Origin of the sequence: Streptomyces sp. NPDC102270 (assembly GCF_044766405.1) — a bacterium.
Classification (GTDB): domain Bacteria; phylum Actinomycetota; class Actinomycetes; order Streptomycetales; family Streptomycetaceae; genus Streptomyces.
Genome location: NZ_JBIWLX010000004.1, coordinates 1 through 56,645 on the forward strand (window position 1 = coordinate 1; position 56,645 = coordinate 56,645).

Annotated in this window: 51 protein-coding genes and 1 pseudogene (1 of these 52 running past the window's edge); 26 read left to right on the forward strand and 26 right to left on the reverse strand. The window is 70.2% G+C overall.

The window, feature by feature from the left end:
- Positions 1–153 precede the first annotated feature (153 nt).
- Both ACIRP7_RS07785 and ACIRP7_RS07790 read right to left on the reverse strand, forming a co-directional pair.
- On the reverse strand, positions 154–510 hold the full coding sequence (locus tag ACIRP7_RS07785; RefSeq protein WP_403655162.1) for an ATP-binding protein: 357 nt from the start codon (positions 508–510) through the stop codon (positions 154–156).
- Between the two features lie 138 nt (positions 511–648).
- A complete protein-coding gene (locus tag ACIRP7_RS07790) occupies positions 649–1,812 on the reverse strand; it encodes an adenosine deaminase (protein WP_403655164.1) in 1,164 nt (387 codons plus the stop codon).
- A gap of 114 nt (positions 1,813–1,926) precedes the next feature.
- Here ACIRP7_RS07790 and ACIRP7_RS07795 point away from each other — a divergent pair, with 114 nt between their 5' ends.
- A complete protein-coding gene (locus tag ACIRP7_RS07795; RefSeq protein WP_352389036.1) occupies positions 1,927–2,682 on the forward strand; it encodes an alpha/beta hydrolase in 756 nt (251 codons plus the stop codon).
- A 22-nt stretch (positions 2,683–2,704) separates the two neighbouring features.
- Here ACIRP7_RS07795 and ACIRP7_RS07800 read toward each other — a convergent pair whose 3' ends face one another.
- Entirely contained in the window at positions 2,705–3,655 is a 951-nt protein-coding gene (locus ACIRP7_RS07800) for a LysR family transcriptional regulator (protein ID WP_403655166.1), read from the reverse strand.
- A gap of 63 nt (positions 3,656–3,718) precedes the next feature.
- Here ACIRP7_RS07800 and ACIRP7_RS07805 point away from each other — a divergent pair, with 63 nt between their 5' ends.
- Together ACIRP7_RS07805 and ACIRP7_RS07810 are read left to right on the forward strand one after the other, a co-directional pair.
- Positions 3,719–4,999, forward strand: coding sequence for an MFS transporter (locus ACIRP7_RS07805; RefSeq protein WP_403655168.1), 1,281 nt, complete (start codon positions 3,719–3,721; stop codon positions 4,997–4,999).
- A 325-nt stretch (positions 5,000–5,324) separates the two neighbouring features.
- Positions 5,325–6,341 carry a sigma-70 family RNA polymerase sigma factor gene (locus ACIRP7_RS07810; RefSeq protein WP_403655170.1) on the forward strand — a complete coding sequence of 339 codons (1,017 nt, stop codon included), beginning with the start codon at positions 5,325–5,327 and terminating at the stop codon, positions 6,339–6,341.
- Here the strand turns inward: ACIRP7_RS07810 and ACIRP7_RS07815 are convergent.
- Positions 6,225–6,569 carry an STAS domain-containing protein gene (locus ACIRP7_RS07815; RefSeq protein ID WP_403655172.1) on the reverse strand — a complete coding sequence of 115 codons (345 nt, stop codon included), beginning with the start codon at positions 6,567–6,569 and terminating at the stop codon, positions 6,225–6,227. The genes ACIRP7_RS07810 and ACIRP7_RS07815 overlap by 117 nt on opposite strands.
- Before the next feature lie 174 nt (positions 6,570–6,743).
- On the opposite strand from ACIRP7_RS07815, the gene ACIRP7_RS07820 reads away from it, so the two are divergent.
- Positions 6,744–7,667 carry an AEC family transporter gene (locus tag ACIRP7_RS07820; RefSeq protein ID WP_403655174.1) on the forward strand — a complete coding sequence of 308 codons (924 nt, stop codon included), beginning with the start codon at positions 6,744–6,746 and terminating at the stop codon, positions 7,665–7,667.
- A gap of 1 nt (position 7,668) precedes the next feature.
- Here the strand turns inward: ACIRP7_RS07820 and ACIRP7_RS07825 are convergent, their stop codons facing one another.
- The 8 genes from ACIRP7_RS07825 to ACIRP7_RS07860 form a co-directional block, all read right to left on the reverse strand.
- Positions 7,669–8,253, reverse strand: a complete 585-nt coding sequence (locus tag ACIRP7_RS07825; RefSeq protein ID WP_403655176.1) for a Uma2 family endonuclease — start codon at positions 8,251–8,253, stop codon at positions 7,669–7,671.
- Positions 8,254–8,348: 95 nt separating this feature from the next.
- On the reverse strand, positions 8,349–9,626 hold the full coding sequence (locus ACIRP7_RS07830) for a thymidine phosphorylase (RefSeq protein WP_403655922.1): 1,278 nt from the start codon (positions 9,624–9,626) through the stop codon (positions 8,349–8,351).
- 27 nt (positions 9,627–9,653) lie between these two features.
- Positions 9,654–10,055: a cytidine deaminase gene (locus ACIRP7_RS07835; protein WP_403655178.1), complete on the reverse strand. Its 402-nt coding sequence runs from the start codon at positions 10,053–10,055 to the stop codon at positions 9,654–9,656.
- Entirely contained in the window at positions 10,052–11,335 is a 1,284-nt protein-coding gene (locus tag ACIRP7_RS07840) for an ABC transporter permease (RefSeq protein ID WP_403655180.1), read from the reverse strand. Before ACIRP7_RS07840 ends, ACIRP7_RS07835 begins: the two co-directional genes overlap by 4 nt.
- Positions 11,335–12,462: an ABC transporter permease gene (locus ACIRP7_RS07845; RefSeq protein ID WP_403655182.1), complete on the reverse strand. Its 1,128-nt coding sequence runs from the start codon at positions 12,460–12,462 to the stop codon at positions 11,335–11,337. Before ACIRP7_RS07845 ends, ACIRP7_RS07840 begins: the two co-directional genes overlap by 1 nt.
- On the reverse strand, positions 12,459–14,006 hold the full coding sequence (locus ACIRP7_RS07850; protein ID WP_403655924.1) for an ABC transporter ATP-binding protein: 1,548 nt from the start codon (positions 14,004–14,006) through the stop codon (positions 12,459–12,461). Before ACIRP7_RS07850 ends, ACIRP7_RS07845 begins: the two co-directional genes overlap by 4 nt.
- A 199-nt stretch (positions 14,007–14,205) precedes the next feature.
- Entirely contained in the window at positions 14,206–15,264 is a 1,059-nt protein-coding gene (locus ACIRP7_RS07855; RefSeq protein ID WP_403655184.1) for a BMP family protein, read from the reverse strand.
- Positions 15,265–15,552: 288 nt separating this feature from the next.
- Positions 15,553–16,773: a M20 family metallopeptidase gene (locus ACIRP7_RS07860; RefSeq protein WP_403655926.1), complete on the reverse strand. Its 1,221-nt coding sequence runs from the start codon at positions 16,771–16,773 to the stop codon at positions 15,553–15,555.
- Between the two features lie 337 nt (positions 16,774–17,110).
- Between ACIRP7_RS07860 and ACIRP7_RS07865 the strand changes: the two genes are divergently transcribed.
- Positions 17,111–17,320 (forward strand): MYXO-CTERM sorting domain-containing protein, encoded by a 210-nt coding sequence (locus ACIRP7_RS07865; protein WP_403655186.1) that lies wholly within the window; start codon positions 17,111–17,113, stop codon positions 17,318–17,320.
- An 18-nt stretch (positions 17,321–17,338) separates the two neighbouring features.
- Here the strand turns inward: ACIRP7_RS07865 and ACIRP7_RS07870 are convergent, their stop codons facing one another.
- Positions 17,339–17,746 carry an ATP-binding protein gene (locus ACIRP7_RS07870; RefSeq protein ID WP_403655188.1) on the reverse strand — a complete coding sequence of 136 codons (408 nt, stop codon included), beginning with the start codon at positions 17,744–17,746 and terminating at the stop codon, positions 17,339–17,341.
- Between the two features lie 215 nt (positions 17,747–17,961).
- Here ACIRP7_RS07870 and ACIRP7_RS07875 point away from each other — a divergent pair, with 215 nt between their 5' ends.
- The 4 genes from ACIRP7_RS07875 to ACIRP7_RS07890 all read left to right on the forward strand — a co-directional run bounded on the left by ACIRP7_RS07875 (position 17,962) and on the right by ACIRP7_RS07890 (position 20,746).
- Positions 17,962–18,816 carry a helix-turn-helix domain-containing protein gene (locus ACIRP7_RS07875; protein ID WP_403655190.1) on the forward strand — a complete coding sequence of 285 codons (855 nt, stop codon included), beginning with the start codon at positions 17,962–17,964 and terminating at the stop codon, positions 18,814–18,816.
- Positions 18,817–18,824: 8 nt separating this feature from the next.
- Positions 18,825–19,067 (forward strand): DUF397 domain-containing protein, encoded by a 243-nt coding sequence (locus ACIRP7_RS07880; RefSeq protein WP_403655192.1) that lies wholly within the window; start codon positions 18,825–18,827, stop codon positions 19,065–19,067.
- Between the two features lie 10 nt (positions 19,068–19,077).
- On the forward strand, positions 19,078–19,737 hold the full coding sequence (locus tag ACIRP7_RS07885; RefSeq protein ID WP_403655194.1) for a class I SAM-dependent methyltransferase: 660 nt from the start codon (positions 19,078–19,080) through the stop codon (positions 19,735–19,737).
- A 64-nt stretch (positions 19,738–19,801) separates the two neighbouring features.
- Complete coding sequence (locus ACIRP7_RS07890) at positions 19,802–20,746, forward strand: hypothetical protein (protein ID WP_403655196.1); 945 nt, start codon at positions 19,802–19,804, stop codon at positions 20,744–20,746.
- 113 nt (positions 20,747–20,859) lie between these two features.
- Here the strand turns inward: ACIRP7_RS07890 and ACIRP7_RS07895 are convergent, their stop codons facing one another.
- The 8 genes from ACIRP7_RS07895 to ACIRP7_RS07930 all read right to left on the reverse strand — a co-directional run bounded on the left by ACIRP7_RS07895 (position 20,860) and on the right by ACIRP7_RS07930 (position 31,857).
- Positions 20,860–21,291 carry an SMI1/KNR4 family protein gene (locus ACIRP7_RS07895; protein WP_403655198.1) on the reverse strand — a complete coding sequence of 144 codons (432 nt, stop codon included), beginning with the start codon at positions 21,289–21,291 and terminating at the stop codon, positions 20,860–20,862.
- Positions 21,292–21,314: 23 nt separating this feature from the next.
- Positions 21,315–26,048: a putative T7SS-secreted protein gene (locus tag ACIRP7_RS07900; RefSeq protein ID WP_403655200.1), complete on the reverse strand. Its 4,734-nt coding sequence runs from the start codon at positions 26,046–26,048 to the stop codon at positions 21,315–21,317.
- Positions 26,048–26,647: a hypothetical protein gene (locus ACIRP7_RS07905; protein ID WP_403655202.1), complete on the reverse strand. Its 600-nt coding sequence runs from the start codon at positions 26,645–26,647 to the stop codon at positions 26,048–26,050. Before ACIRP7_RS07905 ends, ACIRP7_RS07900 begins: the two co-directional genes overlap by 1 nt.
- Positions 26,644–27,009, reverse strand: coding sequence for an SseB family protein (locus ACIRP7_RS07910; protein ID WP_403655204.1), 366 nt, complete (start codon positions 27,007–27,009; stop codon positions 26,644–26,646). Before ACIRP7_RS07910 ends, ACIRP7_RS07905 begins: the two co-directional genes overlap by 4 nt.
- 88 nt (positions 27,010–27,097) lie before the next feature.
- A complete protein-coding gene (locus ACIRP7_RS07915) occupies positions 27,098–28,171 on the reverse strand; it encodes a hypothetical protein (protein ID WP_403655928.1) in 1,074 nt (357 codons plus the stop codon).
- A gap of 108 nt (positions 28,172–28,279) precedes the next feature.
- The gene (locus ACIRP7_RS07920; protein WP_393600448.1) at positions 28,280–29,221 is read right to left on the reverse strand and encodes an N-acetylneuraminate synthase family protein; all 942 of its coding nucleotides are present in this window, start codon (positions 29,219–29,221) and stop codon (positions 28,280–28,282) included.
- 15 nt (positions 29,222–29,236) lie between these two features.
- On the reverse strand, positions 29,237–30,478 hold the full coding sequence (locus tag ACIRP7_RS07925) for a cytidylyltransferase domain-containing protein (protein ID WP_403655206.1): 1,242 nt from the start codon (positions 30,476–30,478) through the stop codon (positions 29,237–29,239).
- Positions 30,479–30,513: 35 nt separating this feature from the next.
- On the reverse strand, positions 30,514–31,857 hold the full coding sequence (locus tag ACIRP7_RS07930) for a DUF6716 putative glycosyltransferase (protein ID WP_403655208.1): 1,344 nt from the start codon (positions 31,855–31,857) through the stop codon (positions 30,514–30,516).
- Between the two features lie 198 nt (positions 31,858–32,055).
- On the opposite strand from ACIRP7_RS07930, the gene ACIRP7_RS07935 reads away from it, so the two are divergent.
- The 3 genes from ACIRP7_RS07935 to ACIRP7_RS07945 all read left to right on the forward strand — a co-directional run bounded on the left by ACIRP7_RS07935 (position 32,056) and on the right by ACIRP7_RS07945 (position 35,722).
- Positions 32,056–33,042 (forward strand): glycosyltransferase family 2 protein, encoded by a 987-nt coding sequence (locus tag ACIRP7_RS07935; RefSeq protein ID WP_403655210.1) that lies wholly within the window; start codon positions 32,056–32,058, stop codon positions 33,040–33,042.
- A complete protein-coding gene (locus tag ACIRP7_RS07940; protein WP_403655212.1) occupies positions 33,042–34,382 on the forward strand; it encodes an alpha-2,8-polysialyltransferase family protein in 1,341 nt (446 codons plus the stop codon). The genes ACIRP7_RS07935 and ACIRP7_RS07940 overlap by 1 nt, the downstream gene beginning before the upstream one ends.
- Before the next feature lie 179 nt (positions 34,383–34,561).
- Entirely contained in the window at positions 34,562–35,722 is a 1,161-nt protein-coding gene (locus ACIRP7_RS07945; RefSeq protein WP_403655214.1) for an acyltransferase family protein, read from the forward strand.
- Here the strand turns inward: ACIRP7_RS07945 and ACIRP7_RS07950 are convergent.
- Positions 35,713–35,940, reverse strand: a pseudogene (locus ACIRP7_RS07950) (TetR/AcrR family transcriptional regulator C-terminal domain-containing protein); the annotation flags it as partial. The gene ACIRP7_RS07945 and the pseudogene ACIRP7_RS07950 sit on opposite strands and share 10 nt — an antisense overlap.
- 125 nt (positions 35,941–36,065) lie before the next feature.
- On the opposite strand from ACIRP7_RS07950, the gene ACIRP7_RS07955 reads away from it, so the two are divergent.
- Positions 36,066–36,203, forward strand: coding sequence for a hypothetical protein (locus tag ACIRP7_RS07955; RefSeq protein WP_403655216.1), 138 nt, complete (start codon positions 36,066–36,068; stop codon positions 36,201–36,203).
- A 34-nt stretch (positions 36,204–36,237) separates the two neighbouring features.
- Here ACIRP7_RS07955 and ACIRP7_RS07960 read toward each other — a convergent pair whose 3' ends face one another.
- Entirely contained in the window at positions 36,238–37,818 is a 1,581-nt protein-coding gene (locus ACIRP7_RS07960; RefSeq protein ID WP_403655218.1) for a methylmalonyl-CoA mutase, read from the reverse strand.
- A 123-nt stretch (positions 37,819–37,941) separates the two neighbouring features.
- On the opposite strand from ACIRP7_RS07960, the gene ACIRP7_RS07965 reads away from it, so the two are divergent.
- Positions 37,942–38,772: a L,D-transpeptidase family protein gene (locus tag ACIRP7_RS07965; RefSeq protein ID WP_403655220.1), complete on the forward strand. Its 831-nt coding sequence runs from the start codon at positions 37,942–37,944 to the stop codon at positions 38,770–38,772.
- Between the two features lie 222 nt (positions 38,773–38,994).
- On the opposite strand, the gene ACIRP7_RS07970 is transcribed toward ACIRP7_RS07965, so the two are convergent.
- From ACIRP7_RS07970 to ACIRP7_RS07980, 3 genes are all read right to left on the reverse strand, one after another.
- On the reverse strand, positions 38,995–40,110 hold the full coding sequence (locus ACIRP7_RS07970) for a hypothetical protein (RefSeq protein WP_403655222.1): 1,116 nt from the start codon (positions 40,108–40,110) through the stop codon (positions 38,995–38,997).
- On the reverse strand, positions 40,110–40,772 hold the full coding sequence (locus ACIRP7_RS07975; protein ID WP_403655224.1) for an RNA polymerase sigma factor: 663 nt from the start codon (positions 40,770–40,772) through the stop codon (positions 40,110–40,112). The genes ACIRP7_RS07970 and ACIRP7_RS07975 overlap by 1 nt, the downstream gene beginning before the upstream one ends.
- Positions 40,773–41,255: 483 nt before the next feature.
- Positions 41,256–42,968 carry a PucR family transcriptional regulator gene (locus ACIRP7_RS07980; RefSeq protein WP_403655226.1) on the reverse strand — a complete coding sequence of 571 codons (1,713 nt, stop codon included), beginning with the start codon at positions 42,966–42,968 and terminating at the stop codon, positions 41,256–41,258.
- A gap of 526 nt (positions 42,969–43,494) precedes the next feature.
- On the opposite strand from ACIRP7_RS07980, the gene ACIRP7_RS07985 reads away from it, so the two are divergent.
- The 12 genes from ACIRP7_RS07985 to ACIRP7_RS08040 all read left to right on the forward strand — a co-directional run.
- On the forward strand, positions 43,495–43,716 hold the full coding sequence (locus ACIRP7_RS07985) for a hypothetical protein (protein ID WP_403655228.1): 222 nt from the start codon (positions 43,495–43,497) through the stop codon (positions 43,714–43,716).
- Positions 43,717–43,783: 67 nt separating this feature from the next.
- The gene (gene dnaK, locus ACIRP7_RS07990; RefSeq protein WP_403655230.1) at positions 43,784–45,700 is read left to right on the forward strand and encodes a molecular chaperone DnaK; all 1,917 of its coding nucleotides are present in this window, start codon (positions 43,784–43,786) and stop codon (positions 45,698–45,700) included.
- A gap of 10 nt (positions 45,701–45,710) precedes the next feature.
- Complete coding sequence (gene grpE, locus ACIRP7_RS07995; protein WP_403655232.1) at positions 45,711–46,298, forward strand: nucleotide exchange factor GrpE; 588 nt, start codon at positions 45,711–45,713, stop codon at positions 46,296–46,298.
- 6 nt (positions 46,299–46,304) lie between these two features.
- On the forward strand, positions 46,305–47,234 hold the full coding sequence (locus ACIRP7_RS08000) for a DnaJ C-terminal domain-containing protein (protein ID WP_403655234.1): 930 nt from the start codon (positions 46,305–46,307) through the stop codon (positions 47,232–47,234).
- A complete protein-coding gene (locus ACIRP7_RS08005; protein ID WP_403655236.1) occupies positions 47,234–47,602 on the forward strand; it encodes a chaperone modulator CbpM in 369 nt (122 codons plus the stop codon). Before ACIRP7_RS08000 ends, ACIRP7_RS08005 begins: the two co-directional genes overlap by 1 nt.
- The gene (gene clpB, locus ACIRP7_RS08010) at positions 47,593–50,232 is read left to right on the forward strand and encodes an ATP-dependent chaperone ClpB (protein ID WP_403655238.1); all 2,640 of its coding nucleotides are present in this window, start codon (positions 47,593–47,595) and stop codon (positions 50,230–50,232) included. Before ACIRP7_RS08005 ends, clpB begins: the two co-directional genes overlap by 10 nt.
- Positions 50,229–50,687 (forward strand): thioredoxin, encoded by a 459-nt coding sequence (gene trxA, locus ACIRP7_RS08015; RefSeq protein ID WP_403655240.1) that lies wholly within the window; start codon positions 50,229–50,231, stop codon positions 50,685–50,687. Before clpB ends, trxA begins: the two co-directional genes overlap by 4 nt.
- Positions 50,688–50,693: 6 nt before the next feature.
- Positions 50,694–50,954, forward strand: coding sequence for a UBP-type zinc finger domain-containing protein (locus ACIRP7_RS08020; RefSeq protein WP_403655242.1), 261 nt, complete (start codon positions 50,694–50,696; stop codon positions 50,952–50,954).
- Positions 50,954–52,735: an FAD-dependent oxidoreductase gene (locus ACIRP7_RS08025; RefSeq protein ID WP_403655244.1), complete on the forward strand. Its 1,782-nt coding sequence runs from the start codon at positions 50,954–50,956 to the stop codon at positions 52,733–52,735. Before ACIRP7_RS08020 ends, ACIRP7_RS08025 begins: the two co-directional genes overlap by 1 nt.
- Before the next feature lie 89 nt (positions 52,736–52,824).
- A complete protein-coding gene (locus tag ACIRP7_RS08030) occupies positions 52,825–53,217 on the forward strand; it encodes a DUF2267 domain-containing protein (protein WP_403655246.1) in 393 nt (130 codons plus the stop codon).
- 289 nt (positions 53,218–53,506) lie between these two features.
- Entirely contained in the window at positions 53,507–54,637 is a 1,131-nt protein-coding gene (locus ACIRP7_RS08035) for a hypothetical protein (protein WP_403655930.1), read from the forward strand.
- A 38-nt stretch (positions 54,638–54,675) separates the two neighbouring features.
- Positions 54,676–56,645, forward strand: the 5' portion of a protein-coding gene (locus ACIRP7_RS08040) for an FUSC family protein (RefSeq protein ID WP_403655248.1). Its footprint extends 175 nt past the window's final position; the window shows 1,970 of its 2,145 coding nt (coding positions 1–1,970); its start codon is at positions 54,676–54,678; its stop codon lies off the right edge, out of view.

Sequence of the window (56,645 nt, forward strand, 5' to 3'; positions counted from 1 at the left end):
CGCCCCCCCCACCCCCCCCCCGGGGGCGCCGGGCCCCCCCGGCCCCCCCCCCCCCCCCCCGGGGGGCCCCCCGCGGGGCCCGGCCGGGGGGGGGGCCCCCCCCCCCCCCGGGGGGGGGCCCCCCCCACCGGCGCGTGCGAGGAGTGGTGGGTCTCAGCCGAGCGGCAGACCGTTGAGGGCGGTGCCGCCGAAAGGCAGGACCTGGGCGATCGGCAGACCGCCGAGGAGACCGGCGACGGGCCCGGTCGGGCCGTCGGCGAGCACCTTCTTGACGGCGGGCTGCGCGGCCGAGACGCCCGTGGCGAGCGCCGGCTGGGCCTGCGTCAGCGCCTCACCCGCGCCCGGCAGCGCCTTGGTGGCGTTCTCGGTGGGGAGCCCCTGGGAGACGGAACCGAGCGCCTGCGTGGCGTCCGGGACCGCCGGAGCGGCGTTCGCGGCACCCGCGCCGGCGGCGGCGAAGGCGGCACCGAGGGCGGCGACACCGAGGGTCTTGGCAGCAGACTGCTTCATGAAATGCGTCCTCGAAATGGGTTTACGGGATGTCAGCGGTCCACGAACGTAAACACGGGAGCCCCGCCCACCGCAAACATCGAAATGCGGACGGATGGTGAACACCCGCCCGCATTCCACACCCAAGAATTGTGTCGCTCAGCTCTCCTCGGCCACAGAACCGCTGGTGGAGGCGGTCTGCTGGAACAGCCATTCGGACTTCAGCTCGGCATATCCGGGCTTGATGACGTCATTGATCATCGCGAGTCGTTCATCGAAAGGAATGAACGCTGATTTCATCGCATTGACGGAGAACCACTGCATGTCGTCGAGCGAATAACCGAACGCGTCGACAAGGTGCTCGAATTCCCGGCTCATGCTGGTGCCGGACATCAGCCGGTTGTCGGTGTTCACGGTGGCCCGGAAGTGCAGGCGCCGCAACAGCCCGATCGGGTGCTCGGCGTACGACGACGCGGCCCCGGTCTGGAGATTGGAGCTGGGGCACAGCTCCAGCGGGATCCGCTTGTCCCGGACATAGGAGGCGAGCCGCCCGAGCTTGACCGTGCCGTCCTCGTGGACCTGGATGTCGTCGATGATGCGCACGCCGTGCCCGAGCCGGTCGGCGCCGCACCACTGCAGGGCCTGCCAGATGGACGGCAGCCCGAAGGCCTCGCCGGCGTGGATGGTGAAGTGGTTGTTCTCGCGCTTGAGGTACTCGAAGGCGTCGAGATGACGGGTGGGCGGGTACCCGGCCTCGGCGCCCGCGATGTCGAAGCCCACGACCCCGAGGTCCCGGTAGCGGTTGGCGAGTTCGGCGATCTCCAGGGCACGGGCCGCGTGCCGCATCGCGGTGAGCAGGGCGCCGACGCGGATGCGGTGGCCGTTGGCCCTGGCCCTCCGCTCACCTTCGCGGAAGCCCTCGTTGACGGCCTCGACGACCTCTTCGAGGGTCAGCCCCTTCTCCAGGTGCTGCTCGGGGGCGTACCGCACCTCGGCGTAGACGACCCCGTCCGCGGCGAGGTCCTCGGCGCACTCGGCGGCGACCCGGGTGAGTGCCTCGCGGGTCTGCATGACGCCGACGGTGTGCGAGAAGGTCTCCAAGTACCGCTCCAGCGAACCGGAGTCGGCGGCCTCGCGGAACCAGACGCCCAGCCGGTCCGCGTCGGTGTCGGGGAGCGCGGTGTACCCGGTGTCCCGGGCGAGGTCGACGATCGTGCCGGGGCGCAGCCCGCCGTCGAGGTGGTCGTGCAGCAGAACCTTGGGTGCCCGGCGGATCTGGTCCGGGCTCGGGGGGTTCCCCCTCCGGTCAGTCTGGCTCGTCATCTACGCACTCTAACTCCTACGCGCGTAGAGCGCCCGCTGTACGAATCCGCCGATACGTAACGGTGACCGCCCGGCCCCGTGTCGTACCCCCCGGGCTTCTGACACTGTTCTGTCATGGCACAGCAAGCGACGCCGGTTCGCAGCGCCCGACTGGGCAGGACACTCGGCCCGGAGCCGGCGGCGGTGAGCGGGGTGGTGCTGCTCCTCCCGGGCGGCGACGAGACCTCTTTGCGCAGACCCGCCTCGATGCGACTGCCCTCCGCCGTAAGGGCGTTGGGACGACGACTCGCCCGTGCGGGGCACGCCGACGGGCTCGCGGCACATCTGGTGCACTACCGCTATCGGGGGTGGAACGGCAGCGAGGCGCATCTCGCGCACGACGCGACCTGGGCCGCCGACGAGGTCGTACGGCGCTACGGCGACGTCCCCGTGTCCCTGGTCGGCATCGACATGGGCGCACGAGCCGCACTGCACGCGGGCGGGCACGAGGCCGTCAACTCCGTGGTGGCGGTCGCTCCCTGGCTGCCCGAGGAGGATGTGGCGGCCGATCCGGAACCGGTCAAGCAGCTCGCGGGGCGCCGGGTGTTGATCGTGCACGGGACCAACGACCAGCAGACGGACCCCGAGTTGTCGTTCCGGTTCGCGTCCCGGGCGAAGAAGGCGAACCGGGAGGTGTGCCGGTTCGAGGTGCACTCCGACGGGCACGGACTCCATCAGTACCGGGCCGAAGTGCACGCGCTGACCGAGGACTTCGTGATGGGGGCGCTGTTCGGGCGGGTGCTGTCACGGCCGGTGCAGGACGCGCTGGCCGCTCCGCCGCCGCTGGGGCTGCGGATGCCGCTCGCCTCCGGGTTCGGGCGGCGGCGGTAGGTCAGGGCGGCGGGGACGCAGGTCAGGGCAGCAGGTTCCCCCTTCTCGACAGCAGGAACTTCTTGAAGGCGGCCACCGGCGGTGTGTCCGGGTGGCCGTCGAGCCAGGCGACGCCGATCTCGCGGGCCGCCCGAGGGGCCGTGACCGTCAGTTCCACGACTCCCGGGCGCGGGAAGGCCGGCGGCGGCAGAAGGGCGACGCCCAGCCCTGCCGCCACCAGCCCCCGCAAGGTCTCCGCCTCCTCGCCCTCGAAGGCGATGCGGGGCTTGAATCCGGCCTCCTGGCAGAGGTCGTCGGTGATGCGGCGCAGACCGTAACCGGGCTCCAGGGTGACGAAGGACTCCTCGGCGGCCTCGGCGAGGCGTACCCGCTTGCGTGCCGCGAGCGGGTGGTCGGCGGGGACCACGAGCCGCAGCTTCTGTTCGTCGAGGCGACGGGCCACGAGGTCGGGGGCGTCCGGGACCGGTGAGGTCAGACACAGGTCCAGCTCGCCCGCGCGCAGGCGTTCGATCATCGCCTCGCCGTAGTTCTGGACCAGGCTGAACCGGACGCGGGGGTGGTCGGCACGGAAGGCCCGGATGAGGCCGGGAACCGTCTCCGAGCCCATGGTGTGCAGAAAACCGAAGGCGACCTTGCCGGTGGCCGGGTCGGCGTCGGCACGGACCTCGTCGGCGGCGCGCCGGATCTCGGCGAGGGCGCGTTCGACGGAGCCGAGGAAGGTGCGGCCGGCGGGGGTGAGGGAGACCGTGCGGCCGATGCGGGCGAAGAGGTCGACGCCGAGATCCTGCTCGAGGCGGACCATGGCCCGCGAGAGCGTCGACTGCGGTACGTCCATCTCCTGGGCGGCGCGGGTGACGTGCTCGGTGCGGGCCACGCCGGCGAAGTAGGCGAGCCGCGGGGCCAGCAACATCACCATGTCTTCTGTGTCACTGGACGGTGACAGACGCGCCTGTGACCTCTGCTGATGCTCCATGGGAACGATTATGGCCAATCCATGCATTGGACGGATGAGCGCGGCCGTACGTAACTTCGAAGCATGCCTGCCAGTACCGAGGCGTCCACCCGCGTGGGCGCCGTATCCCCCGCCGCATCCCCCGCCTCTGCCACCGTCGACTCCCGTCTGACCCCGGGCGGCCCCGGCTACCGCCGGATGAGCTTCGCCCTCTTCCTCGCCGGTGTCGCGACCTTCGCGCTGCTGTACTCCACCCAGGCCCTTCTCCCGCTGATCTCGGGCGAGTTCGGGGTCGCGGCGAGCGAGGCGAGTTGGACGGTGGCGGCGGCGACCGGCGGCCTGGCGCTGTTCGTGCTGCCGATGAGCGCCCTCTCCGAGCGCTTCGGACGCCGTACGGTCATGACGGCGTCGCTGGCGGTCGCGGTGACGGTCGGGATCCTGGTCCCCTTCGCGCCCTCGCTGACCACGCTGGTCGTGCTGCGGGCGGTGCAGGGTGCCGCCCTGGCGGGACTGCCCGCCTCCGCGACGGCGTATCTCGCCGAGGAGGTCCGGCCTAAGGCGCTGGTCACGGCGATCGGCCTGTTCGTCGCCGGCAACAGCGTCGGCGGGATGAGCGGCCGGGTCATCACCGGCTGGGTCGCGCAGGAGTGGGGCTGGCGGGTGGCCGTGGGAGTCATCGGCGCGCTCGCGGTGGCCTGCGCGGTGGCGTTCCGCCTGCTGCTGCCGGCGCCGAAGCACTTCGTGGCGGGCTCGCTGCGGCCGCGGGTGCTGCTCGGCACGGTCCGCGGACACCTGGGTGACCCGCTGCTGCGCCGCCTCTACGCCATCGGCGCGCTGTTCATGACGGTCTTCGGCGGTGTGTACACGGTGATCGGCTACCGGCTGACCGAGGCGCCCTTCTCCCTCCCCCAGGGCATCGTCGGCTCGATCTTCCTGGTCTACCTGGTGGGCACGGTGTCCGCGTCGACGGCGGGCCGGCTCGTCGGCCGCCTGGGCCGCCGGGGCGCGCTGTACGCGGCGGGCGGTACGACGGCCGCGGGCCTTCTGCTCTCCCTGGCCGACTCCCTCGGGCTGGTCCTGCTGGGCCTGGTCCTGATCACCGGGGGTTTCTTCGCCGGGCACGCGGTGGCGTCCTCGGCGGTCAGCAAGACGGCCACCCATGGCCGCGCCCAGGCCTCGGCCCTCTACCAGTCCGCCTACTACATCGGCTCCAGCGCGGGCAGCACGGTCGGCGCACTCGCCTTCCACGCGGGCGGCTGGACCGGGACGGTCGGGGTCGGCCTGCTGGCGGTGGTCGGCGTGGTGTCGATCACCGTCCTCGGAACACGTGCGGCCCGGGCCCAGCAGCGGCTCGCGACGGCCTGAGCCGCATGTTCTGCTTCCCTGACCGGGGTCGGCCGGTCAGGGGACGTTTTTTCGCCCCCGCCGCCCCTACCCGTCCCGTCCCGTCCCGTCCCGTCCCCAAAGGCTGCCGCCCCTTCGACCCCGCTCCCAGGGGGCTCTGCCCCTGCCCGTCCGGCGTTTGAGGACGAGGCCCTCAGGGCCGAGGGGGTCTGGGGGCACGGCGGGGGCGAGAACCATCCGACCTGCACGTTCACCCACTCGGCACGCCATTGTCAGAGCCCTGCGGTAGCTTCCAAGGAGTGGGCGCAAAGGCGCGGCACAGTACGGCCACAGGGGTGGGTGGACGATGACGGACGCTACGGCTACGACGACAGACCTCGACGTCAGGCTCGAGAAGCACCGCACGGAGCTGACGGGGTACTGCTACCGCATGCTCGGCTCGTCCTTCGAGGCCGAGGACGCGGTGCAGGACACGATGGTGCGGGCCTGGCGGAGCTACGACAGGTTCGAGGGCCGTTCCAGCCTCCGCTCGTGGCTGTACCGGATCGCGACCAACGTCTGTCTGGACATGCTGACGGCGGGGAACAAGCGCGCCCGCCCCATGGACCTCACCGAATCGACGCCCCTCGCCCAGGCCGCCCTGTCCCCCCGCCCGGACCACACCTGGCTGGAGCCGATGCCGGACAACCGCATCCTGCCGACCGTCGAGGACCCGGCCGAGGCGGCGGTGGCCAAGGAGACCGTGCGGCTCGCCTTCATGGCCGCCCTGCAGCAACTGCCGCCCAAGCAGCGCGCGGTGCTGATCCTGCGCGAGGTGCTGGCCTGGAAGGCGAGCGAGGTCGCCGAACTGCTCGACACCTCCGTCGCCTCGGTCAACAGCGCCCTCCAGCGGGCCCGCGCCACCCTCGCCGAGCGGGAGGAGCACGGCGCCGACGCGGCCGTCTCCGACCCGCTGGACGAGGAGCAGCAGAAACTCCTGGACCGCTATGTGAAGGCGTTCGAGGGGTACGACATGACGGCGCTGACGGCCCTCCTCCACGAGGACGCCATCATGACGATGCCGCCGTTCGACCTCTGGCTGACGGGCCACGACGACATCACGGGCTTCATGACGACCCTCGGCGCGGCCTGCGAGGGCTCCCGGCTGGTGCCGGTGCAGGTCAACGGCATGCCGGGGTTCGCCCAGTACAAGCCGGACCCGGACAAGGGCGGTCACATCCCGTGGGCGGTCCAGGTGCTGGAGATCTCAGACGGCAGGCTCACCGGGTTCCATTTCTTCCTCGACACCCAGCGCTGGTTCCCCCTGTTCGGCCTGCCCCTCCACCTCGAAGCGGAGGCCGACGAGGTCGAGGAGGGCGTGTAGCCCGGGGTCGGGGTCGCGCAGTCTGATCCGGCCCCCGGCGCGCCGGGCCGCGAGCTGCAGCCGGGCGAGCAGATCGACGACGGCGAGACCCGGCGGTCCCAGCCCGGCGACGTCGCACACCACCACCCCGGCGCGGGTCGTCCGCAGCAGGGCCCGGACCTCGTCGCCGAGCCCCGTCACCTCGTCCCGGGTGACGGGGCCGGCCAGCACGAGTACAGCGGGTGTCATGGCGTCCACGATCGGTAGACCTGACGGGCGGGCGTAACTCATCGGCCGACGCCCCGCCGCGCGGGAAGGATCACGTTGACCTGGGTGCCGCCTGCCCCCGAGGGTTGCCTGTATGCGCCACCCATCAGCACCTCCCTGGATATGCCACGCCCTCCTCACCCTTGAGGAGCCTCCGTGCAGGGAGTGCTGACCGGCTTCGCGGTCATCGCGGTGGTGATCGGCGTCGGCTATCTCATCGGTCTGCGCGGCTACCTCGGCGACCAGGGCCGGGAGGTCCTGACCAAGCTCGCCTTCCATGTCGCCTCCCCCGCCCTGCTGTTCACCACGCTGGCCCGGGCCGACCTGTCGGTGATCTTCTCCAGCCGTCTCCTGGTGACCGCGCTCAGCACGGCAGCGGCGGCGGGCGTCTTCGTGGCGGTGGGTGTCGCCCGGGGCTGGGGGCTGGGCCGTACGACGATCGGCGCGCTGTGCTCGTCCTACGTCAACTCCGGCAACCTCGGCATCCCGATCGCGGTGTACGTGCTCGGGGATGCCTCGCTGGTGGCGCCGGTGCTGCTCTTCCAGCTGGTCGGGGTGACCCCGATCGCGCTGACCGTCCTGGACGTGGCGTCGGGCGACGGGGAGAAGGGTCCGCTGTGGCGGCGACTGCTGACCCCGCTGCGCAATCCGATCGCGGTGGGCTCACTGGCCGGCGTGGCGGTCTCGGCGGCCGGTCTCAAAGTCCCGGCCCCCGTCATGGACCCCCTGACCCTGATCGGCGGCATGTCGGTCCCGGCCGTCCTCCTCGCCTTCGGCATCTCCCTGTGCGGCAGCACCATGCCCGGCCGGGGCCCGGACCGACAGCTCGTCCTGCTCTCGGTCGCCCTGAAGTCGGTGGGGCAGCCCGCGGCGGCCTGGGCACTGGCGGCCGGGGTCTTCGGCCTCCACGGAGCGCAACTCCTCGACGTGGTGGTGACATCGGCCCTGCCGGCCGCGCAGAACCTCTACACGTACGCGTCCACCTACGGCGTGGGCGAGCGCTTGGCCCGCGACTCGATCCTGGTGTCGACGGTAGTGTCGGTGCCGGTATTAGTGGTTGTCGCGGCGCTGTTGGGGTGACTCAGGTCTCGGGGAACTCGCCGGTGTCGATGACGAGGTCGAAGGGGGCCGGGATGGTGAGGGGTTCGCCGAACTTGGCGACTGCCAGCGGGCGGTAGGCGTCTCCGTGGGGCTCTCCGTAGAGGGTCGCGGTGGGGCCTTCCGGCGCCCAGCGGTCGACGAGGAGGTAGAGCGGGATGCCGGCGGACGCGTAGGCGGCAGGCTTGCTCACCCGGTCGTGGCGGGCGTTCTTCCTGGAGGTGACCTCAACGACGAGTTCGGCGACGGCAGCCGGCAAGTAGGTCTCCGCGTCGGTGCACTCCTCGATCGGGGCGACCAGGATGTCCGGGATGAACATCCCCAACCGCGACGGAACAGCGATGGCCTGGGTCTGGAACACCCCCCAGTCATCGGGGATCACGGAGTAAAGGCGGCGCTGAATACGTTCCGCGATCACGTTGTGACGCGGCGCGGGAGCAGGTGACACGGTGATGATCCCCTCAATGATCTCCACCTTGCTGCCCTCGGGCCATTCCATCTCGTCCCAGAGCTGGACGAGGTCGTCCCAGCTCTGGCCGGGATCGTGGCCCACGGTGAGTGCGCTCATGGCGGTCTCCTATCGGTGCGTCACCGAGTCCAGCATGCCGAACGGGACCAGTGGCGGTCCACCGATCCCGTTCACCCGAAAGAGGAAACCCCAGGTCAGGCGATGCGTTCAAGCACCACCGGCGACGCCGTGAAGGCCGTCCCCGGCGCCCCGATGTCGTAGGAACCCTCGATCGACTGGAGGGCGTACTCGAAGCGCTCCGGGGTGTCGGTGTGCAGGGTCAGCAGGGGCTGGCCCTCGGTGACCGTGTCGCCCGGCTTGGCGTGCACCTCCACGCCCGCGCCCGCCTGCACCGGGTCCTCCTTGCGGGCACGCCCCGCGCCGAGGCGCCAGGCGGCGACGCCGATGCCGTAGGCGTCGAGGCGGGTCAGGACGCCGGAGGCGGACGCCTTGATCACGTGCTGCTCGCGGGCCACGGGCAGCTCCGCGTCCGGGTCGCCGCCCTGCGCCGCGATCATCCGACGCCAGACGTCCATCGCCGAGCCGTCGGCCAGGGCCTTCGCCGGGTCGGCGTCGCGGACGCCCGCCGCGTCGAGCATCTCGCGGGCCAGCGCGAGGGTCAGCTCGACCACGTCCGACGGGCCGCCGCCGGCCAGGACCTCGACCGACTCGCGGACTTCGAGGGCGTTGCCCGCCGTGCGGCCGAGGGGCGTGCTCATGTCCGTCAGGAGCGCGACCGTCTTCACGCCGTGGTCCGTGCCCAGGCCCACCATCGTGGACGCCAGCTCGCGCGCGTCCTCGATGGTCTTCATGAAGGCGCCGGTGCCGACCTTCACGTCCAGGACCAGCGAGCCCGTCCCCTCCGCGATCTTCTTCGACATGATCGAGGAGGCGATCAGGGGGATGGCCTCGACCGTGCCGGTGACGTCACGCAGGGCGTACAGCTTCTTGTCGGCGGGAGCCAGGCCGTCGCCCGCCGCGCAGATCACCGCGCCGGTGGTGTCGAGGACGTTCAGCATCTCCTCGTTCGACAGCAGCGCCCGCCAGCCCGGGATCGACTCCAGCTTGTCGAGCGTGCCGCCGGTGTGGCCGAGACCGCGGCCCGAGAGCTGGGGGACGGCCGCGCCGCAGGCCGCCACCAGGGGCGCCAGCGGGAGGGTGATCTTGTCGCCGACGCCGCCCGTGGAGTGCTTGTCGGCCGTCGGGCGGGACAGGGACGAGAACTCCATGCGCTCGCCCGAGGCGATCATCGCGGCGGTCCAGCGGGCGATCTCACGGCGGTTCATGCCGTTGAGCAGGATCGCCATCGCGAGCGCGGACATCTGCTCGTCGGCGACCTCCCCGCGGGTGTACGCGTCGATGACCCAGTCGATCTGCTCGTCGCTGAGTTCACCGCGGTCCCGCTTGGTGCGGATGACGGAGATGGCGTCCATGGCCATGCAGGGCTTTCCTTCCGGGAATTACTTGGTGAGATGCCCCGGCCCGAAGGCCTGCGGCAGCATCTCCGACAGCGGCAGGATGCCCGCCGGGGTCTCCAGGAGCAGGTCCGGGCCGCCGAACTCGTACAGCAGCTGCCGGCAGCGGCCGCAGGGGACGAGGATCTCGCCCCGGCCGTCCACGCACGTGAAGTGCGTGAGCCGGCCGCCCCCGGAGTTCTGCAGCTCCGAGACCAGACCGCACTCGGCGCACAGGCCGAGGCCGTAGGAGGCGTTCTCCACGTTGCAGCCGGTGATGGTACGGCCGTCGTCGACCAGGGCGGCCACGCCGACCGGGTAGCCGGAGTACGGGGCGTACGCCCGGGACATGGCGTCCCGGGCCCGCTCGCGCAGCGACTCCCAGTCGATGTCGGACCGGGCGGTCACTTGCCCTGGCCCTTCCGGTAGCGCATGCCGTCCGCCTTGGGCATTCGCAGGCGCTGCGCGGACAGCGACAGCACCAGCAGCGTGACGACGTACGGGGTGGCGCCCACGAAGTCGCTCGGGACCTCGTCGGTGACCAGGTACCAGACCAGGACGCCCGCGGCCACCATGAGGCTGATGCCGCCCTGCCAGTGCGCCTTCTTGTACAGCTTCCAGCCGGCCATCGCCAGGAGCAGCACGAACAGCAGGAGCAGCAGCGCGTGCACGGTCTCGCCGCCGTTGCGCAGCTGGAGCGCGTCGGAGTAGCCGAACAGACCCGCGCCCATGGCGAGTCCGCCGGGCCGCCAGTTGCCGAAGATCATGGCGGCGAGGCCGATGTAACCACGGCCGCCGGTCTGGCCCTCGAGGTAGGTGTGCGAGGTGACCAGGGCCAGGAAGGCGCCGCCGAGACCGGCGAGGCCGCCGGAGACGGCCACGGCCATGTACTTGTACTTGTAGACGTTGACGCCGAGGGACTCGGCGGCGATCGGGTTCTCACCGCAGGAACGCAGCCGCAGGCCGAACGGGGTGCGCCACAGCAGCCACCAGCTGCCGACGAACAGCACGACCGCCAGGACCGTCACGATGGACAGGTTGGTGAACAGACCGCCGAGGATGCCCGCGATGTCGGAGATCAGGAACCAGTGGTGGTTCTCGATGGAGTGCAGACCGCTGGACAGGCCCGGGACGTCGAAGTGCGGCAGGGAGTCCACGGGCGGGGACTGCTTGGGGTTGCCGCCCGCGTCCGCCGCCTTGCCGTCCACGAAGAAGAGCTTGGCGAGGTACTGGGTGGTGCCGAGCGCGAGGAGGTTGATCGCGACACCGGAGACGATGTGGTCGACGCCGAAGGTGACGGTCGCGACCGCGTGGAGCAGGCCGCCGAGGACGCCGAAGCCGACGCCGCACAGCAGGCCGAGCCAGGGGCTGGACTGCCAGCCGATCCAGCCGGCGCCGAAGGTGCCGAGGATCATCATGCCTTCGAGGCCGATGTTGACCACACCGGAGCGCTCGGACCACAGACCGGCGAGACCAGCGAGGCCGATCGGCACGGCGAGGCTGAGCGCTGCGGAGACCTGGCCCTCGGAGGTGAGCTGGTCGGAGCCGGAGATGACGCGGACGGCGGCGATGAGGAGCAGCGCACCGGCGACGATCATGAGGATCTGGCCGAGCGAGCGGCCGGACCGGGTGGCGGTGTCCGCCTTGGGGGCCGCGGGGGGCGGCGTGTGGGTCGTCGTGGCAGTCATCACGCCACCTCCTGCTTCTGGGTCGGGGCTGCGGCCTGGGCGGCGAGCTCGGCGCCGACCCGCTGCTGCTGGCGCCTGAGTCCGTAACGGCGTACGACCTCGTAGGCGATGACGACGCACAGGACGATGACGCCCTGGATGACGCCGAGGATCTCCTTGTCGTAGCCCTGGAACTCCAGGTGGTTGGTGGTGCGCTCCAGGAAGCCCCACAGCAGCGCGCCCAGCGCGATGCCGACCGGGTTGTTGCGGCCGAGCAGGGCGATGGCGATACCGGTGAAGCCGATGCCTACGGGGAAGTCGTTGCTGAACTGGTGACTGTCGTTGAGCAGGGTCGGCATGCCGATCAGGCCGGCCACCGCGCCCGAGATGAGCATGCTGGTGGCGATCATCTTCTTGACCGAGACACCGCTCGCGGCGGCGGCGCTCTCGGACTGGCCGACGGTGCGCAGGTCGAAGCCGAAGCGGGTGCGGCCGAGGACGAACCAGTACGCGATGCCGACGAGTACGGCGATGACGATGAAGCCCCACAGCTCGCCCGCCGCGCCGGTGTCGATCTGGAAGAAGTACGAGGACGACGGCAGCGGCTTGGTGGAGACGACCGTGCCGCCGGCCTGGAGCTCGGCGAGCTTTCCGGGCTGGAGCAGGTAGGCGATGATCGCGGTGGCGATCGCGTTGAGCATGATCGTCGAGATGACCTCGCTGACGCCGCGGGTCACCTTCAGAACGCCCGCGATGCCCGCCCACACGGCACCGGTGCCCATGGCGCACAGGATGATCAGCGGGATGGAGATCCAGCCCGGCGTGGTCAGCGCGCCACCGAGGACAGCGGCGAAGAACGCGGCGATGCGGTACTGGCCGTCGACGCCGATGTTGAACAGGTTCATCCGGAAGCCGATGGCCACCGAGACGCCCGCCAGGTAGTACGTCGTCGCCTTGTTGAGGATGTAGACCTGGCTGTCGCTGGCGGAGCCGTAGGTCAGCATGTCGCTGAAGGCGGCGCCCGGGTTCTTGCCGGTGGCGAGGATGACCAGGGTGGTGACGACCAGTGCGGCGACGACCGCCAGCAGCGGGGCCGCGATGCCGAGGAGCAGCCGCTCCCTGTCGATGCGTTGGGTCAGCTTGTTCATCGGGCGTCGTCCTCGTGGTCCGCTGCGGAGTCCGCTGCGTGCTCCAGGTGGCCGGTGGTCGCACCGGTCATGGCGGAGCCCAGCTCCTCGGGGGTGATGGTGGCGGGGTCGGCGTCGGCGACCAGTCGGCCGCGGTACATCACCCGCAGGGTGTCGGACAGGCCGATGAGCTCGTCCAGGTCGGCGGAGATCAGCAGCACGGCCAGGCCCTCGCGGCGGGCCTCGCGGATGTGGTCCCAGATCGCGGCCTGCGCGCCGACGTCCACACCGCGGGTGGGGTGGGCGGCGATGAGCAGCTTGGGCGCGTGGCTCATCTCGCGGCCGACGATCAGCTTCTGCTGGTTGCCGCCGGACAGCGAGGCGGCGGTGACGTCGATGCCGGGGGTACGGACGTCGTACGCCTTGATGATGCGCTCGGTGTCCGTGCGGGCGGCCTTGATGTCGAGCAGCTGGCCGCGGGAGTTGGGCTTCTCGGTGACGTGGCCGAGGATGCGGTTCTCCCACAGCGGGGCCTCGAGGAGCAGGCCGTGGCGGTGGCGGTCCTCGGGGATGTAGCCGACGCCGGCCTCGCGGCGGTGGCGGGTGGGGACGTGGGAGATGTCGGTGCCGTCGAGGGTGACCGTGCCGGAGTCGGGGTCGCGGATGCCCATGATGGCCTCGACCAGTTCGGACTGGCCGTTGCCCTCCACGCCGGCGATCCCGAGGACCTCGCCCTGGTGGATGGTGAAGGAGATGTCGTCGAGGATGATCCGCTCGATGCCGTCGAGGTCGGTCTGGGCCAGGCGCAGACCGTCCAGCTTCAGCAGCGGGACGTCGGTGACCGTGGACTCCTCGGTCTCCGGCGTGGGCAGTTCGCTGCCCACCATCAGCTCGGCGAGCTGCTTGGGGGTCGTACCGGCGGGCTCGACCGTGCCGACGGTGGTGCCGCGCCGGATGACGGTGATCTCGTCGGCCACCGACAGGACCTCGCCGAGCTTGTGCGAGATGAAGATGACGGTGAGGCCCTCGGCCTTGAGCTCGCGCAGGTTGTCGAAGAGGGCGTCGACCTCCTGCGGGACGAGGACGGCGGTGGGCTCGTCGAGGATCAGGGTCTTGGCGCCGCGGTAGAGGACCTTGAGGATCTCCACGCGCTGGCGGTCGGCGACGCCGAGCTCCTCCAGCAGCACATCCGGCCGGACGTTCAGGCTGTACGCGTCGGAGATCTCCCTGATCTTCGCGCGGGCCTTGGCGCCGATGCCGTACAGCTTCTCCGCGCCCAGGACGACGTTCTCCAGGACCGTGAGGTTGTCGGCGAGCATGAAGTGCTGGTGCACCATGCCGATGCCGCGGGCGATGGCGTCGGCGGGGGTGTGGAGGGTGACCGTCTCGCCGTTCACGGTGATGGTGCCCTCGTCCGGCTGCTGCATGCCGTAGAGGATCTTCATCAGGGTGGACTTGCCGGCACCGTTCTCACCGCACAGGGCATGGACGGTGCCCGTGCGGACGGTGATGTCGATGTCCTTGTTGGCGACGACGCCGGGGAATCGCTTGGTGATGCCGCGCAGTTCGACGGCAGCGGGAGGGCTGGACGCGTTGATGGCGCACTCTCCTGGGGGAAAGGGGCTGCGTAGGGGAGGGCAGGCGTCGGCGACGCTAGCGCGACAACTCCGTGCTACACGCGTAGAGTTGACACATTGTTATGGCTCGGCGAGGGGGTTGTCGAGGCCCCTTCGCCGAGCCCGGGTTCCGGCGGGAACCGTCAGGTCAGCTGGTCTTGACCTTGACGGTGCCGTCGACGATCTTCTTCTTCGCGGCGTCCAGCTTCGGCTGAATGTCGTCGATGAAGCCACCGCTGGTGGCCAGGCCCACGCCGCCCTTGGCGAGCGAGTAGATCTGGTTGCCGGTCAGCGGCTTGCCGTCGTTGACGGACTTGATGAAGTCGTAGACGCCGACGTCGACGTTCTTGACCATCGAGGTGAGAATCGAGTTCTTGTACTTGGCCAGACCCGCGATGTTGTACTGGTCCGAGTCCACGCCGATGGCCCAGGCGCCCTTGACGCCGGAGATGGCCTCGATCGAGCCGTTGCCGGAGGAGCCGGCCGCGGAGTAGATCACGTCGGCGCCGGCGTCGAGCTGGCCGGACGCGGCCTCCTTGCCCTTGTCGGGGCTGGCGAAACCGGAAAAGTCCGAGCCATGGGTCAGGTACTGGACGTCGACCTTGACCTTGGGGTTGGTGTCCTTGACGCCCTGGACGTAGCCCGCCTCGAACTTCTTGATCAGCGGGGTGTCCACACCGCCGATGAAGCCGACGTGGTCCTTCTTGGTCTTCAGCGCGGCGGCGACACCGGCGAGGTAGGAGCCCTGCTCCTCGGTGAAGGTGATGCTGTCGACGTTCTTGGCGGTCGCGACCGCGTCGATGAGGCCGAAGTTGACCTTCGGGTACTTCGCGGCGACCTTGTCCACCGAGGTGGCGTAGGAGAAACCGACGGCGACGATCGGGTTGTACCCGGCGTCCGCCAGGTCGGTCAGGCGCTGCTCGCGGTCGGCCTCGGTGTCGGAGCTCTTGGCGGTGAGCTCCTTGATGGAACCGCCGAACTCCTTCGCGGCCTTGTCGGCACCGCGCGCGGCGGAGTCGTTGAAGGAGCGGTCACCACGGCCGCCGACGTCGTAGGCGAGGCCGATCTTGATGCCGCCCTTGCCGCTGCTCGCGGAGGCGGACGACGAGCTGTTGTCCTGTGAGGACGTGCTGCCACAGGCTGTGGCAGTCAGTGCGAGAGCTGCGGTTGCGATACACGCAGCAGAAAGCTTGGCTACCCGGCGCACGGGAGGCTCCTTCACCTGACCTGAGCGCCTTGTCGGCGCTTCATGTGAGCACCATGCCAGTGCCCGGGCCTGTACGCCCCTGCGGCGTTGGCTTCGCGGCATCGTAACGCGCGTAGATGTCGGAAACAGACCTCTTCCGAAGCCGTTATCGATTCGAGGCAAACAGCGTCTGAACTGAGGCTCTACGGGCTTCGCACACCCGGATTGCGATGAGCGCACGATTGGCTTACGAGCATGTTGCGCCGAGCGGCGGAACGGCCCTCGAGGGGGCCGTCCGTCACACTCCGGTCACTGCGCGGCGTCCAGCAGGGCCGCGGCCGTGAACATCTCCACGCCTACGGTGATGGCGGACTCGTCGGCGTCGAAGTCGCCCTGGTGGAGGTCGCGCACAGTCCGCTCGCCCGGCGTCCGCACCCCGAGGCGGGCCATGGCACCGGGGACGCGCTGCAGGTACCAGGAGAAGTCCTCGCCCCCGAGGCTCTGCTCGGTACTCTCGACGGAGTCGGCGCCGCGCCGGACGGTCATGGCCTCGCGGATCAGCTCGGTGACGCCCCCGTCGTTGACGACGGGCGGCACGCCTCGTACGTAGTTGATCTCGGACTTGGCCCCGTGCAGATTGGCGACCTCGTCGATCGCGGCGACCACGATGTCCGGGGCCTGCTGCCAGGTGTCGAGGTCGAGGCAGCGCACGGTCCCGGAGAGCTCGGCGTGCTGCGGGATGACGTTCGGGGCGTGCCCCGACTCGATCCGCCCCCAGGTCACGGCGAGCCCGGCCCGCGTGTCCACCCGTCGCCCGACGAGGGCGGGCACGTCGGTGACGACGCGGGCGGCGGCGGTGACGAGGTCGGTGGTGAGGTGCGGCCGGGCGGTGTGCCCGCCGGGCCCGTCGAGGGAGATCTCCAGCCGGTCGCAGGCGGAGGTGATCGCACCGGTCCTGAGCCCGATCTTCCCGGCGTCGACCCGGGGGTCGCAGTGCACGGCGAGCATCTTCCCGACGCCCTCCAGCACCCCGCACTCGATGGCGTCGGCGGCACCGCCGGGCAGCACTTCCTCGGCGGGCTGGAAGATCAGCCGCACGGGCCGCGGCAGCAGCCCCCGCTTGTGCAGGTCGGCGAGGACGAGCCCGGCGCCGAGCACGACGGCCGTGTGCACATCGTGCCCACAGGCGTGCGCCCGATCGGGCACGGTCGACCGGTACGGGCACTCGGTCTTCATGTCCGGGATGGGCAGGCCGTCGATGTCGGCGCGCAGGGCGAGCATGGGCCTTTCGCCGTCCCACTCCCCGATGTCACAGACGAGACCGGTCCCCACGGCGAGCACCCGGGGCTTCAGCCCCGCCCGCTCCAGCCGCTCCTTGATCGCCGCGGTGGTTCGGAACTCCTGATTGCCGAGCTCCGGATGCATGTGCAAGTCGCGCCGGAAGTGGACCAGTTCGGCGTGCAGCGCGTCGCTCAGCACGCCGGGAAGCACGGCTTCCCCGGGCAGATCGACCTCGGACTCCAGTGACATCAGTTGCTTCACCCTCTAAAGGGTAGGACGCCGGGGCGACCAACCGACCCGCGATCAACAAAACTTCAACCCGCCGTGGGAAGAAAATCTGGTCGCTCGACGCATGGATGTGATTTGAGATGGGTAAGAACCATCTTTCCCACACATACCACGCCTCCGCTCCCGCATGCCGGTCTGTTCACCTTTCGGAACCCCACGGAGCGGAATCTGGGGTTGGGGGTCCCGGATCCGTCACCACCACGTGACGATTGCGCCACACAGTGCGATCGGTGGGCCTGAGCCGGGCAGCCTTCCCCGCATGAACGCGTGCGGATGCGGCGAGGACCACATTCCATGGATGCTGGCGAAATTCGGCTTCCTGGGCGCGGCGGGGCTGATCCTGGGAATACTGATCACCATGATCGCGGCAGGCTGGCTGCTGTCCTCGCTGGTGTGGCTGGTACGCCGACGCCACACAGCGGCACCAGGACCGGCACCGATCGGTGAACCCTCGCAGCACCCTCTGGCGGGGTTCACCTGGACGGAAGAGCCGCCCCGCGGGGGCTGAGCCCTGCCGAGTCCCGTCCTAAGCCGAGGCCAGTTCACACCACACGTACTTGCCCCGGTTGCCCTGCCTGGACAAGGGCTGCCATCCCCACAGATCCGCGCAGGCCTTGACCAACGCCAATCCCCGCCCCTCCTCTGCTTCTCCCATGGCGTTCAACTCACCGGGCGGCTCGGGAGGTTCAGGGTCCGCGTCCCAGGCCCCGATCCGCAGCACCCCCGCCGACCACCGCACCCTGAGGGCGGCCGGCCCTTTCGTGTGCCGTACGGCATTGGAGACCAGCTCGGCCGCGAGGAGTTCGGCGGTGTCGGTCAGGCGGATCAGGCCGTGCATCGTGAGGATGAGACGGAGGGTGCGACGGGCGACGGTGACGGCTCGGAGGTCGTTCGGGATGTACAGGGTGTACTCCCAGGGGGCGTTTTCGGGCATGGCGCAACTCCAGCTCTCCAGGCGGCTTCGGGCGGTGGCAGTGCCGCAGCCGTCGTGGCAGGACGGGGCGGTGCGCTTCCGGGATCCCGGCGATTCCGCAGCGTGTGCGTCGCATCACTGACAGTAGACCTGCAATTCGAGGTCTAGCAACCTGATCGCGTAATCTGTCCCCGAACGAGCCGCGCCGATAGGCGCGTTGATCCGAGGAGCACTCCATGGCGGGACTGAGGCCGGAACCCACCGCACGGCAGATGCGACTCGGAACTGAGCTGCGCAGACTGCGGGAGAAGGCCGGCCTCACCGGACGCGAGGCGGCCGCCCTGCTCGGCGTGAGCTCCGGCCAGATCAGCCAGATCGAATCCGCCCTGACCGGCGTGAGCGAGAAACGCTTGCGCAGCATGGCGGTCAACTACTCCTGCTCCGACGAAGAGTTGATCTCAGCTCTGGTGCATGTGGCCACCGACCGGACTCGCGGCTGGTGGGAGGAGTACCGCGGGCAGTTGCCCACGCCGTTCCTGGACCTCTCCGAACTGGAACACAACGCCACATTCCGATGGGACGTGGACTTGCTGCACGTGTCGGGCCTTCTCCAGACCGAGGACTACGCACGGGCTCTCTTCTCGACCCGCATTCCGGAGCTCCCCGATGCCGACCGCGAGCTGCGTGTGCGGCATCGCATGCAGCGTCGAACAATCCTCGAAAGGCCCACACCAACCCCCTACCAGGCCGTGATTCACGAGGCAGCGCTACGAATCAGGGTCGCCGGCCGAGCTGCCTCACAGGCCCAGCTCGCTCGCATTCTGGAGCTCTCCGAAGCAGACCACGTCACCGTCCGAGTCATCCCGTTCACCCTGGAGCGCTTCGACGACACCGGCAGCGCGATGATCTACGCCGGTGGCAGCATCCCGAGGTTGGACACTGTGGTCCGCGACGCGCCACACGGCACGGCGTTCATCGACGCAGAGGCTCAACTCGGCGTATTCCGAACACTCTTCCGTAGAGTAGAAGCGTCATCACTTGATCCCGAACAGTCACGCGACCTGATCCACCATCTGGCCAAGGAGCTGTGAGGCACCCGATGAGCACGCGCGAAAACTGGCGGAAGTCGTCCTACTCAGGCGGCGGCGACGGCAACGCCTGCGTGGAGATCTCAACCCACCCCACCTACATAGCCGTCCGCGACTCCAAGAGCCCGGCCAGCGCCAATCTCACCTTCCCGCCCGGTGCCTTCACCACCTTCCTCGAAGCCCTCAAGTCCCCCCACCTCGCCCCCGATGACCGTCAGGGAAAGTCCACCCGCCACCCCGTGACGCCCCGCTAGGGTGCAGCGAGTGAACGCCGAGACCCCCGACTTCATACGGGCCGCCCGAACCGCGTACGACACGATCGCCGAGCCCTACACCGAGCAGTTCTCCGACTGGGCCGGCATCCCCACGCTGGACAGAACCCAGATCACCGGCTTCGCGGAACTGGTGAAGGAGCAGAACGCCGGCCCGGTGGCCGACATCGGCAGCGGCCCGGGTCACGTGACCGCGGCGCTCCACGACCTCGGCATTCGGGTCTTCGGCGTGGACGTCTCCCCGAAGATGGTCGAACTGGCCCGCAGAGCCCACCCGAACCTCCGCTTCCACGTGGGCTCGATGACGTCGCTGGACCTACCCTCGGAAACCCTGGGCGGCATCACCGCGCTGTACTCGATCATCCACGTCCCGGACGACCACCTCCCCACGGCCTTCGCGGAGTTCCACCGCGTGCTCGCCCCCGGCGCCCACGCCCTGATCGGCTTCCAGTACGCGCCCGGCGGCACCCACATGCACCTGGACGAACGCTTCGGCCACAAGATCTCCCTCGACTACTGGCTGCGCGCACCGGAGGCGGTCGCCGAGCCCCTCACCAAGGCAGGTTTCCAGGTGATCCTCCGAGTCCTCGTGGAGCCCCTGGGCGAGGAAAAGCTGGCCCGCGCGTACCTGGTGGCGCAGAAACCGGCGTAGGCGACAGGCCGGAGCCCGCCAGGGCCCCGGAACGAAGATCTGCTCGGGCGCTAACCTCCGACGCATGGCTCAATCCCCGCGCTCCCTGCAACTCGTCACGCGGCTCGTTGACGGGCACATCTGCGCCTATGACCTGGCTGCCGATGCCAAGGGCGTGCTGCTGCCCGCGATGGTCTTTCGGCCGGCTCCCGAGGACGATGTAGTTGACCACGCCGTTGCCGCTGGTCTTCAGCACGCCTACTACACGACCCTCAATGCGGCCGTTTGCGTGACGGCGGACGGGGCCGAGGTCTGGCGGTCGCAGTTCGAGCCACAGTCGGACCGGCAGCACGGACACCGGCCCAGCTGTGTGCTGTCGTGGGACGACCGTGTGGTGTGGGTCTACCGGCCTGACGCCATGGCCGGCCGGAACCGACCCGACCAGTGGGTCGCCCTGGACGCCGAGGCGGGAACGGTCACCGCGCAGGCGGATCTCCGGACCGTCGGGCACGGCGGACAGCAACTGCGGGACCCGGCGAGTGATCAGGTCCTCCTCGATGTGGGCGAAGGACAGGACGGCTCGGTCATCTACCGTGCGTCGCTGACCGGGGACCGGATGGACCTCTTCCGCTATCCCTGGAGCGATCGTTGCCTCATCGACCTGTCACCCGACGGACACCACTTCATGACCGTTCACCACGAGCAGGCCGACATCGCCATCCACACCTACCCCGACGGCGAGGTGACGTTCGCCCTCTCCGTCGACGCCTTCGGACACGACCCGGACGAGGTCTACGTGGACTGGAGTGGCGGGTACCTGAGTCCGGACACTGTCATCGTCACCCTCACCGGCGAAAGCGAGGACGAGCAGGAGTGGTTCCGTCACTACCGCGTCGATGTGCGCTCGGGCCGAGTCCGCACGGAGTTCGACCCGCGCTCTGACGATCCCTACGACATCCAGCCCCTTGGCGACGGAACCTGGCTCACCGCAGATCCATCCGGTCACCCGCACCGCTGGACCGACTCATAGAAGTCGTGGCCACGAACGCTTCAAGCACAGGACATCTACGGGCGACTCACAAAGGCAGCAGACATAAAGGCACCCCATGTCATAGCCTTTTCTGCCGCCCGTTTAATAGGCCGTTAGCGATACCAGTCCTCGCCCCCGCTCCCCAAGGCGCTTCGCAAGAAGCTCTCAAGGGAAGGCGAGATCCAGTTCCTGCTGTCCGTTTCGTGATCCCAGACGAACACATCATCCCGTTCAGGCGTCCGAACGAAGGCGAATTGATCTCCGCCACCGTTGTCACCGAAAAAGAGGAGCGGATCGAAGGGCATATAGAGGTTCCGGAGCTGTTCATTATTGCGGAGCGAGACGTTCTCGGCGAGAATCCTCTCAGCCGACCAAACAATTTCTACTCCATACTCGGCGTTGATTCCGTCGGTCTCCGCAAGAAGAGATCGAAGCGGCGGCGGAACCGACTGCCCAAGTCGTTCTTCAATCAGCACCACGGCGTCTTCAGTGGTGGGATCATGAAGCTCTACATTCGAAAATTCAAGGCTGATTTCACGCCACATGTGAATCCTCTGACGGTGCCGGACTACCTGATACGCGGACGGAACCAATGGCCAAGCGTATCATCGACATGAGTAACATGATCGAGCACTTGCTGGCGAGTCGGATTGGGATGGGCATCGTAGAAGCGATTCCACGAAACACGTATCTCACTGAGATGCACTCGGCTGTTTATGTCACCTTTGGGTATTCCTCGAAGATTTTCCAATGAGTGTATCTCGTCCGGCGAGAACAAGCCGGGGTAACGTTTGAGGATTTGCTGTTCGATAGCATGGTGGACAACTACCTCGCCTTCGAGATCCGGGTTAGCCTTGAAGAACGTTCGCTTGTAGTTGTGATCCGTAGCAGTGCCCACGGAAGCCTCGGTTCGGGCCGGCACTGTCTTGCCGAGTACGGTCTCCTTTCTCTCCGCTGCTTTTCTCGCGGCATCTTCGCACGGTGTGAGCCCGAGCGGGTCGGTCCAGGCCAGAGGGTTGCCGACGTAGGTCGCTGGATTAGGGGCCGGACCGAGGCCGAGCGGATCGGAAGTGAGGTAACGCGCGGTTTCGGGGTCGTAGTGGCGGAAGTAGTTGTAGTGGAGGCCGGTTTCAGGGTCGAAGTACTGGCCCGGGAAGCGGAGCGGTGTGTATGCCGTGCTGTCCGCAGCCCAGGCCGTTGTGCCCCATAGGGTGCTGCGGGTGCGCCAGGCTATGTCGCCTGATTCGTCGATCAACTCCGTCGGGGTGCCGACCAGGTCGGTCACTATGGCGAAGAAGCGGGAGTCGATTTCGTCCTGGGAGGCGTCGGCGGCTGTGATGCGTTCCGTCTGGGCGATCGGGTGCAGGCCCTGGTGGTCCCAGGTCAGGGTGACCGGGTTCGGGTGGGACGGGGACCTCGTCATCTGCTCGCAGAGAGTCGTGCCGTCCCAGGTGAAGTCCACCTGTTCCAGGACCGAGGCGCAGTCACCGGCCAGGCGTTGCTTCGCGATGCGGCGGCCCAAGGGGTCGTAGCGATAGCGCCAGCGCGTGCCGTCGGGGGTTGTCACCGCCGTCAGGCGGTCCTCCGCGTCCCATTCGTAGCGCCAGGTGTCCGGCTTGCGGGACAGGCGGGTTTTCTGGCGGAGGGTGATGCGGCCCGCTTCGTCGTGTTCGTAGCGGACGGCGCCGGCGCGGGTGATGCGGGTGCCTGTGTAGGTGCGGTCCCCCGTCGACTCGTGTCCGGGGTGGCTGGAGGGCCAGCTCGCCGACGTCTGGTTGCCCGCCTCGTCGTACGCGTACCTCTCCGTCCAGTTCGTCGCGTGGACCGCCGTGACTCGGCCAGCCAGGTCCAGGTCGAAGCGGCGGGTGCCGTTCAGGTCGTCGTCGATGGCCGTCAGGTTGCCGTCGGCGCGGTAGGTGTACGCGCGGTGTTGGAGGCGGTTGCCCGTGGGGCCGACCAGATCCTGTTTTGTCAGGCGGCCCAGTGGGTCGAAGGACTGAGTCAGGGTCACCGACTCGCCTATGTGGCGGCCCAGTTCGCGGCCTGCCTCGTCGTGGGTGAAGGTCAGAGTGCGGCCCGATGCCACCATGCCGGTGCGGTTGCCCGACGCGTCGTACGACCAGCTCGTCGTCGCGCCGGTGGGGGTGGTGCGGCCCGTTCTGCGGCCCAGCTCGTCGTAGGCGTGGGTGAGGGTGCGGCCGTTGACCGTTTCCGACAGGACGCGGCCGGCCTCGTCCCTGTGCAGCCTCAGGACTGCGTCCGGGCCCGCCGCCTCCGTCAGGGCGCCCGTCAGGTCGTACCCGTACGTCGTGATCGCCCCGGCCGCCTCCTTGCGGATCACCCGGCCCAGGACGTCACGGGAGAAGGTGATCGGCTCGCCGGATGCCGTGGTGCTGGTGCTCAGTTGGCCTGCGGGGTCGTGCGCGTAGGTCAGCGTGCGGTCGTCGAAGTCCGTCTCCGCGATCAGGCGGCCCGCCGGGTCGTACTCATAACTCCACGTCAGGCCCTGCGGGTTCGTGACCCTTGTCAGGCGCAGTTCCGTGTCGTGGGCGAACTCGTAGCGCACCCCGTCCGGGCCCGTGCGGGCCGCCAGCAGGTCGAAGTGGGTGTACTCGAAGCGGGAGACCGCACCCAACGCGTCCGTGTGGGTGGTGCAGTTGCCCTCGCCGTCGTACGTCCAGGATTCCGTTGTGCCGTCCGCCGCCGTACGGCGGGACAGGCGGCCCTCCACCGTCCATTCCAGGGCCGTCACCGCGCCCGTGGGGTCGGTGATCCTCACCGGGCGGCCGAACGCGTCACGTGAGTAGCGGGTCACCGCGCCCAGGGGGTCGGTGATCTCCAAGGGGAGGCCCGCCGGGTTGCAGCGCACCCTTGTGGTGTGCCCCAGGGCGTTCGTGACGGATGCCAGGTGGCCCTGGTCGTCGTACGTGAAGCGGGTCGTCGTGCCCGAAGAGTCGGTCACCGCCGTGCGGTTGCCGAAGTCGTCGAACTGCTGGCTGACGTGGGTGCCGTCGGGGCCGGATATCGCCACCGGCATGCCCTGGTCGTCGTAGGCGATGCTGGTGTAGCGGCCGTCTGGGCGGACTGCCAGGACCGTGCGGCCCGCCTCGTCGTAGGCATAGCCACGCGTGCGGCCCAGTGGGTCGGTGGCGGTCAGCGGGCGGTGGGCCCGGTCGTAGGTGGTGTGGGTCGTGGCGCCGTCCGGGGTGGTCACCGCTGCCACTTGAAGGTCGCTGTTGATCTCGTAACGGGTGCTGTGGCCCGGGGAGTTGACCGCCGTGACCGTCCGGTGCCCGCTGGTCGGATCCGGGTCGCCGTAGGAGTACGTGTAGCTCAGGTGGCCCGCCTCACCACCCTGTGACGTGCAGCGGTCCTCGTCGTCGTAGACGTAGTGGTACGAGGAGTTGTTGGTGTCGGTCCAGGCGGTGATCCGGCCCGTGGAGTCGTTGGTGAAGCGGGTCGGCAGACCCGAGGAGTTCGTCACCGTCGACAGGTGGCCATGCGCGTCGTAGCTGAAGCGGACCAATTCGATGTCGTCGGTCAGGTGCAGGGCCGTGATCCGGCCGTCCTCGGTTGTGATCCTCAGGTCGTAGCCGGACGAGTGCACGATGCCCTTGGGGGCGCCCTCGTCGTCGTACTCGAAGGTGAGCCACTGGCTGCCCGAGCGGTCGATCAGCTGGGAAAGCAGGGCTATGCCGTCGCCGCCCGGGCCCGCGAAGTCCCAGACACGGCCGGACTCCGGGTCGGTGACCGTGTAGTCGCCCCACTCGTCCACCGTCAGCGGCCAGGAAGCGCCCTCCAGCGGTAGCACCGGGACGCCTGGCGCCGGGTGCGGATACGCCAGCAACGAGCCGTCCTCGCGGACGAAGACGACTCCCTCGGCGTCGATCTCCAGCCGCTGGTCCGCCGTCGACGTCCAGCACGGGCCGAACCAGCGGCCCGCCCGGTACGACGACTCGAACTGGCGGGTGAAGATCAGGGGCAGCCGCGCGGGGAGCGTCACATCCGTCTGTGGCAGCGACATGCGGCCGGTGGCCATGTCGATCGGGTCGCTGCCGAAGAGTTTGCACTTCAGTTCCCGGGCGACGTCCATGAGTCCCCGGCGCGTGCCCTGCCGTGCGGCTCCCGTCGCCGCGTCCTTCGCAAGCCCGCGCAGAGCGTCACGCCCAACTGCCCGGCCCAGGCCGCCCGCGCCCTTCCCCCCGATCAGGTTCGAGAGCAGATACCCCGCCGAATCCCCCGGGTCGCTCGACCACCCCGTCCCCAGGATCGACATCGGCAACCGCTCCGGATGCGCCGCCGTCCCCACCAGACCCGCCAGCAGCAACTGCGAGTTTTTCGACCACTCACCGGGGTGGGTCAAGTTGTACGGGTCCAGCGGGTTCACCGTGCGGGCCAGTTTCAGGACGTCCGTGCCGCCGCGCAGGAGGCCGCCGAGGACGTGGACCGAGTTGAGCTGGGTGCCGACGAACAGGTCTGCCACTCCCGCGCCCAGGCGGTCGGTGAACTCCGGTTTGGACGGGGCCGATTCCAGCGCTGCGGCCAGCTTGCGGCGGGCGTCCTGCGCCGCGTCCGTGCGCAGACGGCGGGCGTGGGACAGGATCTCCTGTGCTTCCTCGCGGCCCGCCGTCCCAGGGTCGACGAAGTCGCCCGGTTTCGTCGGCTTCGCTCCCGGATCGCCGCCCGCCTCGGCGGTCGCGTTGTAGCGGTCGGCCGCCTGGTTGTACGCCGTCACCTTCGCGTCGTACGCGTCCGCCGCCCGTCGTGAGGCGTCCTGCGCCCTGCGGTAGGCGTCGATCGCCGCCTGCGCCTGCTGCTGTGCCCAGCGGACCGTGTCCGCGTACGACTCCAGCGCGGAAGCCGCCGCCGTGCAGGCGTCCGCCGCCGTCAGCCACTGCTTCGGCTGTACGTCGAACTTCGCGCGGAACGCGTCCGCCGCCTGGCCCCGCCACTCGCCCGGGTCGAGCGAGCGCATGCCCTGGCCGACGTTCTCGAAGGCGGCCGCGAACTTCCGCAGGTGCCCGGCCCGTTCGCGGAGCGCCGACTCGCTGCCGTGTACGAGTTCCTTCGGGTCCTCGCTCTCGCCGAGGGCGCGCTCGGCGACCGTGCCGCCCAGGCGGTTGTTCACGCTCTCGCCGAAGTCGCGGACCTTCTCGGCCGCGCCGTCGGCGCCCACGTCCGACAGCAGTCCCGCCGTCTTGTCCGTGCCCCAGTTGACCGCCTCGCCGACGCCCTTGTTCAGGCCGTCGGCCGCGCTCTCCAGACCGTCGCCGAAGTCGTCGACCAGATCCCCGAAGCCCATCAGTCCTCGCCCTCCCCGTCAGAAGTCGAGGAGGGAGGCCCGCTCCACTGCCAGTCCGTCCGGGGATCGAAGAACGCGTCCGGCGTCACCGTCGATGTCGAGACGTCTTCCGCCGCCTGGGTCCAGGCCGCCTTCACCTCGTCCGCGCCCGACGTGAAGGACTCCGCGCTGTAGTCCGCGTTCGCCACCTGGCTGACCGGGTTGTCCTTCAGCGTCTCCGACCAGGACCGTGCCTTCACCTCGTCCGGGGACAGGTACGGGTTGCCCGTGCCGGCCGTCCACACCGACTTCAGGGTGTCGGAGACGTACTGCTCCTGCTCGTGGTAGATCCCCGCCGACAGACCCAGCCGGCCCGCGAACTCGTTCGCGTCCTGCATCAGCGAGCGCACGCCCCAGCCCCAGCGGTCGCAGAAGTCGGCGAAGACCTGCTGGAGGCCGTCGTCGCCCACCTCCAGGCCGGTCATCGACAGGTCGTCGAAGCCGCGGCCCAGGTTCGCCTCGATGTCGAAGCCGAACTCCTTGAGCTCCGCCATCGCCTGGTTGATGCCTCGGGTGATCCGTTCCATCGCCTCCGGATCGACCTGGTAGCCGTCGCTCACGCCGCCCCAGCTCCTTCCGGAGAGGCGTCCACGGCCACCGGGTCCGGCACGATCCCCGCAACCGGGGGCAGCACCAGACCCGTCGGGCTCCCCGCGTCCACCGCGATGCCCGTCGGGCCGTCCACCCTGGGGATCACCTGGTCCAGCAACCGCGCGCCGTACACCGGTATGCGCTCCGGTACGGCCTCGCCCCGCGCCTCGGCGAATCGTTCCAGCGCCGCGAGATCCGTGAACGCGAACAGCCAGCGAATCCCGCCCGCCTCCGCCGACAGCAACGACCCGTCGACCACCGGCACCAGGACCTCCCTGCGCCGGAACTCCCCGATCTCCGCTCGCCGTTCCCGCTCCGCCTCGGCACTCACACCAGCCGCCCCCGTCGTAGCCCTGATCGAACGTCGCACAAGTGAACGACGATGCTAGACGATTCGGCTGAGAGCCGCCCTCGGTGTTTCAGACAGCCGGTACCGCCGTCACCGCCGACAACCGGTGCACATCCCGGGCCGTCCCCGTGACCCCCGACAAGAACCCCTGCGCCCGCGGTGAGGCCGTCTCCGTCAGCCAGTCCGGGTCGATGTCACACACGGCCACGCGGACCCCCGTGCCCGCCAACGCCAGCGGCAGGGTGTGCACGACCGTCGAAGGGAAGCTGAGGATCGTACGGCCGATGGGTCCGCGTCGGGCTATCAGCTCCAGTGGGAGGTCGGGGCGGACGATCTCCAGCCCCGTCTCCACGGCCAGCCGGTGGAGCTTCTCCGTCGACTCGCGGCGGTGGGCGAAGTAGCGGGTCGCGCCATGGGACTTGGCCAGGCGGGTGACCGCCTCCACATAGCGGTCGGCGTCCACCACGCCTGTCTCCACCAGCGAGGTGCCGACCATGTCCGCGCCCTTCGTGATGCGCGGCGGCCCGAAGCGGCCGCGGGTCCAGGCGAAGGAGTGGGACGAGACCGTCACGCCTGCCGGGGCCTCCGCCATCGGCATCGAGGAGAAGATCTCGACTTCCCTGCCCTTCCCCGGCGTCAGGCGCTTGCGGGCCGCCGACGATATCGGGGCGAAGGCAAGGTCGCGGGGGCTCGGGCGGCCGCCCTTGCGGTGCCAGCGCACCAGGCGTTCGCCGCGGGCCAGTTGGGCGACGAACTCCATCGTCGCCGTGCCGTCGTCGACCACGACCAGGGCGGATGCCCTGGTGATGGTGAGCAACAGCTGGACATAGCGGGAGAAGGGGTCGCCCAGGACCACGCGGTCCGCCCTGCGGAGCATGCCCGCCAGGCCGCCGATGGTGTGGAAGGGGGCCGCGGGGCCGCCCCTCGCCTCCTCCCAGCGGACCTCGTGGCCCTCCTCGCGGGCCAGTTCCGCCATGCGGCGCAGCTGGCCGCGGGTCATGGGGTCGGTCGGGGACAGCACGACGAGGGTGAGCTGCGCGCCGGGCGCGTGCCCGTGCGCCCACTCCAGCACGTTGAGCAGCTGGACCGGGCTCTCCACGAACGCGAGAGTGTGGGGGCCGGTGTTCCCGGCGCGGGGGCTCATCGACGTACGACCGTCCCGTCGTAAGGCGCTCATGAGGCGGTCATGAGGCGCGCGTAATGAACACCGGGTCCCGGACGGACAGTCGCCGGGGACCCGGTACCTGGTGGCTCAGACCGAGACCGGCTCGCCGGCCGCCGCGGCGATCTCCGCCTCGGCGACGACGCCGGTGACGCGGCGCAGCTTCTTCATGGGGCCGAGCTCGGAGTCGTAGACCTTCTTGACGCCGTCGCCGAGGGAGGCCTCGATGGTGCGGATGTCCCGCACGAGCCGCTGCAGGCCCTGCGGTTCCACCGACGCGGCCTGGTCGGAGCCCCACATCGCGCGGTCCAGGGTGATGTGGCGCTCGACGAAGGTCGCGCCGAGGGCGACCGCGGCCAGCGTGGTCTGCAGGCCCGTCTCGTGACCGGAGTAGCCGATCGGGACGTTCGGGTACTCCTCCTGGAGCGTGTTGATGACCCGGAGGTTGAGCTCCTCGGCCTTCGCCGGGTACGTCGAAGTGGCGTGGCAGAGAAGGATGTTCTCCGAGCCGAGGACCTCGACGGCGTGGCGGATCTGCTTCGGGGTGGACATGCCGGAGGACAGGATGATCGTGCGGCCGGTGGCGCGCAGCGCCTTCAGCAGCTCGTCGTCCGTGAGGGAGGCGCTCGCGACCTTGTGGGCCGGCACGTCGAACTTCTCCAGGAAGGCGACGGCCTCGGTGTCCCACGGGGAGGCGAACCAGGCGATCCCCTTCTCCTTGCAGTACGCGTCGATCTGGCGGTACTCGTCCTCGCCGAACTCCACGCGGTGGCGGTAGTCGATGTAGGTCATCCGGCCCCAGGGCGTGTCGCGCTCGATGTCCCACTGGTCGCGCGGGGTGCAGATCTCGGGCGTGCGCTTCTGGAACTTGACGGCGTCACAGCCGGCCTCGGCGGCCACGTCGATGAGCTTGAAGGCGTTCTCCAGCTCGCCGTTGTGGTTGATGCCGATCTCGCCGCAGATGTAGACGGGCTGGCCGGGACCGGCGATGCGCTCGGTGCCGAAGGTGCGGAGGCGGGAGTTAACAGACATGACGGGGAACGTTCCTTACTTGTCGAGGGAGTCGAGAGAGGGGCCGAGGATCCAGCTGGCGATCTCTCGGATCGCGCCGTCGCCACCGGGGACGGTGGTGACCGCACGGGCGGCGCCGCGTACCACGTCGTGGGCGCTCGCGACCGCCACGGGCCAGCCCACGAGGGCGAAGCACGGGAGGTCGTTGACGTCGTTGCCGACGTAGAGCACGCGCTCGGGCGCGATGCCCTGCTCCTCGCACCACTGCTTCAGCGCGAGGTCCTTCCGGTCGATGCCGTGCAGCACGGGGATCTTCAGCTTCCGTGCGCGGGCGGCGACGACCGGGTTCTGCTCCGTGGAGAGGATCAGCATCTTCAGGCCCGACCTGCGCAGGGCGGCGATGCCGAGTCCGTCGCCGCGGTGCACGGAGACGAACTCCTTTCCATCGGCGTCGATCAGCACCCGGTCGTCGGTCTGGGTGCCGTCGAAGTCCAGTACGGCCGCGTCGATGTCGTCGAAGGACGGCAGCGCTCCGGCGCGGTCGGCGTCGAGGAGGGGCGCCAGCGCGCGGGCCCTCGCGAGGTCGTGCGGGTCGTCGATCTCCAGCACGCGCGCGGGGTCCGTGCGGACCAGTTCCGTACGGCCGAAGAAGCGGTGCTGGTGCTTGCGGAAGCCCGGCGCGTCCATCGCGTAGGCGGCGCCGGTCTCCAGGAGGTCCTGGGGGCGGTCCTGGCGGCGGGGGCGGTACGACTTGTCGTGGTTGACGCCGTGGCCGCCGCCGGTGGCCGCGTCCGGTGAGGACTCCGCGTCCCGCCAGATGAAGCCGTGGAAGGGGGCGACGGTGACGGCGGTGTCCGCGCCGCCCTCGACGATCGCGGCGGCGACCCCGTCGATGTCCTCGCGGACGACGAAGGGGCTGGTGCACTGTACGAACACCACCACGTCGACGGCCGCGCCGTGCAGGGCCTCGTGGGTGTCCAGGGCGTGCAGGACGGCGGCCTCCGAGGTGGCCGTGTCACCGGCGATGGCGGCGGGGCGCAGCACGACCTCGGCGCCGGCCTCGCGGGCGGCGGCGGCGATCGCCTGGTCATCGGTGGAGACCACGACATCGGTCACCAGCCGGGTGGCCAGGCACTCGCGTACGGCCCGTGCCACCAGCGGCACACCGCCCACCGGGGCGAGGTTCTTCGCGGGCACGCCCTTGGAGCCGCCGCGCGCGGGAATCACCGCGAGCACGCGGCGTTCCGAAGCGCCTTGGCCCGCTTGCGGGTTGGACATGGGGTCTGCTCCTTGGGAGAGGCCTGGGAGGGTGTTCACAGCTCCCCCATCCGCCGGATCACCGGAGCCACGCGCTGCACCCCGTGCCGGTAGGCGCCGCGGGCCGCGCGGCGGACGATCTGGCGGACCGGGCCCGGCTCCCTTTCGTGGGCGGGGGCGCCGGGCAGCGGTGTGCCGTCGGGGCCCAGGTGATGGCGGGCGAGGATGCCGGGGAGGTAGCCGGGGGCGGTGACGGGTGTGTAGTACGGGGTCAGCGGGGGCAGCTCGGGCGAGGCCAGCAGCTTGGTGATGCGCTCGCGTGCCGCGTCGAAGGCGTGCGCGTACCGGCCGTCCACGGCCACGCCCTGGCGGGCCACCCACTCCTCGTCGGGCACCGGCCGGTGGCCCGCGTCCAGTTGGTCCCAGGAGGCGAGGCAGCCGGAGCCGACGAAGTGGTGGTTGCCGAGGACCTCGCGGATGCCCAGGTCGGTCAGGACCGCCGTCGGGATGCCGCGGTGCAGTGACTCCAGCGCGGCCGTGGAGCTGATGGTGACCAGCAGGTCGGTCCGGTCCAGGACCTCGCCCATGTGGCCGTACACCAGACGGAAATTGGCCGGCGGTTCGAGGCGCTGGACCAGCTTCTGGTACGGCAACTCCTCGATGTGCGTGGTGTGTTCGCCGGGCCGGGAGCGCAGCTTGAGCAGCACCTCGCGCTCGGGGTGCAGCCGGGCGTGCCGGATGAGCCGGTTCAGCAGGTACACGCGGTCCTTGCGGTTGTCCGGCACCGAGGGCTGGACCGCGAACACCACGGTGTACGGGCCGTGTTCGCCTTCGTAGGCCGCACCGCCGAGGAACGGCAGCGCCACCTCGGTCACCGCGGAGGCGTCCGCGCCCACACCCTCGTACACCGCGCGGAAACGCTCGGCGTCCTGGCGGGAGTTGGCGAGGACCAGGTCGGCCCCGTGCCGCAGGAGCAGGCCGTCGGCGAGCTTCTCGTAGACGACACCGACATAGCCGGTGACGACGACGGGACGCTTCTCGAGGCCCTCCCAGACGCGCCCCAGCCCGTGCAGCATCGCCTGGACCCCGCCGCCGACCAGGGCCAGCACGACGAGGTCGTACGACGTCTCGGCCATGGCCCGCAGGAACTCGGCCGCGGTGACCTCCCGCAGGGAGTCCGCGTGCACGCCGACCTCTTCGAGCTGGCGTGCGGTGGGGGTGGCCCGGCCGCGCAGCAGGAATCCGTCCAGCGCGGGGCCTGCTTGCGCCCCGCCTCGGGGTCCGGCTTCCATGGACGGATCCGGAGCGATGCGGTCGGCGGTCAGCGCACCCCATTTCCAGCGGGTGTCGGAGTCCGCGAGGACGGCGATTCGAAGGGACTTCGATGTACTTGGCGGCACGACGACGACGCTAGGAAGGAATTTCTAGGTCCCGCCCAACCGTGAATCAACGAGAAGTTAACAAAGGGCCACCGAGAGCCGAACTGGCCCGCCGAAGACCGGGAAGTACACGGGATGCACCGATCCGACACATCGAGTTCACCCCCAGTCTCCTTTCCGTAAAGTTCTGCAGCCGGACCGCCTTCTAGCGTTTTGCGGGTGCCCAAGCTCTCCGTCATCGTGCCGTTCTACAACGTGCAGCAATACGCCCCCGACACCCTCCGAAGTCTTCGGCTGAATGCGCGCCGGGATTTCGAGTTCGTCCTGGTGAACGACAAATCCAAAGACGAAACTCCGGCGATTCTCGACCGTGCGGCCGATGAGCTGTCGGACGTCGCCCAGGTGCGGGTCCTCCACCACGAGACGAACGGAGGGCTCGCCACCGCGCGCAACACCGGCCTGGACGCGGCGCGCGGCGAGTATCTGACGTTCCTGGACGGCGACGACTGGCTCGCGCCGGGCTATCTCCCGCAACTGGTCGCCGCCATCGATGAGTTGGGCTGCGACTTCGTCCGCACCGACCATGTGCAGACCGTCGCGCGCGCCCGGACCGTGCACCGGGTCCCGATCGGGCGGCGGGGCGAGGTGCTGAACCCGCGGGACGCGATCCTGCCCGCCGACCGCTCGACGTCGGTGGACTACGCGTACGCGTGGGCCGGCGCCTACCACCGCCGTCTGCTCGACAAGGGCCTGCTGCACTTCACCGACGGGTTGCGCACGGCCGAGGACCGGCCGTGGATCTGGAAGCTGCACCGCGAGGCCGAGTCGTTCGCCGTGGTGAGCCTGCTGGGCGTGTTCTACCGGCGCGGGGTGGCCTCCTCCCTCACCCAGATCGGCGACGCCCGCCAGCTCGACTTCATCCGCGCCTTCGACCAGGTCATCGAGGAGACGGCCGCGGACCGGGACGCCGACCAGCTGCTTCCCAAGGCGGTGCGTACCTACTGCGCGATCATGGCCCACCATCTCTCCGACGAGTCCAAGTGGGAGCCGTCCGTGGCCAGGCAGCTGCGGGCGATGAGCGCGGCGGCCATGAAGGGGATGCCGCAGGACGCGCTCGGTGACGTACTCGACAGCATGGACCTGCGCCGTTCCGCCAAGCTGCGGCGGCTGCGGCGACGGGTCACCACAGCGAAGGCGGCCGCGTGATGCCCCCGACCGGTTCCCGTACGACCCAAATCTTCTGCGCCTCCACGCTGTACGGCGCGGTCACACTGGCCGCCGCGATCGACTCGGACCTCTTCGAGGAACCCGAGCGGCGGGTGCTGCTGGTGTTCAACAACACGGCGACACCGGAGACGTCGACGCCGCTGGACGAGATGCCGGGCTTCGCGCCGCTGCGCGACCACTTCGACGAGGTGCTCTCCTGGAACGAGGCGATCCGCCCCTTCCACCCGGGCTCCTGGACGCCCCGCCCGGACGACGTCCCCCTCTTCGAGCGCTATCTGCGACTGCTGTGGGGCCTGGGCGAGGACCGGGTCGAACTGGTCCTGGAGTCCCTCCAGGTCGCCCCCGCCCTCACCGTCGCCCAGATCTTCACCGGCGCCCCGGTCGACGTCTACGCGGACGGCCTAATGAGTTACGGCCCCACCCGCAGCAAGCTCGACCCGCTGGTCGGCACGCGCGTGCGGCGCCTGCTCCACCTAAACCTGATCGCGGGCCTCACGCCGATGCTGCTGACCGAGTTCGGCGTGCCGCCGGTCGTGGTGCCGACGTCCGCCTTCCTGAAGGCGATGGGTGAACTGACCGCCGTCGAGGAGTTGCCGCCGCTGCCGGACGACGCGGCGCTGCTGCTCGGCCAGTACCTCTCCGCGCTGGACATCCTCTCCCCCGAGGAGGAGGAGGCCCTGCACATACGGATGCTGAAGGGCGCGGTCGCCAAGGGGCACCGCGCGGTCGTCTTCAAGCCGCACCCCAGCGCGCCGGCCCGCTTCAGCCGTGCCCTGGAGGCCGAGGCGGAGCAGCTCGGCGTGGACCTCACCGTCCTGGACACCCCGGTGCTCGCCGAGGTGCTGTTCGAGAAGGCCCGGCCCGCGCTGGTCGTCGGCTGCTTCTCCACCGCCCTGTTCACGGCCTCCGCCCTCTACGACCTGCCGGCCGCCCGCATCGGCACCGAACTGCTCCTCGAGCGACTGACGCCGTACCAGAACAGCAACCGGGTGCCAGTCGTGCTGGCGGACGCGGTGCTACCGGATCTGGAGGAGCGCAAGGGCGAGGAGGCAGTGCCCGCGAACACGCTCAACGCCCTGGTGACGGCGCTGAGTTTCACGATGCAGGCGCAGCTCCACCCCTCGCTGCGCCCGGCCGCGGAACGGTATCTCTCCCGGCACTTCGGCCCGCGCACCCGGCGCTACTTCCGTAAGAAGCGCCTGACCTCGCTCGGGCTGCCGGGCGGCATTCCGGAGCGGCTGGCCTTCCTGCCGCACAACGCGACGGCGCGCCGGGTGGTGCGCAGGGCGCGGGCCCTGAAGAAGGCCGTACGGCGATAGGCGCCAAGGGCTCGGGAGGGGGTTGCTCCGGTGGGCCGGGAACACCGGGGGAATCCTGTCCGTCGGCCAGGTGAACCCTTGGAGAGAGCTGAGCGAAGAGCGATCTCCTCGAACAAAAGTGCTCAGGGCGCTGCCTAACCTGCTGGTGGACGCCACTTCTGCCTGCTAGGGGTACCACCGTGACCGAGACGGTCGTGAGCACCACCAAGCCGCAGTCCGTCACGGCTGCACCCGTTCGGGTCGCGCCGGTGAAGCGCGCGGGCGGTCGGCTCCGTGCGCTGGACGGGCTGCGGCTGATCGCCGCGCTGATGGTGGCGCTCTACCACTACGGCGGCCGCGGCGGCGTCGTCACCCACGCGTGGGGCAGCTCACCCAAGGAGCAGTTCCCCACCCTGCACACGCCGTTCGCCTACGGCTGTCTCGGCGTCCAGATCTTCTTCGTCATCAGCGGCTTCGTCATCTGCATGAGCGGCTGGGGCCGTCCGCTGCGCTCGTTCTTCGCCTCCCGCGTGTCCCGGCTGATGCCCGCGTACTGGGCGGCCGTCCTCCTCGTCGCCGGGATCTTCGCGCTCCCCTGGGTCGTCCACAAGACGGTCTCGCCGAGCGACGCCCTGGTGAACCTGACCCTGCTCCAGCAGCCGCTGGGCGTCGACCGGGTGCTCGGCGTCGACTGGACGCTGTGGGCGGAGATCCGCTTCTACGCCCTGTTCGCCCTGGTCGTGGTCCTGCCGGGGGCGAGCCGGCGCCGGGTCGTCATGTTCTGCGCGTGCTGGACCCTCGCGGCCGCGATCGCCCAGGGCGCGAAGACGCCACTGCTGGACATCGTGCTGATGCCCGAGTACGCGCCGTTCTTCATCGGCGGCATGGGTCTCTACCTGGTCCACCGCGACCGCAAGGACGCCTACGCGTGGGGCATCGTCGCCGTCAGCTTCCTGATCGGCCAGCACTACGCGGTGCGCGAGCTGTGGAACGTCTCGGACCCGAACGCCTTCGCCCACCGGACGTCGTACGGCATCGTCCTGGTCGTCGCCCTCGGGTTCCTCGCCGTCGCCGCGATCGCACTCGGCCTGCTGGAGTGGGCGAACTGGCGCTGGCTGACGGTGGCCGGGGCGCTGACGTACCCCTTCTACCTGGTGCACGAACACCTGGGCTGGGTGGTGATCGAGGTCCTCCACCGCGATCTGGACCTGCCGTCGGGCGTGACCTTCCTCCTGACCCTCGCCTCCATGCTGACCCTGGCCTGGCTCCTGAACCGCTTCGTGGAGGACCGGTTGACCCCGCGGCTGCGTACGGCGCTCAACGCTCAGGCAGCGGGCGGACGTCGGGCTCGTCAGGGCTGAGTCCGGGTGGGAGTGCGTGGGGGTTCGCCGCGCCCCTGCGGGGCGTTCCCGTACCGCTTCTCGATTCCGTCGATCACCAGCGCCAGTCCCTCCTCGTAGTGCTGGTCGAAGTCCTGGAAGATTTCCGCGCCCGCCGCCGCCGACAACGGGAAGCCGGCCATCGCGCGGGCGCGTTCCGCCACGTCGAAGCCTTCGCGGCGCTCGCCGGGCAGCGGCTCGGACTCCACCCGGGCGGCCGCGCCCCCGACGGCAAGCTGGCGGGCGTACGGCTCTTCGATGCGTTCCGGGGCCCGCACTGGACACTGGTGGCGGCAGGGCCGAGGCTCCGGAGCTGCCGGAGTCGGTGCGGGTGGTCACCGGTGACGAGCAACCGTCGTACGGGAAGGGGCTGTTCCTGGTGCGTCCGGACGGCTATGTGGGGTGGGCGGGCGAGGACGCCTCGAAGCTGACGGAGTACGTCGGCCGAGGCGTCACGCGCTAGCGAACGACACCTTCACCGCGTACGACTGTCGCACTCAGAACGCGTCCGAGGGGACATACGTACCCCACACCTCGCGCAGCGCGTTGCACACCTCGCCCACCGTCGCCCGGGCCTTCAGCGCGTCCTTCATCGGGTACAGGACGTTGTCCTCGCCCTCCGCCGCCTTCTTCAGGGCGGCGAGGGCCGCGTCCACCGCGGACCGGTCGCGCTCGGCGCGCAGTCGGGCCAGCCGCTCCGCCTGCCGGGCCTCGATCGCGGGGTCGACGCGGAGCGGCTCGTACGGCTCCTCCTCGTCGAGCCGGAAGCGGTTGACGCCCACGACCACCCGCTCGCCGGAGTCGGTCTCCTGGGCGATGCGGTAGGCGTTGTGCTCGATCTCGTTCTTCTGGAAGCCGTGCTCGATGGCGGCGACCGCGCCCCCGAGGTCCTCGACCTTCCGCATCAGGTCCAGCGCGGTCGCCTCGACGTCGTCGGTCATCCGCTCGACGGCGTACGAGCCCGCGAAGGGGTCCACGGTGGCCGTGACGTCGGTCTCGTGGGCCAGGACCTGCTGCGTACGGAGCGCCAGCCGGGCGCTCTTGTCGGTCGGGAGCGCGATGGCCTCGTCGAAGGAGTTGGTGTGCAGGGACTGGGTGCCGCCGAGGACCGCGGCCAGGCCCTGGACGGCGACGCGGACCAGGTTGAGCTCCGGCTGCTGGGCCGTCAGCTGCACGCCGGCCGTCTGGGTGTGGAAGCGGAGCATCAGCGACTTCGGATTCCGCGCCCCGAACTCGTCCCGCATCACCTTCGCCCAGATCCGCCTGGCGGCACGGAACTTGGCGACCTCCTCCAGGATCGTCGTCCGCGCGACGAAGAAGAAGGACAGGCGGGGTGCGAAGTCGTCGACATCCATGCCGGCCGCGACCGCCGTACGCACGTACTCGATGCCGTCGGCGAGCGTGAACGCGATCTCCTGCGCCGGGGAGGCCCCCGCCTCGGCCATGTGGTAGCCGGAGATCGAGATCGTGTTCCACCTCGGGATCTCGGCCCCGCAGTACTTGAAGATGTCCGCGGTCAGGCGCAGGGAGGGCTTCGGCGGGAAGATGTACGTGCCCCGCGCGATGTACTCCTTCAGCACGTCGTTCTGGATCGTGCCGGTGAGCCTGTCCGCCGGCACCCCCTGCTCCTCGGCCACCAGCTGGTACAGGAGCAGCAGGAGGGCGGCGGGTGCGTTGATCGTCATCGACGTGGACACCTGGTCCAGCGGGATCCCGCCGAACAGCACCCGCATGTCGTCGACCGAGTCGACGGCGACTCCCACCTTGCCGACCTCGCCGTGGGCGATCGGGGCGTCGGAGTCGTGGCCCATCTGGGTGGGCAGGTCGAAGGCGACCGACAGGCCCGTCGTGCCGTGGGCGATCAGCTGCCGGTAGCGGGCGTTGGACTCCGCCGCCGTGCCGAAACCGGCGTACTGGCGCATCGTCCAGGGGCGGCCCGTGTACATCGACGGGTACACGCCCCGCGTGAAGGGGTACCCGCCCGGCTCACCGAGCTTCTCCTCGGGCGCCCAGCCCTCGAGGGCCTCTGGACCGTAGACGGGTTCGATGGGCAGTCCGGACTCCGACTCACGCGTCATGCCCACCACCGTATTGCGGTCTCGGGCGAAGCGCCGCCGGGTCGTTCGCAACCGGCCGTCCGGGGGGAGACATCTCAGGGGATGCCGGTGAGACGACAGGGGGTCCGGATGCGTAGTACGGGCATGGGGAGATCGTTCGCCGCGCTGCTGGTCCTGGCGCTGGCCTGCGGCTGCACGGTGCGGACCGCCGACGGTGACGGGGACGGCAAGCGGCGTCTGCCGGTGCGGATCGAGGTCCCGCAGCACAGCACACCACCGGCCGGCGACGACCCGAAGCCGAGTGCGACGCCGTCCACGTCCGCGTCCGGTGCGGCCCCCGCGCCCGCCGTGCTGTGGTCGCGGGGCGACTCCGGGCGGGGCGTACGGGAGTTGCAGGCCCGGCTGCGTCAGGTCGCCTGGCTCTACGACGGGCCGACGGGGTCGTACGACGATCTCACCGAGCGGGCGGTGAAGGGGTTCCAGGGCAAGCGCGGACTGCCGAGGACCGGGAGGACCGACACGGTCACCTGGAAGCGGCTGAAGGGCATGACGCACGAGCCGGGCAAATGGGAGCTGTATCTGATGGGCGGCCAGCCGGCCGACGCGCCGGACGCGCGCTGTCTGACCGGGCGGGTGCTGTGCATCAGCAAGACCAGCCGGACCCTGCGCTGGATGATCGACGGACGGACGGTCATGACCGTGCCGGTCCGCTTCGGCTCGGTGGGCACACCGACCCGTGAGGGTGTGTTCAGCGTCTACTGGAAGTCACGGCACCATGTGTCGACGCTCTACGACTCCCCGATGCCGTACGCGATGTTCTTCAGCGGCGGCCAGGCGGTGCACTACTCGGCCGACTTCGCCGCCCACGGATACGCGGGCGGCTCGCACGGCTGCGTCAACGTGCGGGACGAGGCGGCGATCGCGGACCTGTTCACCCAGGTGCGGAACGGCGACAAGGTCGTCGTCCACTGGTGAGTTCCGCGACGAGGCTTAGGGGCGCGGACGGGACCGGGGGAACGTGCCCCGCCCGCGCCGAGGTGCACGAACCGTAGGTACGGGGGGAACCCCGGCTCTGTGCGACGGCCGATGACCAGTCGGCTCACTCCATACTGCGCCGCAGCGGCCGAAAACGTCACACCCACCGCGACCGAAACCGCAGTGGGCAAGAAAAGCGCAGGTCAGCGGCGCGGGGAGTGGTCAGGTCGCGCTGTACGACGGGCTCGGCCGCGGGTCCGGTGACATCGTTGCCCCGGGTGAGGCGAGCGGGGCGCCGGAGGTGCCGCCGTCGGGGTCGTGGTGGTTCCGGCGAGGGGGCGCGAACTGGCCGTCGTCGTGGCCGTTCCCGTTCCCGTCTCCGTTCCCGTTCCCGTTCCCGTTCCCGTCTCCGTTCCCGTCGCCGTTCCGGTCGCCGTGGCCGCTCTTGTCGTTGTCCTCGTGATTGCCGGTGTCCTCGCCCTTGCCGTCGCTCTTGCCGTCGCCCTTGCCGTCGCTCTTGCGGTCGTCGGGGGCCGTCTTGGCGTCGCCCCGGGTGTCGGCGCCGGACAGGAGGCCCATGCAGTACGTCCACACCCGCGAGGTTCCGCCCGCCGCACCCTCCAGGGAGCGCTTGCGGGCCGGGTCGAGCTTCTTTCCGGCGCGCAGGTCCCGGCAGGCCGAGGCGACTGCGTTCCCGTCGCCGCGGGGCCTGACGCCGCGCCCCTCGGAGCCCGTGTCGGGGGTCGCGCCGGTGTCGCCGCGTGCCGTGTCCCGGGAGCCGGTCCCACCGGAGGGAGAGCCCTCGGGCGAGGGCGCGACCTGCGGGGGCGGGGCCGACGGCGAGACAGGCGGGCGGTCCGGGGTGGCGGCGGCCGACACCGACGCCGCGGGTTCCGGTTCGCCGTTCCCGAGGTGCGGCAGGACGCCGAATCCGGCCGCGACGGCCACTCCGCCCACCATCCCGACGGCCAGTACGGCGGCCAGCCCGAGGTGCGCGGGACGCCGCCGACGGGCCCGGCCGGACCCCACGTCGGGGGCGCCGATCCGCACGAGACCGGCATCGGCGGAACGGGCTTCGGCCGGGCGCCGGCCCGGGACGGGCGGGCTCACCCAGTCGTCCGCACGATCCGCGCGCACCTTGCGGAACGCGGCCAGCGCGGCCTCCTCACCGGGAAGTGCGCCGCTGGTCGGAGCCGGTTCGGCGGTCAGCGCGTCGAGCGTTTTCGCGAGCCGCTCGGCCTGGTCGCGGGCGGCCTCGTCGACAGCTTCCAGTGACTCGCCGCGCAGCAACCGCTCCGCTGTCTCGAGGTCCAGCCACCCGTAGCTCTCGTCGGCCATCACATGTCCTTCTGCGTCCGCGGGCGCATATGCGTCACACTCGCGGACGTCACCGCACTGGCCTGCGGTTCTCGCTGCGGCGGCAGGGCATCGAGCGCGCCGGCCGATTCCGGATCCTCGCCGAGGAGCTCGGCGAGCCGTTTCAGACCCCGATGCGCGGCCGTCCGTACCGCGCCGGGACGCTTGCCGAGGGTCTCTGCGGCGGTCTTGGCGTCCAGGCCGACCACCACTCGCAGCACTACGGCCTCGGCCTGGTCCTGAGGCAGCCGCGCGATGAGCGAGAGGGTGGTGTCGGTGGACAGCGCCTCGATGGCCTCGCCCGCGGTGTCCGACTCGGCGGGCTTCCCGGTCAGCTCGGTCTCGTCGCCGCCGATCGCGGGGCGGCGGCCGCGCATCCGGATGTGGTCGAGGGCGCGGTTGCGGGCTATCCGGGCCGCCCAGCCACGGAAACGGTCCGCGTCTCCGTCGAAACGGTCCAGGTCACGGGCTATCTGGAGCCAGGCCTCGGAGGCCACGTCCTCGGCGTCCGGATCGCCGACCAGCGTCCGGACGTATCCGAGCAGCCGCGGGTGCACCGCGCGGTACACAGTCCGGAACGCGGTCTCGTCCCCGTCCTGTGCCGCAAGCACCGCGGCAGTCAACTCCGCGTCGTCCCCCAGCACCCGTGAATCCTCAATACGTGGTCGCGATCGATGGTCGCCGCTTCGAGCCGTCGAGGGGTTGATCATTCAACTTCCGCGCCCGGCGCGAAAGGCACGTTACGACCTGAAACCGCTGCTCGTCCATGTCCGTACAAAATGCAACTGGCTCGTGATCCGCAGGCGGTTCGGCGGGGTGTGACAGAAACCGCACTCATGACGCTGAAGGAAATACGGGCCGCCGCGCGGCCCGTACCGCGCGACGGCCGGGGCCTCTCCTGTGGGGGGTGGCGGCCCCGGCCGTCTCCGCGGTCCACCGGGAGCACTGAACCGTCCGGATGCGGCTCTGAGGCCTGTGACCGACGTTGGGCGCGCTGTCCCCGGGTAGCTCACCACTTCATGCGGGAAACCGTCAGTGCGGCAGGCGATCAGGCCGCGACATCGACTTTGACTCAGAGGCGACCCGTTCCCGGCTGACCCGCACGCCGGCCCTCCGGGTGCCCGCGGTCAGCGCCGCCCGCCCAGGATGATCTTCCAGACACGCGTTGCCACCTGCAGATTGAGCCGGGTGTCCACATCCGCCAAGTCGTGGTCGCTGATCTCACGGATGCGCTGCAGCCGGTAGCGCAAGGTGCTGCGGTGGACGGTCAGCGCGGCGGCCGCATCGTCGTAGTTGCCTCCGCAGTCGAAGTAGCGCGAGAGCGTCTCCACCAACTCGGTGTCGTGCCCTGCGTCGTAGTCGATCAGGCGGCCGAGCCATTCCCGCACGAAGTCTTCGAGCTCCCGGAGATCGTTTCCCGGCCCCAGGATCCGGTACAGCCCGAGGTCGTCGAAGAACGTCGTCCCGCTGCGCTGGCGGGAGTTCTGCCGCACCTCCAGGGCCCGCAGTGCCTCCCGGTAACAGCGGGGAATACCGTCCGGGGAGTCGCAGCGGGTGCTCACCCCGATCGCTCCGCCGGGCGGTCCCAGCTCACGGGCCAGCGCCGTGTACACGGCATCGTCGTCGGGCCTCGCTTCGGTCAGCAGGACCATTCGGTCGCCGCGACGGGTGATCAGGGGACGGGTCGCCGAGGTGGCTGTCGCCTGCTCGACCGCACGGGTGAAGGAGTCGTCAGGGGCGTTGCCCGGCCAGTGCACCACGACCACGTGATGGGTGCGTTGCAGGTCGTGGCCGACGGCTTCGGCCCGGGCGTAGGCGCTCGTCGCGTCAGTGCCCTCCAACAGGTCGTCGATCAGCTGGCGGCGCAGCCGCAGTTCGACCTCGGCGAGTTCGCGCTTGTGCATGAGCTGCTGGGCGAGCGACCGCTGGGCGTGATCCAGGGCGAACCGGGCGTGCTCGTCGGCCGTCGCCTCGGGGTCCTCGAGGGCGAGTACGCCGAGGACGTCGCCGCGCGGGCGGACCACGGCGATCAGCCGGTCCTTGACTCTGACCAGGCCCGGCTCGCGCGCGACCTGCCGCAGCAATTCTTCCTGGTAGGTCGAGGACCGCACCGGATAGGGATCGGGGCGGTCGGGACCCGCCCAGGACCTCAGGTTGCCGAACCGGTCCTCGACGAGCGCCGACAGCCCGGTGAGCTCGTACAGCGCTTGGGTGATGGCGTCCTCGCCGCCGCCCCGGGCAGCGACACGGGCGAGGGTCTCGTGCACGGTCTTCTGCAGGTGCAGTTCGGCGTGCATGGTGTCCAGCTGCACCAGCGCGGTGTCCCGTTCGGTGCGGACCCGGCTGAGTTCGCCGGCCTCGTCCTCCTGCGCGGCACGCGTGACCGTCAGTGACAGGGCCGCCGATGCGAGCCCCACGAGGGTCGAGAGGAGGAAGCGCCCCTGCTCGTCGGGCCCGGAGCGGGAGGAGACCAGGATGTAGCCGAGCAGACCGCCGGCGGCCCCGCGCAGGCCGAACGCCCAGGTCCAGGACCGTTCCGCAAGGGATACGGAGCCGTCGGCCTCGCCCAGGTCCTTCATCTGTGCGTCGTCGGCCTTCGGCGCTCCCGCGTCGTGGCCGGGGACGCGGGACAAACCGTCGCCCCTCACGAGGTATCCGGCCTCGGCGTGGTAGGGACCAAGGGCACTGACGTGCCCCATGGCCAACCGCACGATCTCACTCTGCTCCGCGCAGGCGAACAGGGTGTGGGACAGCACCAGCAGCCCGTGCGGGTCCAGCGCCGCGAGCGGGCTGGGGTCGTGCCGTTCGGTGCCCGCGGTGTTGCTCGGGTGGCGGGTCACTTCCTGGTCGGAGACGTGAGAGGACAGCCTTCGTGACGGATGGCAGGCCATAGATCATTCCGTTCTCCTCCAGTCATCGGAGGAGATCGAGCGAGTCGTGGGAATCCACGCCTGGGCGAGCCCTGAGTACCCAGCCTGGGCAACGTCATCCGACTTGTCTGAATTTTGACTTGTTCTCGTGGACCGACCGACTGCGTCGATTTCTGACCTGTCGGGTGCAGGCGGAGCGCGCTGCTCTCTTGCCACTCTGGGCTTGTCGGGGATCGCCGGGCGCGCCGGTGGCCGTGGCAGGGAGGACTGGCTGATGAACGAGCAGGAGAGGGGGCCATCATCGGGCAGGACGTGCGCCTGGTCGAGCAGGTGACGGGCCGCATGGGACTTGGCGGGGCCGCGCTGCACGGCGCGGCGAGCGGCGCCCTGGCCGGCGCACTGATCGGGTGGATCTTCGGGCTGCTGAACTGGCTGGATCCGGTCGTGTCGGGACTGCTCCTCGCCCTGTACGGGCTGGTTTTCGGAGCGCTCGTCGGTGCCCTGCTCGGCCTGGTGGTTCCCGGCGGCCCAGCGGGGCCGCCGGGACTTCGCCTCGGTGAGCTTCATGCAGCCCAGCCAGTACGACGTCGTCGCCGACGAAGCGGTCGCCGACGAGGCGGTGCGGCTGCTGGCCGAACTGCCCAGCGCGAGCGGCACCAGCACCGGCAGCGGGACTTGGAAGAGCAGCCGCCCGCAGAGCGGCCCCGCCGTCACCTGAGCGAGTGCGGAAAGCCGGGCGCGACTCCGAGGTCGAACGGGGCCGCCCGTCGCGGAAGGAGTTCCTCATGGCCAAGGCAGTAGGCATCGACCTGGGCACCACGAACTCGGTGATCGCCGTCTGGGAGGGCGGCGAGTCGTCGGTCGTACCCAACAACGAGGGCAACCGCACGACACCGTCCGTGGTGGCCTTCACCGACACCGGCGAGCGCCTGGTGGGCCAGCTGGCCCGCCGCCAGGCGATCCTCAACCCCAAGGGCACCATCTACTCGGCCAAGCGGTTCATCGGCCGGCACTTCGACGAGATCTCCGAAGAGGCCAAGGCCGTCACGTACGACGTGGTCGAGGGAGACGGCGGCGCCGCCCGCTTCAAGGTGCGCGACAAGCTCTACGCCCCCGAGGAGATCAGCGCACAGGTCCTGCGGAAACTCGCCGACGACGCCTCCAAGCAGCTGGGCGAGAAGGTCACGGAGGCGGTCATCACGGTGCCGGCCTACTTCAACGACGCCCAGCGCACCGCCACCAAGGACGCCGGACGGATCGCCGGCCTGGAAGTGCTGCGGATCATCAACGAGCCGACCGCGGCCGCCCTCGCCTACGGCATGGACAAGAAGCAGCACGAGACGGTGCTCGTCTTCGACCTGGGCGGCGGCACCTTCGACGTCAGCATCCTCGACGTCGGCGACGGCGTGGTGGAGGTACGGTCCACGGCGGGCGACAGCCATCTGGGCGGCGACGACTTCGACCGCCGGCTTGTCGACCAGCTCGCCGACGGGTTCCAGAAGGAGAACGGCATCGACCTGCGCAAGGACCCGCAGGCGCTGCAACGCCTGTTCGAGGCTGCGGAGAAGGCCAAGACCGAGCTCAGCTCGGTGACCCAGACGCAGGTCAGCCTGCCGTTCATCACGGCCGACGCCTCCGGGCCCAAGCATCTGACCGAGACGATCATGCGATCCACGTTCGAACAGATCACCGGCGACCTGGTGGAGCGCTGCCTGGGCCCGGTGCGGCAGGCGATGGACGACGCCAAGGTCAGTGACAACGACATCGACGAGGTCATCCTCGTCGGCGGCTCCACCCGCATCCCCGCCGTCCAGGCCCTGGTGCGCAGGCTGACCGGCGGCAAGGACCCCAACATGAGCGTCAACCCCGACGAGGTCGTGGCGAAGGGCGCCGCGATCCAGGCCGGGGTCCTCAAGGGCGAGGTCAAGGATGTCCTGCTGCTCGACGTCACCCCGTTGTCGCTGGGCGTGGAGACACGCGGCGGCGTGATGACGAAGATCATCGAGCGGAACACCACCATCCCGGTGCGCCGCACCGAGACCTTCTCCACCGCCGAGGACAACCAGCCCGCCGTCGACGTCGTCGTCCTGCAGGGCGAGCGTGAGCTGGCTGCCGACAACCGGGTCCTGGGCCGCTTCCAGCTCACCGACATCCGCCCCGCGCCGCGCGGCGAGCCGCAGATCGAGGTCATCTTCGACGTCGACGCCAACGGCATCCTCAACGTCACCGCGCGGGACAAGGACACCGGAAAGGAACAGAGCATCACCATCAGCGAGAGCTCCAACCTCGACGGCAGCGAAGTCGAGCGGATGGTCCAGGAGGCCGAACGCAACCGCGGACAGGACCAGGCCCTGCGCGAGGCGGTCGACGCGCGCAACGAACTGGACGCCATTGCCTACCAGGTCGAAAAGCGCCTCGGGGAGCTCGGCGACGCCGCGCCCGCACACGAGAAGGCCCGCGCCGAGATGCTGGTGGCGGAGGCCCGCGACGCGGTCAAGAACGAGGCCGGGGTGGACAAGGTCCGGCCGCTGGCCTCCGAACTCCAGCAGGTCTTCGCGGGCCTCGCGGCCCACCAGGCGGGAGCCGCCGCGGGCGGTCCGGCGGACACCGGCTCACCGGACGGATCCGCGCCCGGCGGGGCCGCGCCGGGCGGCGCCGGGGGTGACGACGATGTGATCGACGCCGAGTTCGACAAGGGCTGAGGTGCCCGCCATGCCCATCCCACCCCGGGGCCGAGAGCCCGACCCGCCGCCGGAAGGCGCCGTACAGCCGCCGCGCGGGAACCTTGAGCAGCCTGGACCGCGGACCGAAGAGGCCGAGCCCGGTCCCGACGCCGTAACCGGCACCGCCGCACCCGACGACGAGTCCGCTGCCGCACTGCGAGAGGCCGAGGACAACTGGCGGCGCGCCCTGGCCGACCTCGACAACCTGCGCAAACGCCATACCAGGGAGCTGGAGCGGGTGGCCGCGGCCGAACGCGCCCGTACGGCTGCGGCCTTCCTGCCCGTCATCGACAACCTGGAACTTGCCCTGAGCCACACGGGGGCCGCCGATCCCGGTGCGATTGTCGAGGGCGTCCGGGCTGTGCGTGACCAGGCCGTGAACGTCCTGGAGCGGCTGGGCTACCCGCGCCACGCAGAGAAAGGTGTGCCGTTCGACCCGGCCCGGCACGAGGTGGTCGGAGTGGTCCAGGATCCCGACGCCGATCCGAACACCGTGGTCCAGGTGCTGCGACCCGGCTACGGGGAGGCCGAGCGGCAGCTGCGGCCTGCCGCCGTGACCGTCGCCAAGCGGGAGTGAGTGTCCATGGCACGCGACTTCTACGAGGTGCTCGGCGTTCCGCGCACCGCCGACCGGGACGAGATCCAGCGGGCCTACCGCACCCTGGCCCGCAGGTACCACCCCGACGTCAACAAGGACCCACAGGCGGAGGAGCGGTTCAAGGAGATCAACGAGGCCTTCAGCGTCCTGTCCGATCCGGAGCAGCGAGCCCGCTACGACCGCTTCGGCGAGGACTTCCGGAAGATCCCGGATGACTGGGAGGAGCAGGTCGCCGCCGGCGCCGGCAGCGGCTTCCGGGGGACCACCGGCGGCGGTCCCCGGGTGCGGTACTCCACGTCGGGCTTCGGGGGCGAGGGGGTCGACGTCGAGGATCTCTTCGGCTCGCTGTTCGGCGGCGCCGGGCGGATGCGCGTGCCGGGCGCCGACCAGGAGGCCGAACTGCCGCTCACCGTCGAGGAGGCCTATCGGGGCGGCCGCCGTACGGTCACCCTCGCCGGGCCGGCCGGGCAGCGGCGCTACCAGGTCGACGTGCCGCCCGGCACCACCGACGGGCAGCGCATCCGGCTGGCCGGGGAGGGCGGGCGCGGGAGCGGTGACGAGGCTCCCGCCGGGGACCTGTATCTGAGGGTGCGGATCCAGCCGCACCCCGAGTTCCGCCTCGACGGCCGGGACGTCCACGTGAAGCTTCCGGTCACCCCGTGGGAGGCGGCGCTGGGTGCGACCGTGCCGGTGCGCACGCCGAGCGGTGCCACGGCGAAGGTGACCGTGCCCGCCGGGTCCTCCAGCGGACGGCGCCTGCGGCTGCGCGGCGAGGGCATGCCGGGCCCGCGCGGCGTGAACGGAGACCTGTACGCGGAGCTGCGGATCATGGTGCCGCCGAAGCTGAGCGACCGGGAGCGCGAGCTGCTGGAGGAACTTGCCGCTGTCTCCTCGTTCGACCCCAGGAGGACCTGATGACCGACCGACCGGCCAAGGCCCGCCCTTCCCACGCACGCACGACCGAGGTGGGCGTGCAGTACGCGATCGTGCCCGTGCCCAAGCTCTCCCTGGAGACCGCGGCCCGCCGCTCAGGCCTCCATCCCGACCTGGTCCGTCGGTTCGTCGCCCTCGGACTGGTGGACGCCGACCGTGACGCCTCCGGACGGCTGGTGTTCGACCCCACGGCCCCGGCCGCCCTGGCCCGCGTCCAGCGGTTGCGCACCGGGCTGTGCCTGAACTACGCATCCGTCGGTCTGGTGCTCGACCTGCTCGACCGCATCAGCCTGCTCGAAGCCGCGCTGCGGCGTGCAGGCATGAGGAGTGATCTACCACCATGGACATGAACCGCCTGACCCAGAAGTCACAGGAAGCCCTGCAGGAGGCCCAGAGCGCCGCCGGCCGCCTGGGCCACACCGAGGTCGACGGCGAACATCTGCTGCTCGCCCTCCTCGACCAGGAGGAGGGCCTGATCCCGCGGCTGCTGCAGCAGGCGGGCACCGAGCCGGAGGAGTTGCGCACGGCCGTACGCGAGGAGCTCTCCCGCCGACCCAAGGTGACCGGGCCGGGCGCGGCGCCGGGCCAGGTCTTCGTCACCCAGCGCCTGGCCCGGCTGCTGGACGCGGCAGAGCGGGAGGCCAAACGCCTCAAGGACGAGTACGTGTCCGTGGAGCACCTGCTGCTGGCGCTGGCCGCGGAGGGCTCGGCGACCGCCGCCGGGCGCCTGCTGAAGGAGCACGGCGTGACCGGGGACTCCTTCCTCGGCGCGCTCACCCAGGTCCGCGGCAACCAGCGAGTGACCTCCGCCAACCCCGAGGTGGCCTACGAGGCTCTGGAGAAGTACGGCCGTGACCTGGTCGCCGAGGCCAGGGCCGGGCGGCTCGACCCCGTCATCGGACGGGACGCCGAGATCCGCCGCGTCACCCAGATCCTCAGCCGCAAGAGCAAGAACAACCCCGTCCTGATCGGCGACCCCGGCGTCGGCAAGACCGCGATCGTGGAGGGTCTGGCCCAGCGCATCGTGCGCGGTGACGTGCCCGAAGGACTGCGCGACAGGACGGTGTTCGCCCTCGACATGGGCTCGCTCGTGGCGGGCGCCAAGTACCGCGGCGAGTTCGAGGAACGCCTCAAGGCCGTGCTGAGCGAGGTCAAGGCCGCCGCGGGGCGGATCCTGCTCTTCGTCGACGAGTTGCACACGGTCGTCGGCGCGGGGGCCGCCGAAGGAGCCATGGACGCGGGCAACATGCTCAAGCCCATGCTGGCACGCGGTGAACTGCACATGATCGGCGCGACCACCCTGGACGAGTACCGCAAGCACATCGAGAAGGACGCCGCCCTCGAACGCCGCTTCCAACAGGTCCTGGTCGAGGAGCCGAGCGTGGAGGACACCATCTCCATCCTGCGCGGCCTGCGCGAACGCCTGGAGGTCTTCCACGGCGTCAAGATCCAGGACACCTCACTGGTCGCGGCGGCCACCCTCAGCCACCGCTATATCACCGACCGTTTCCTGCCCGACAAGGCCATCGACCTCGTCGACGAGGCATGCGCCCGGCTGCGCACCGAGATCGACTCGATGCCCGCCGAACTCGACGAGATCACCCGCCGGGTGACCCGCCTGGAGATCGAGGACGCCGCCCTCTCCAAGGAGACCGACCCGGCCAGCAAAGCCCGCCTGGAGGAACTGCGCAGGGAACTGGCCGACCTGCGCGGCGAGGCCGACGCCAAACACGCCCAGTGGGAGGCCGAACGGCAGGCGATCCGCCGCGTGCAGGAACTGCGCCAGGAACTGGAGCAGGTCCGCCACGAGGCGGAGGAGGCAGAACGCGCCTACGACCTCAACCGCGCCGCCGAACTCCGCTACGGCCGCCTCCAGGACCTGGAGCGCCGACTCGCCGCGGAGGAGGAACAACTGGCCTCCAAACAAGGGCAGAACCGGCTGCTGCGCGAGGTCGTCACCGAGGAGGAGATCGCCGAGATCGTCGCCGCCTGGACCGGCATCCCCGTCTCCCGCCTCCAGGAGGGCGAACGCGAGAAACTGCTGCGCCTCGACGAGATCCTGCGCGAGCGCGTCATCGGCCAGGACGAGGCCGTCAAGCTCGTCGCCGACGCCATCATCCGGGCCCGCTCCGGCATCCGCGACCCGCGCCGCCCCATCGGCTCGTTCATCTTCCTCGGCCCCACCGGCGTCGGGAAGACCGAGCTGGCCAAGACCCTCGCCCGGACCCTGTTCGACACCGAGGAGAACATGGTCCGCCTCGACATGAGCGAGTACCAGGAGCGGCATACCGTCAGCCGGCTCATGGGCGCACCGCCCGGATACGTCGGCTACGAGGAAGGCGGCCAGCTCACCGAGGCCGTACGCCGCAAGCCGTACTCGGTCGTACTGTTCGACGAGATCGAGAAGGCGCACACCGACGTCTTCAACACCCTGCTGCAGGTCCTCGACGACGGCCGCATCACCGATGCTCAGGGCCGCACGGTCGACTTCCGCAACACCGTGATCATCATGACGTCCAACATCGGCTCCGAGCACCTCCTCGACGGCGCCACCGCCGAGGGCGAGATCAAGCCGGACGCCCGCGCCCTGGTGACGGGCGAGCTGCGCGGGCACTTCCGCCCGGAGTTCCTCAACCGCGTCGACGACATCGTGCTGTTCAAGCCGCTCGGTGAGCGCCAGATCGAGCGGATCGTGGAGCTGCAGTTCGACGAACTGCGCCGCCGACTCGCCGAACGCCGCATCACCGTCGAACTCACCGACGCGGCCCGTGAGTTGATCGCCCACCAGGGCTACGACCCGGTCTACGGTGCACGGCCGCTGCGGCGTTACATCTCCCACGAGGTCGAGACACTCGTCGGGCGCGCCCTGCTGCGCGGCGACGTCCAGGACGGCGCGCAGGTCCGTGTCGACGCCGAGCACGGAGAACTGGTGGTCACCTACGACCAGCCCGAGGACGTGAGGGAAGCGAGGGCGGCATGAGCACCATGCAGGCCACCAACGTCACCTGCCCGCACTGCGGACGCACCAACCGGGTACCAGTGGCCGCCGAGGGCCGCCCCACGTGCGGCAACTGCAAGCAGCCGCTGCCATGGATGGCCGACGCGGGCGACGAGGACTTCACCGAGGTCGTCGAGCAGGCCACCGTGCCCGTCGTCGTCGACCTGTGGGCCACCTGGTGCGGCCCCTGCCGCATGGTGAGCCCCGCACTGGAGAAGGTCGCCGCCGACCTCGCGGGACAAATCAAGCTGGTCAAGGTCGACATCGACAAGAACCCGCGCCTGGCGCGTCGGTTCGAGGTCCAAGCGGTACCGACGCTGCTGGTCCTCGACAAAGGCCGGACCGTCGCCCGGCAGGCGGGTGCCGCACCTGCCCCTGCCCTGCGGCGGTGGGTGGAGCAGTCGATCGCGGGCCGCGAACCGGCCGGGAAAGGATGATCAGCCATGACTGTACGAACCGATCCCCACCTCGCCCTCGTACGCCCCGTCACCCCGCGCGCCCAGGGGTGCGAGGAGTGCCTGGCCACGGGTTCCCCCTGGGTCCACCTCAGGCTCTGCCTGACCTGCGGCCACGTCGGCTGCTGCGATTCCTCGCCGAACCGGCACGCCCGCCGCCACGCCGCCGCCGACGGCCATCCGATCGCGGCGTCACTGGAGCCCGGCGAGGACTGGCGGTGGTGCTTCGTCCACGAGGCGTTCGTGTGATGTCCACCGACGAGACAGGGCCGGACGCGGCGCCGGTGCCGGACGCGGCGGAGGAGAGCGTCCCCTTCGAGACTCCCGACATCCGCGGCGCCTATCCCCGCCTGTCGGACGACCAGATGGCCCGCCTGGCACAGCATGGCCGGCGGCGCGCCGCTGAGGCAGGTGACGTGCTGATCCGGGAGGGCGAGCGGTGCGAGATGTTCTACGTCGTCCTCAGTGGCTCGATCGCCGTCGTCGAGGACTACGGCACACCCGGCGAACGCCTGCTGCGTGTGCACGGTCCTGGCCGCTTCATCGGCGAACTCGGCCTCCTGAACGGACAGGTGGCCTTCTACACCGCCGTGGTCAGGGACCCCGGCGAGATCCTCGCCCTGTCCATGGATCAGCTGCGTGACCTGGTGACCCGGGACTCCACCCTTGGTGACGTGGTGCTGCGCGCCTGCCTGGGCCGCCGTGCTCTGCTCGTCGGGCAGGGCGCCGGTTTCCGCATCATCGGCTCGCGCTACTCGCCCGACACCCGGCGGCTGCGCGAGTTCGCCGCCCGCAACCGGCTGCCGCACCGCTGGATCGATCTGGAGACGGACCAGGAGGCCGAGGCTCTGCTGCGCCGCTTCGCGGTCGGTCCGGAGCAGACGCCGCTGGTGATCTGGCGGGACACCACCCTGCTGCGCAATCCGAGCAACGCCGAACTGGCCCGGCTGATCGGCCTGCCGCCCCTGGAATCGGGCAACGGCCGCGGCGATCTCCTGATCGTCGGCTCCGGTCCGGCCGGTCTCGCCGCCGCGGTGAACGCCGCCTCGGAGGGCCTCGGCACGACCGTGGTCGAGGCGCTGGCCACCGGCGGCCAGGCCGGGACGTCCTCCCGCATCGACAACTGCTTCGGCTTCCCTTCCGGCATCTCCGGCGCCGAACTCACCGAGCGCGCTGTGCTCCAGGCGGACAAGTTCGGCGCCCGGATCAGCGTCCCCGCGGAGGCGGCCCGGCTCGAACGGCGGGACGGCCACTACGCCGTCGGGTTCGCCGACGGCAGCGAGATCACCGCCCGTACCGTCGTCCTGGCCACCGGCGCCCGCTACCGCCGCCTCCAAGTGCCCGGCATCGAGCCGTTGGAGGGCGCGAGCGTCCACTACTCGGCGACCGTCTATGAGGCCCAGCAGTGCCGTACCGACCCGGTGGCGGTGGTCGGTGGCGGCAATTCCGCGGGCCAGGCCGTGCTCTTCCTCGCCGGGTACGCACCACAGGTGTACCTGCTCGTCCGTGGGCCGAGCCTCGAGGCGCACATGTCCCGCTACCTGATCGATCAGATCGAGCGCCACCCGCGGGTGCGCGTCCTGCTGCGCACCGAGGTGAACGAGGCACTCGGCGACAAGGAGCTGGAGGCGGTCACGGTGGTCGACCACCGTACGGGCGAGCACCGCCACCTCGAAGCGCGAGCCCTGTTCGTCTTCACCGGCGCCGACCCTCACACCGAGTGGCTGTCCGGCGCGCTCGCCCTCGACACGCGCGGCTACGTGCTCACCGGCGCGGAGGCGCAGGCGTGCTCCGTTCCCGAACTGTGGCAGAGCCAGGGCCGCGACTGCCTGACGTTGGAGACCAGCCTGCCTGGCGTGTTCGCCGCCGGCGACGTCCGCAGCGGCTCGGTGAAGCGCGTGGCCTCCGCGGTCGGCGAAGGCGCGATGAGCATCCACCTCGTGCACCGCTACCTGGGCCACACGGCCGCGCCCGGCGGCACCGACAGCTCCCCGAACTCCCGTCCGGGGAAGTCCGCTTGGCTCGCATGAGACCCAGCGGGTGACGCACCGCGAGCAGCGGCAGAGAGGTGAACGCCGCGAACCCATGACCAGCGGCGACCGACCCAGAGGAGGCAGCGATGAAATACGACGGTTTCCTCGCCCAGGTACGCGAGCGAGGCGAATACAACGACCAGGACGAAGCCGCGGACGTCACCAACGCCGTACTGGAGGTGCTGGCCCAACGGATCAGCCCGGGAGAGGTCAAGGACCTCGCATCCCAGCTGCCCGGCCCGCTGGGGCAGGTTCTGGAGCATGCAACGCCCCAGCAGGCGCAGGGCTTCGGGATCGAGGAGTTCTACCGCCGGGTCGCCGAGCGCACCCCCGCCCGGCCGCGTACGGCGCAGTGGGACGCCGGCGCGGTCCTGACCACCGTTGCCGACGCTGTGACAGGCGGTGAGGTGAATCAGATCATCAGCCAACTCCCCTCCGCTTACGCGGTCCTGTTCGGCAAGGCCGACCTCGCGGACTGAGCCCCTGAGGGGCCCAGAACAAAAGGTTCGCGGCCCGATGAGCAACGGAGGCGGGTGGCCGCGGTTGCACGGGTGCGGTGCGTGCCGGGAGTGGTGCTGAGCGGGTCTTCGCGGTGGCGCAAGCGATCGCGGTGCGGTGGCGGGAGCAGGCCCTGTGTCGGGAGGACGAGGAGACGTGGCCGTCAGCCGGCGCCTGCTGGTGAAGGCCGTGTCGCGCGGCCTCGACGTTACCTGGGCGGCGTCTGTGGGCACTTGGGATCGCGGGGCAGCCGACGAGGAGGGTCCAGTCATGCGGGAGTCGTCGCAGGACGTTACGGTCGTGGCTCTCTTGGCGGATCCGGACGCGCCGACGGAGATCGCGCAGCGCATGGCCCGGACTCTTCCAGCTCGGCTCGCCGACAAGTCCGGCCGGAGGCGACGTTTCGACGTCGAGGTGGTCAGTGAGCCCTTCACCTCGGGGACGGAGGACCCACCCACCTTGATGCGCCGGATCATGGACCGTGGGAGTGTGGAGGACTGGGACATCGTCGTGGCCCTCACCGACCTTCCGCTGCACGCACACGGACGCAGGCTCGCTGTGCATCTGAATCACGAACACGGCTTGGCGTTGCTCTCTCTTCCTTCACTGGGAGGCCTGCGGCTGCCGGTCAGGGCCCGTCGGGCCGTCGAAGAGGCTGTGCTCGGTTTGGCGGGTCCGCGGACCACCGGCGCGGAAGGACCTGCGGGAAGCCGGCCGCGTCGGGGGCCCTTCGGCAGTCGTCTCGCGCCGGTTCATCAGGGCTCGACCGGTGAGAAGGAGACCGACGATCTTCGGTACGTCGTCAGCGGGCCGCGCGGTTACCTGCGGGTGCTCGTCGGTATGGTCCGCGCCAACCGGCCGTGGCGGTTGGTGCCGGGCTTGTCGAAAGCCCTGGCGGCCGCACTCGCCACGGGAGCAGTTGCCACCGTGAACTCCACCGTCTGGAGCCTGGCCGCGTTCCTCAGCACGCCACGCCTCGTGATCGCCACGGTCGGATCTGTCGCGCTCATGATCGGCTGGCTGATCGTGGACGCGGAGCTGTGGCATCGACCAGCAGAGAGCTCGCCGGAGGCGAGGCAGAGGGCGCGGCTCTACAATGCCTCGACGGTCGTGACCGTGGGGATCGGTGTGCTCGTCTGCTACGTGGGTCTGATGGTCGTCAACTGGGTGTGGGCGCTGTTCATCCTCAACGACCGAGTGTTCGCTTCCGTGACGCGAACCCCCCTGCACGCCGAGGAGTACGCGACGCTGTCCTGGTTCGTCGCTTCGGTCGCCACCGTGGGCGGCGCGCTGGGATCAGGCTTGGAGAGCGATGATGCGATCCGGGCAGCCGCCTACTCCAAGCGCGAACAGGAACGTCGTCGCATGCTCCAAGATCACGACGATCAACCCTCGAAGTGAACCGACTACCGGCACACCTGCGGACCTTCAGGGAGGTCGTGCGATCCGGGCTCACGATCGAGGAGACGCGGCTGGAGCCCCTGCTCGCCCTGCGCACGGCCGCTGGGGTGGCGATCGTCATCGGGCCGGCGCTGTGGCTGGTTTCCCCCGCCTACGCCGCGTCCGCCGCCCTCGGCGCCTACTCCGCGGGTGGGGCCACCTTCCAGCGCACCTGGCGTCCGCGCAAGGTGATCGCGCTCGGTGCGGGCGCGGGTCTGGCACTCAGCACCTTCGTGGGCTACCTGGCGGCGGGGCGACTGGTGACGTTTCTCCCGCTGCTGGCCGTATGGGCTTTTGCCGCGGGGATGGCATGGGCCCTCGGGTCGACCGCCGGGATCGTCGCGGCGACGACGGTCGGCAGCATGCTGGTGACCATCACCCTGCCGACGAGCGCCGGGCGAGCCCTGGAACACGCCGGGGTCATCGCGCTCGGGGGCGTGGTGCAGGCCGTGCTGATCCTGTTGTTCCCGATCCGCCGTTGGGGGGCGCACCGTGACGCGCTCGCCGACGCCCTGGCCGCCGTCGCGGACCATGCCCGCCGGCTGCGGCACGACCCCACCGCCCGGTTCGACCCGGCGCCGTTGATGACGGCCCGGGACGCGGCTGCCGTGACGCCGTCACAGGCCCGCACTCGTCCCCCCGTCCTTCACGGCCCCCGGGGCCTCGCCGAGCGCGTTCTGCCGGTCGTCGCCGCGCTCGCCGACCCCGACGTCGGCGCCCCTGCGGAGGGGCCCGGGCGGGACCGCGCACGGGAGTTGCTCAACGCGGCCGCCGAGGTCCTGGACGCGGCCGCCCGTACGATCCGACGCGGTACTCCCACCGAGGTGCCGGCCAGGACCGCGGAAGTCCTGCACGTGGACGAGGAGCACGAGGTGCTGGAGGGGCCCGCGCGGCAGGCCGCCGAACGGCTCGTGGAACTGCTCGGCGAGGTGTGGGAGATCGCCGGGAGCGGCGGGGCGCGCGAGAAGGCGCCTACGCCGCACGGGTCGGCGAGCGCCCAGTTCCTGGTGCGCCCGACCATGTTCCGGCTCCTCCCGGTCGTCGTCCGGGCGGTCCGCTCCGAACTCCGCCGGGACTCGCCCGTGTTCCGGCACGCCGTCCGCCTGGCGGCGGTGGCCACGCTCGGCTATCTGATCGCTTCCCGGCTGCCCCTGGACCACGGCTACTGGGCGCCCGTCGCCTCGGTGATGGTGATGCGGCCCGACTTCCATCGCACGTACGCGCGCGCGGTGGGCCGTCTCGCCGGGACCCTGGCGGGGGTCGCGCTCGCCACCGCGATGGTGCGGGCTCTGGGCCCGGACGCCCATGTGTTCGGCGCGCTGGCGGTGGTCTCGGCGGCCCTGTCGTACACGCTGCTCCGTACCGGCTACGCCTACTCCCAGTGCTTCACTGCCGCGTACGTCGTCTTCCTGCTCGGCATGGGCGGCCAGGCATGGGAGCAGACGGTCCCGGAGCGGGTGGTCCTCACCCTGCTCGGCGGGGCCCTGGCAATGGTGGCGTACGTGGTGTTCCCCGCATGGGAGACCCCCCGGCTGCCAGGCCGGCTTGCGGACTGGCTCGCCGCAGACGGCCGCTACGCGGCCGCAGTGCTCCGCAGCCACGCCGAACCGACCCGGGAGCATCGCGCCGACATGCGCAGCGCCCTGCTGGCCGGCAGGGCGGCACGTGCCGCCTGGCAGGAGGCCTACGACCAGGCGAAGCAGGAACCGGTCCGACCCAGAGGTCTGACATCGCGCGAGGCGGAGGATGCGCAGGAGGCGCTCAAGGGACTCGACCGGGCAGCAATGCTCATGGAGAGCCACGTCCCGCAGACCGACAGCCGTTCCGCCCCCGAGGCGGAGCGGCTCGCCGAGGCCCTGGAGGCGGACACCGCGCAGGCGGCAGACGACGTGCGCGAGCACAGGAATCCGGACTGGGGGCGCTTGGAGGAAGCGCTCCACGCGTGGGACGGAGCCGCAGCCGGGGAGCG

Bases quoted from the DNA above. Each gene is read 5' to 3' on its own strand.
- ACIRP7_RS07920 (WP_393600448.1), bottom strand. From the start codon at position 29,221: ATGTCTGTTAACTCCCGCCTCCGCACCTTCGGCACCGAGCGCATCGCC.
- ACIRP7_RS07830 (WP_403655922.1), bottom strand. From the start codon at position 9,626: ATGGACGCCATCTCCGTCATCCGCACCAAGCGGGACCGCGGTGAACTC.
- ACIRP7_RS07940 (WP_403655212.1), top strand. From the start codon at position 33,042: ATGCCCCCGACCGGTTCCCGTACGACCCAAATCTTCTGCGCCTCCACG.
- ACIRP7_RS07785 (WP_403655162.1), bottom strand. From the start codon at position 510: ATGAAGCAGTCTGCTGCCAAGACCCTCGGTGTCGCCGCCCTCGGTGCC.
- clpB (WP_403655238.1), top strand. From the start codon at position 47,593: ATGGACATGAACCGCCTGACCCAGAAGTCACAGGAAGCCCTGCAGGAG.
- ACIRP7_RS08035 (WP_403655930.1), top strand. From the start codon at position 53,507: ATGCGGGAGTCGTCGCAGGACGTTACGGTCGTGGCTCTCTTGGCGGAT.
- ACIRP7_RS08025 (WP_403655244.1), top strand. From the start codon at position 50,954: ATGTCCACCGACGAGACAGGGCCGGACGCGGCGCCGGTGCCGGACGCG.
- dnaK (WP_403655230.1), top strand. From the start codon at position 43,784: ATGGCCAAGGCAGTAGGCATCGACCTGGGCACCACGAACTCGGTGATC.
- ACIRP7_RS08000 (WP_403655234.1), top strand. From the start codon at position 46,305: ATGGCACGCGACTTCTACGAGGTGCTCGGCGTTCCGCGCACCGCCGAC.
- ACIRP7_RS07825 (WP_403655176.1), bottom strand. From the start codon at position 8,253: ATGAGCGCACTCACCGTGGGCCACGATCCCGGCCAGAGCTGGGACGAC.
- ACIRP7_RS07805 (WP_403655168.1), top strand. From the start codon at position 3,719: ATGCCTGCCAGTACCGAGGCGTCCACCCGCGTGGGCGCCGTATCCCCC.
- ACIRP7_RS07875 (WP_403655190.1), top strand. From the start codon at position 17,962: ATGGCGGGACTGAGGCCGGAACCCACCGCACGGCAGATGCGACTCGGA.
- ACIRP7_RS08030 (WP_403655246.1), top strand. From the start codon at position 52,825: ATGAAATACGACGGTTTCCTCGCCCAGGTACGCGAGCGAGGCGAATAC.
- ACIRP7_RS07870 (WP_403655188.1), bottom strand. From the start codon at position 17,746: ATGCCCGAAAACGCCCCCTGGGAGTACACCCTGTACATCCCGAACGAC.
- ACIRP7_RS07925 (WP_403655206.1), bottom strand. From the start codon at position 30,478: ATGTCCAACCCGCAAGCGGGCCAAGGCGCTTCGGAACGCCGCGTGCTC.
- ACIRP7_RS07845 (WP_403655182.1), bottom strand. From the start codon at position 12,462: ATGAACAAGCTGACCCAACGCATCGACAGGGAGCGGCTGCTCCTCGGC.
- grpE (WP_403655232.1), top strand. From the start codon at position 45,711: ATGCCCATCCCACCCCGGGGCCGAGAGCCCGACCCGCCGCCGGAAGGC.
- ACIRP7_RS08020 (WP_403655242.1), top strand. From the start codon at position 50,694: ATGACTGTACGAACCGATCCCCACCTCGCCCTCGTACGCCCCGTCACC.
- ACIRP7_RS07965 (WP_403655220.1), top strand. From the start codon at position 37,942: ATGGGGAGATCGTTCGCCGCGCTGCTGGTCCTGGCGCTGGCCTGCGGC.
- ACIRP7_RS07810 (WP_403655170.1), top strand. From the start codon at position 5,325: ATGACGGACGCTACGGCTACGACGACAGACCTCGACGTCAGGCTCGAG.
- ACIRP7_RS07795 (WP_352389036.1), top strand. From the start codon at position 1,927: ATGGCACAGCAAGCGACGCCGGTTCGCAGCGCCCGACTGGGCAGGACA.
- ACIRP7_RS07800 (WP_403655166.1), bottom strand. From the start codon at position 3,655: ATGGAGCATCAGCAGAGGTCACAGGCGCGTCTGTCACCGTCCAGTGAC.
- ACIRP7_RS07790 (WP_403655164.1), bottom strand. From the start codon at position 1,812: ATGACGAGCCAGACTGACCGGAGGGGGAACCCCCCGAGCCCGGACCAG.
- ACIRP7_RS07895 (WP_403655198.1), bottom strand. From the start codon at position 21,291: ATGTGGCGTGAAATCAGCCTTGAATTTTCGAATGTAGAGCTTCATGAT.
- trxA (WP_403655240.1), top strand. From the start codon at position 50,229: ATGAGCACCATGCAGGCCACCAACGTCACCTGCCCGCACTGCGGACGC.
- ACIRP7_RS07865 (WP_403655186.1), top strand. From the start codon at position 17,111: ATGCTGGCGAAATTCGGCTTCCTGGGCGCGGCGGGGCTGATCCTGGGA.
- ACIRP7_RS07880 (WP_403655192.1), top strand. From the start codon at position 18,825: ATGAGCACGCGCGAAAACTGGCGGAAGTCGTCCTACTCAGGCGGCGGC.
- ACIRP7_RS07840 (WP_403655180.1), bottom strand. From the start codon at position 11,335: ATGACTGCCACGACGACCCACACGCCGCCCCCCGCGGCCCCCAAGGCG.
- ACIRP7_RS07890 (WP_403655196.1), top strand. From the start codon at position 19,802: ATGGCTCAATCCCCGCGCTCCCTGCAACTCGTCACGCGGCTCGTTGAC.
- ACIRP7_RS07970 (WP_403655222.1), bottom strand. From the start codon at position 40,110: ATGGCCGACGAGAGCTACGGGTGGCTGGACCTCGAGACAGCGGAGCGG.
- ACIRP7_RS07815 (WP_403655172.1), bottom strand. From the start codon at position 6,569: ATGACACCCGCTGTACTCGTGCTGGCCGGCCCCGTCACCCGGGACGAG.
- ACIRP7_RS08005 (WP_403655236.1), top strand. From the start codon at position 47,234: ATGACCGACCGACCGGCCAAGGCCCGCCCTTCCCACGCACGCACGACC.
- ACIRP7_RS07960 (WP_403655218.1), bottom strand. From the start codon at position 37,818: ATGACGCGTGAGTCGGAGTCCGGACTGCCCATCGAACCCGTCTACGGT.
- ACIRP7_RS07860 (WP_403655926.1), bottom strand. From the start codon at position 16,773: ATGTCACTGGAGTCCGAGGTCGATCTGCCCGGGGAAGCCGTGCTTCCC.
- ACIRP7_RS07900 (WP_403655200.1), bottom strand. From the start codon at position 26,048: ATGGGCTTCGGGGATCTGGTCGACGACTTCGGCGACGGTCTGGAGAGC.
- ACIRP7_RS07915 (WP_403655928.1), bottom strand. From the start codon at position 28,171: ATGAGCCCCCGCGCCGGGAACACCGGCCCCCACACTCTCGCGTTCGTG.